Genomic DNA, 56,294 nt, shown 5'->3' on the forward strand with positions numbered 1-56,294 from the left:
CCACGATAGTTGACATGCCGACGTTCCGGGCAGCAGGATCGGGGCGCCGCGTCAGGGCCGCACAGGCAAGAGGGGTGACCTCCCGATGGCATTTCAGGCAGGAGGGCAGCGGCCGGCACCGCGGCCCGGCCCCGGGACTCCCGAGGCCCAGGACTATCTGCGGGACTACGCCGTCCTGCTGGATTCCGTCCCCTTCCCGTCGCTGGTCGTGGACCACCGGTGGGACGTCCTGCTCACCAACGGCGCCTTCCGGACGCTTTTCCAGGGCGTCGAGCCGCATCCGACGGCTCACCCCGGCGCCAACTTCCTCCGTTTCGTGCTGTTCCACCCGGACGCCGCCACGGTGCTGGGCGACCACGAGGCGAGCTGGTGCCTGCCCATGCTGGCGGACTTCTCCGCGGCCGCCGAGCGGCACGCCCACGACCCCGTGCTGCACGCCGTACGGCGGGACATCGCCCAGGACCCGATCATGGACGCCGCCTACCGGCACGGTCTGCCGCACTGGCTGCGCGCCGTGGGCGAGCGGGCCGCCGGACACGACGGCTCCGTACGGCCGTTGCTGCACCCGGATCCGCGCCGGGGCGCCACGGAGTGCCGCCTGCTGGTGGAGACCACCTCCGTCCTCGAGGAGATGGAGTGCCGCCGGGTGACGTTCGTCCTGCGGGAGACGCCCCGCGCCACCGGCCCGGGCCGCGGGGCCCGCCGCGCCGCCTCCCATCTGCGCGTGGTCCCCACCGCCGACTGAGCACCCTCAGGGGCGTCCGTTCCCGCCCTGTTCCCCGGCTGTGTGACGTGTGACATAGTACTTGGGTGAGCGAGTCGCTGACCTGCGATGTCGTGGTGGTGGGCGCCGGGATGACGGGTGCCGCCTGCGCCCTGTACGCGGCTCGCGCCGGCCTCGGCGTCACCGTCGTGGACCGCGGCCCGGTGGCCGGCGGCACGACCGGCGCGGGGGAGGGGAACCTCCTCGTCTCCGACAAGGCGCCCGGACCCGAACTCGGCCTGGCCCTGCTGTCCCTCCGGCTGTGGGCGGAACTCGCGGCGCGGTACGGCCCGGACATCGAGTACGACGCCAAGGGCGGCCTCGTCGTCGCGGAGACCCCGGAGGCCGTCGACGGACTGCGGGCGTTCGCGGACGCCCAGCGGGCGGCCGGGGTGACCGCCGAACCCGTGCCCGCCGACCGTCTCCACGACCTGGAACCGCGCCTCGCGCCGGGCCTCCCGGGCGGCGTGCGCTACCCGCAGGACGCCCAGGTGATGCCCGCCCTCGCGGCGGCGCACCTGCTGAAAGCCTCCGGAGCCCGCCTCCTCACCGGCCACGAGGTGACCCGCGTGCTGCGCGCCCGCGACGGCGCCGTGCGCGGCGTACGCACCCCGCACGGCGACGTCCACGCCCCTGCGGTCGTCAACGCGGCCGGCACCTGGGGAGGCGAACTCGCCTCCCGCGCCGACGTGTTCCTGCCGGTCATGCCCCGGCGCGGCTTCGTCCTCGTCACCGAACCGCTGCCGCCCCGCATCCGGCACAAGGTGTACGCCGCCGACTACGTCGCCGACGTCGCGGGCGACACGGCGGACCTGCTGGCCTCCCCCGTGGTGGAGGGGACGGCCGCCGGACCGGTCCTCATCGGCGCCAGCAGGGAACGCGTCGGCTTCGACCGCTCCCTGTCGCTGCGGGCCGTACGGGCGCTGGCGGCGGGGGCGACCCGGCTGTTCCCGTTCCTGTCGGAGGTGCGGGCCGTGCGCACGTACGCCGGATTCCGGCCGTACCTGCCCGACCATCTCCCGGCGATCGGCCCCGACCCACGGGCGCCGGGCCTGTTCCACGCCTGCGGGCACGAGGGCGCCGGCATCGGACTGGCCCCGGGCACAGGGCTGCTGGTCGCGCAGGCGCTCACCGGGGAGACGCCCGGGCTGGACCTCGCGCCTTTCCGGCCCGACCGCTTCCCCCGCCCGACGAAGGAGGCCGCGCGGTGACATCCTCCGAAAGCGCCGACACTGCACGCGCGTTCGAGGTGACCTTCGACGGGAGGCCGGTCGAGGCGCTGCCCGGACGGACGATCGCCGCCGTGTTGTGGGCCGCCGGCATCACCTCCTGGCGCACCACCCGCGACGGCGGACGTCCGCGCGGGGTGTTCTGCGGCATCGGCGTCTGCTTCGACTGCCTCGTCACCGTCAACGGCCGCCCCGGCCGGCGGGCCTGCCTGGTCCCGGCGCGCCCGGGGGACGTCATCCGCACCCAGGAGGGCACGGGCCATGAGGACTGACCTCGCGGTGATCGGCGCGGGCCCGGCGGGTCTCGCCGCGGCCCTGGCGGCGGCGCGGCGCGGGATCCGGGTCGCCCTGGTGGACGCGGCGCCGCGGCCCGGCGGGCAGTACTTCCGGCAGCCCGCGCCCGGCCTCGGCACGGAAGGCGCCGTCCCGCGGCACGGGCGGCGCACCTGGACCCGGCTGCGGGCCGCCCTCGCCGAGAGCGCCGTCGACGTACGGCCCGAGCACCATGTCTGGTGCGTGGAGCGGGAGTCCGGCGGGCTGACGGTGCACGCGCTGCTCGGACCGGAGCAGCGGGAATCCGTGGACGTGCGCGCCGACGCCGTGCTGCTGGCCACCGGCGGGTACGAGACGGTCCTGCCGTTCCCCGGCTGGACCCTGCCGGGCGTCGTCACGGCGGGCGGCGCGCAGGCCATGCTCAAGGGCGGCCTCGTCACCCCGGGGCGCACGGCCGTGGTCGCCGGGACCGGCCCGCTGCTGCTGCCCGTGGCCACCGGACTCGCGGCGGCGGGCGTCCGCGTCGCCGCGCTCGTCGAGTCCACGGACCCCGCACGGCTGCCGCGTCACGCCCGCGCCCTGGCCGGCAAGCTGCCCGAGGCGGCCGGGTACGCGGCACGGCTGCTGCGCCACCGGGTCCCGGTGCTCACCCGGCACACCGTGGTCCGCGCCCACGGTGAGGACCGGCTCACGGGCGTCACCGTCGCCGCCCTCGACGCGGGGGGCCGCGTCCGGCCGGGCACCGAGCGGCTGCTGCCGTGCGACGCCCTCGCGGTGGGACACGGCATGCTGCCGCACACCGACCTCGCCGAGACCCTCGGCTGCGAGCACGGGCCGGGCCCGCAGCACCCCGAAGATCTGCGCCGGGACGGCGCCGAGTACGCGCCGCCCTTGACGCAGGTCTTCGAGGCGTCACCGGGGAGCACCTGACGTACCCGCTGGCTCCGCCGCGGCTGCTGCCCGCGACGGGCCGCGTGGCAGCAGCTGTGGATCTGCACCGGCCACTTCAGCAGCACCTTCTCGCTGCTCAGGTCCAGCTTGCCGGTGGCGTGGTCGAGCGTGAAGCGGGAGACCCGCCGTTCGGCCATGCGCTTGTCCCGGTCGATCCCGGAGTGCGGGGTGTAGTGCAGGTACACCCATCCGTTCCGGGCGAACTCCGGGTCGAGTTCAATCCCGAGCAGACCCTCCTCGACCTTGGTCAGCTCGTCGCCGCCGCCCTTGTTGCCGAAGACGGTGAGCGCGCCGGCGAGGGTGACCTTCTTGGTCCTCGGGTCGTAGACGTGGATCTCGCCCGTGCCCTTGCCGACATCCGGGTCGTTCCAGTCGGTGACGACCGGCTGGGAGGCGTCCGCGCCGCCCCGGCCGATGTAGAACACACGGCCGTCGGGCGCGGTGACCAGGCCGTGCGGCTCGCCGATCTGGTCGTTCTGTCCGGGCTGGTTGGGCTGGGTGAGCCGCTCCGCCTTGTAGTTCCCGGTGATGGTCGCCTTGCAGTCGGCCCGCACCAGGCGGGTGGTCCACAGCAGGGCGCCGCGCAGATGCTCGCGGAAGTCGGTCTCGTCGTAGGACGACACCGTGCCGCCCATGCCGGTGTAGAAGGAGCGGCCGCCGTCGTAGTCACGGCACCAGCTGACCGGGTGGTCCCAGCCGTTGGAAGCGGCGCCGGGCCGGTACGTCGACTCGCGGACCCGGGCCACCGTGTGGACCTCGCCGGAGGGGTTCTCGGTCCAGTTCAGCCACTTGTCGGGCCGCTTCCACTCCAGCGGCAGGCTCCTGGTCGCCGGGTGCACCCGGTCGCCGACCTCCACGGTCGCCCGCTGCACCGTGGTCTGTCCCGCAGCCGGGCGGGCGCCGATCAGACCGGTGAACCAGTCCGAGTACGGCTCCGCGCGGGCCGCGTCGTGCAGGCCGACGAACCCGCCGCCGGCCTCCATGTACGCCTCGAGGCCCGCCTCCTGCTCCGGGTCGAGGACGTCCCCGCCGCCGGTGAGGAACACGATCGTGTTGAAACGGCTCAGCTTCTTGTCGTTGGTGAAGACCGACGCGTCACCGGTGGCGGTCACCGTGAAGCGCTGGTTCTCCGGACCGGTCTGCCCGATCCGCTCGATCGCCGCGATCCCGGCGTTCACCAGCGGTGACTCCTCACCGCTCGCCGCCGAGCCGTAGAACAGCAGCACACGTACGTTCGCGCCGCCGGGCGGCGATGTGATGGACATCGTTGTCAGGGACGGATCCGGGGCCGGTCGCGCGCTGGCGGGACCCGACAGCAGGCCGGCGGCGACGACACCGGCGGCCACGGTGGCCGCCCAGGCGCGTCGTCTGATTCTCGTCCTTCGTGCGTTCGAGGTACTCGACGTGTCCAACCCTGCTAAATCCATGGGTTCGTGATGCGATGTGGACCGCACGTGGCCACCCACCCCTCCTCGGTCGCAGCAACAGCGTCAAGGAAGCTAGACCTCTTTGCGTCAGACGCCAAGACCTATCGCGGCAAAGAAACGGACTTTGTCCTGAGTGTGGATAAACAGGGGCCGGGCCGCTACGGTTTCACAGGTTCATGACAGCCATATGGGGAGTTCGGCATGGACAGACGCGGTTTCAACCGGCGGGTGCTCCTGGGCGGCGCGGCCGTGGCGACATCGTTGTCGGTGGCGCCCGAGGCCATGAGCGCGACCGCACCGGCGCGGACAGCGCCCGCCGGGGGCGAGGTGCGCCGCATCAAGATGTACGCCGAGCGGCTGGCCGGCGGGCAGATGGGCTACGGCTTCGAGAAGGGCAGGGCGACGGTCCCCGGCCCGCTGATCGAGCTCAACGAGGGCGACACCCTGCACATCGAGTTCGAGAACACCACGGACGTGCCGGTGAGCCTGCACGTCCACGGCGTCGACTACGAGATCACCAGCGACGGCACCCGGCAGACCAGGAGCGCCGTCGAACCCGGCGGCACCCGCACCTACACCTGGCGCACCCATGAGCCCGGTCGCCGCGCGGACGGTACCTGGCGGTCGGGCAGCGCGGGCTACTGGCACTACCACGACCACGTCGTCGGAACGGAGCACGGCACCGGAGGCATCCGCAGGGGCCTGTACGGGCCCGTGATCGTGCGCCGCAAGGGCGATGTCCTGCCCGACGCCACCCACACCATCGTCTTCAACGACATGACGATCAACAACCAGCCCGCGCACACCGGCCCCAACGTCGAGGCCACCGTGGGCGACCGGGTCGAGATCGTCATGATCACGCACGGCGAGTACTACCACACCTTCCACATGCACGGTCACCGCTGGGCGGACAACCGCACCGGCATCCTCACCGGGCCCGACGACCCCACCCGGGTCGTCGACACCAAGATCTGCGGCCCCGCCGACTCCTTCGGCTTCCAGGTGATCGCGGGGGAGGGGGTGGGCGCGGGCGCCTGGATGTACCACTGCCACGTCCAAAGCCACGCCGACATGGGCATGGTCGGCCTGTTCCTGGTGAAGAAACCGGACGGCACCATCCCCGGCTACCACCCGCACGAGCACGGCGGCCACACCGGGTCCGCCGGGAAGAAGTCCGGGCACGCGCACTGACGGACGGCCCGCACGCGGCGAGAGCGCTCTCGCCGCCGGGCCGGTCGGGGCTATCCTTTCGGCCAACCGCCAGGTGAGGAGCCCCGAAGTGAGCGAGAGTGCGCCACGTCCCACGCTGGAGGCCGTGGCCGCGCGGGCCGGGGTCTCCCGGGCCACGGTGTCCCGTGTGGTCAACGGCTTCGACGGAGTGCGCGAACCCCTGGCCGAGCGCGTCCGGCGTGCGGTGGACGAACTCGGCTACGTCCCCAACCAGGCCGCCCGCAGCCTGGTCACCCGGCGCCACGACGCCGTCGCCGTCATCGTGGCCGAACCGGAGACCCGGGTCTTCGCCGACCCCTTCTTCGCCCGGCAGCTGCGCGGCATCAGCAAGGAACTCACCGCCCACGACAACCAGCTGGTGCTGCTGCTCACCGAGGACCGCGACGACCACGCGCGCGTCGCCCGCTACCTGGCCGGCGGTCACGTCGACGGCGCCCTGGTGTTCTCCCTGCACATCGACGACCCGCTGCCCGGACTGATCCAGCGCGCCGGACTGCCGACCGTGTTCGGCGGCCGGCCGCACTGGAACGGCGGCGAGGACGGCGTCCGCTACGTCGACACCGACAACCGGGGCGGGGCCCGCGACGCCGTACGCCATCTCCTCTCCCTCGGCCGCAGCCGGATCGCGCACATCACCGGCGCCCTCGACCAGACCTCGGCCGTGGACCGGCTCGATGGCTTCCGGGACGTCATGGCCGACCCCGACCCGGCACTCGTCGAGGAGGGCGACTTCACCGCCGCGAGCGGCGAGCGGGCCATGCGGGAACTGCTCGGCCGCCGCCCCGACCTGGACGCGGTCTTCGCCGGCAACGACCTGATGGCGGCGGGCGCCCTGCGGGCGCTGCGCGAGCACGGCCGGCGGGTGCCCGACGACGTCGCCGTGGTCGGCTTCGACGACATGCTGCCGATCGCCGAGCAGACCGAACCCCCGCTCACCACCGTCCGTCAGGACATCGAGGAGATGGGCCGCCTGATGGCCCGTCTGCTGCTGCGCGACCTGGAGCCCGGCACCGCGCCGGACGAGACCGCCGGCGCCGGCCCTTCCGGGGTGGTGCTGCCGGTCACGCTGGTCCGCAGGGCGTCCGCCTGACCCCCGGTCCCCGATCGGACGCGGGCCGTCCGGGTGCCGTCCGGGGCGATTGTCGGCGGGGGGTGGAAGACTCGGCGGAGCAGGCGACGGGACTCCCGGAGGAGGCACCATGCTCACCACCCGCTTCGTCGACGGCGCGCCCTGCTGGATCGACGTCGCCACGCCCGACCCCGAGGGCACCGCGTCCTTCTACCGCGCCCTGTTCGGCTGGTCGTACCGTTCCGCGGGACCCGAGGGCGGCGGCTACGGCTTCCTGGAGCGGGCGGGCCGGATCGTCGCGGGCTGCGCGCCGCCGGCCGGCGGCCAGGACCCGGCCGGCTGGACCGTGTACTTCCGGTGTTCCGACGCCGACGCGACCGCCGAGGCGGTCCGCAAGGCCAGGGGCAGCGTGCCGGCGCCGCCGGTCACCGTGGGGGAGCAGGGCCGGTCGGCGGTCCTCGCCGACCAGATGGGGGCCGCCTTCGGCGTGTGGCAGCCCGGGCGGCGCGAGGGGCTGGAGTCGGCCGGCGAGGCGGGCAGCCTCTGCTGGGCCGAGCTGTACACGCCGGACATCGCCCGCGCCGCCGCCTTCTACCACGCGGTCCTCGGCTGGGAGACGTCCGCGGTGAGCTTCCCCGGCGGTGTCTACACCTCCGTCAGCCCGCAGGGGGCGGGGGAGGAGGGCGCCTTCGGCGGGATGGTGCCGCTCGCCGACGACCCCGTCGAGGCGGACGGGAGCCGGCCGCACTGGCTGCCGTACATCGGCGCCGAGGACCCGGACGCCGTGGTGGCGCGCGCCGCCGAGCTGGGCGGCCGGGTGCGGATGCCCGCCACCTCGATCCCCGGGGTGGGCCGGCTGGCCCGCCTGGAGGACCCGCACGGCGCGCGCTTCGCGGTGCTCAGGGGCGACCCGCGCGAGACCTGACGTCCGGCGCGCCGCCGTGCGCGGCCGGGGCGCCGGCCGTCATCATCGTGACCGCCGCGCGGGTTCGGCCGGACCGGGGCCGCGGTACGGGTCCGGCGTTGATGCCGCGTTGATCGAACGTTTTTCCCGCTCGGGCACGCTTCCGGCCATGCACACCGACACATTGACGCCACCCGACCTCACCTGGCAGGAGGAGGCGCTGTGCGCGCAGACCGGGGGAGACTTCTTCTTCCCCGAGCCCGGCAGCTCGGTCCGTGAGGCCAAGCGCATCTGCGGCATGTGCCCGATCCGCGCGACCTGTCTGGAGTACGCCCTCACAAACGACATGCGCTTCGGCGTGTGGGGCGGCCTGTCCGAGAAGGAACGCCTCGAACTGCGGCGCACCGGACGCCCGTAGGCCGCCCCGGCCGGACCCGGCTCAGCCGGCGGCGCGGGCGGCCATCCGCGCCTTGCGGGCGGCGAGCTTCTCGTCGAACTTGCGCGCCTCGGCGTCCAGCCCGCCGAGGAACAGACCGAGCTCCTCCTGCGCCTTGAGGCCCTCCGGGCCCAGCCCGTCGATCTCCATGATCTTCAGGAAGCGCAGCACCGGCTGCAGCACGTCGTCGTGGTGGATGCGCATGTTGTAGACCTCGCCGATGGCCATCTGGGCGGCGGCGCGCTCGAAGCCGGGGATGCCGTGGCCGGGCATGCGGAAGTTCACCACCACGTCGCGCACCGCCTGCATCGTCAGGTCCGGGGCGAGCTCGAACGCCGCCTTCAGCAGGTTCCGGTAGAACACCATGTGCAGGTTCTCGTCGGTCGCGATGCGCGCCAGCATGCGGTCGCAGACCGGGTCGCCGGACTGGTGGCCGGTGTTGCGGTGCGAGATGCGGGTGGCCAGCTCCTGGAAGGCCACGTAGGCGACCGAGTGCAGCATCGAGTGCCGGTTGTCCGACTCGAAGCCCTCACTCATGTGCGCCATGCGGAACTGCTCCAGCTTGTCCGGGTCCACGGCGCGCGAGGCGAGCAGGTAGTCGCGCATCACGATGCCGTGGCGGCCCTCCTCGGCGGTCCAGCGGTGCACCCAGGTGCCCCAGGCGCCGTCGCGGCCGAACAGGGAGGCGATCTCGTGGTGGTAGCTGGGGAGGTTGTCCTCCGTCAGCAGGTTCACCACGAGCGCGATGCGGCCGACCTCGGTGACCTTCGACTGCTCCTTGTCCCAGGCCTCGCCGTCCTCGAAGAAGCCCGGGAAGTTGCGCCCGTCGCTCCACGGCACGTACTCGTGCGGCATCCAGTCCTTGGCGACCTTCAGATGCCGGTTGAGCTCCTTCTCGACCACTTCCTCCAGCGCGTACAGCAGCCGGGCGTCGGTCCAGACGGAAGGGCTGTCGATGTGGGCAGGAGTGAGTGTCACGGGTGGCTCCAGGGGGACGGGGACATGCGGACGCGCCGGCGAGCGGTGCCGGTCAACCTACGGCATCGTAGGCTACGTACCCGTAGGTTACGAAGCCGTAGGTTAAGAACGCCGTAAAAGGCCGCTGACCAGCGCCGGTTCCTTCCCCCGGCCGCCGGTCAGGCGTACAGGTCCCGCAGCCGCACCGACAGACAGGTCACGCAGCCCTCGAGCTTCTCGAACTCGCCGATGTCCACCGGCACCGGCTCGTACCCGAGGTCCGCGAACAGCTCCGCCGTCTTCGGGGCGCTCGCCGCCATCAGCACCTTGTCGCCGCCGAGGCACACCACGTGCGCCCCGGACGGCTCCGGCACCGGCAGGAACCGCGGGAACAGCGACGGGGCGTCCATGTGCGGGACGTGCCCGACCACCGTCCCGTCGGGCAGCGCGGTGACCGCCGACTTCAGATGCAGCACCTTGGCCACCGGCACGGCGACCACCCGCGCGCCCAGCGGCTCGAACGCGGCCCGCAGCTGCTGCACGCCGGCCGCGTTGGTGCGCCCGCCGCGGCCCACGTACACCGTGTCGCCGATCTTCAGGACGTCGCCGCCGTCCAGCGTGCCCGGCTCCCACACCCAGTTCACCGAACAGCCCAGGGACGCCACGGCCTCCTCGACGCCGAGGGTCTCCGCACGCCGCGACTCCGCGCCGGAACGGGCGATCAGCGCCACGTTGCGGAACATCACCACCGTGTCCTCCACGAACACGGAGTCCGGGCAGTCGTCGGCCGGGTCCACCTCGACGGTCTCCCAGCCGTGCGCCCGCAGGGCCTCGGTGTACGCCTCCCACTGCCGCACGGCGAGGTCGACGTCCACCTCCTCCCGCTCGACATGGGTCACCAGCCCTTCGGCGAGGCAGGGGGCGGGGCGGCGGACGAGGGCCTTCTTGCTGGGCACGGGTTCGCCTTTCGGATCGGTCGTGCTGGTGGTCGGGGGCATCTCAGCCCGCGCGGGGCCGGTCGGCCACGGGCCCCGGCGCTGCCATCATGCAATCCCCCGCCCGACGGGACCACCCCGGGCCACGATGAGATGTACCACGGGTAACGCGGCTCAGCCCACGGTCCGCCGCAGATGCTCCCCGGTGTACGACCCCGGCGCCCGCAGCAGCTCGGCCGGCGTGCCCTCGAACACCACCCGGCCGCCGTCCCTCCCGCCGCCCGGCCCCAGGTCGATCACCCGGTCCGCGCACGCCACCACCTGAAGGCTGTGCTCGACCACGACCACCGTGTTGCCCGCGTCCACCAGCCGGTCCAGCAGGCCGAGCAGACCGTCCACGTCCGCCATGTGCAGCCCGGTCGTCGGCTCGTCCAGCACGTACACCACGCCGTCCCGGTGCAGCCGGGTGGCCAGCTTCAGCCGCTGCCGCTCCCCGCCGGACAGGGTGGACAGCGGCTGGCCGAGCGTGAGGTACGTGAGGCCGACGTCCCGCAGGGCGCGCAGCCGCCGCCGTACGCCCGGGTCGTGGAAGAAGTCCAGGGCCTCGCCCGCGGTCATCTCCAGCACGTCGGCGACGGACCGCCCGCCGACGGTCAGCCGCAGCACCTCCTCGCCGAACCGCCGACCCTCGCAGTCCGGGCAGGTGGTGGTCACCGGGTCCATGAACGCCAGGTCGGTGCAGAGGACCCCCCGGCCGCCGCAGGTCGCGCAGGCGCCGGTGGAGTTGAAGCTGAACAGCCCCGGCTCCGCGCCCGTCTCCCGCGCGAAGATCTTCCGCACGGTGTCCATGATCCCCAGGTAGGTGGCCGGGGTGGACCGTCCGGAGATGCCGATGGACGACTGGTCGACCACCACGGCCTCGGGGTGCGCGTCGGTGAACTCGGCGACCAGGCTGCTCTTCCCGGACCCCGCCACCCCGGTCACCGCGGTCAGCACCCCGGCCGGGAAGCACACGGTGACGTCCCGCAGGTTGTGCCGGTCCGCCCCCTTCACCCACAACTCGCCGGTCGGGGTGCGTACCTGGGTCTTCACCTCCGTACGCCGGCCGAGGCAGCGTCCCGTCAGCGTGCCGGACGCGGCCAGCTCCCGCGGTGTCCCCTCGAAGACGACGCGGCCGCCCTCGGCGCCCCCGCCCGGCCCCATGTCGACGACGTGGTCGGCCAGCGCGATGACGTCCGGGTCGTGCTCGACGACCAGCACGGTGTTGCCCTTGTCCCGCAGCCGCAGCAGCAGTTCGCCCAGCCGGTGCACGTCCCGCGGGTGCAGCCCGACGCTCGGCTCGTCGAAGACGTACGTCATCCCGGTCAGGCTGGAGCCCAGGTGCCGTACGGTCTTCAGCCGCTGGCCCTCGCCGCCGGAGAGCGTGGACGTCTCCCGGTCGAGGGAGAGATAGCCGAGGCCGATGCGCTCGATCCGCTCCAGCGCGGCGACGGCGGCCGCGGCGACCGGCCCGGCCACCGGGTCGTCGATCTCCCGCAGCACCGGGATCAGGTCGCACACCTGCATCGCCGACAGGTCGGCGATGTTCCGGCCGTCGATCCGGGAGGCCAGCGCCGCCTCGTTCAGCCGGGCGCCCCCGCAGCCGGGGCAGACGCCCTCGGTGAGGAACTCCCGCACCAGGTCACGGGTCTTCTGGCTCATCCCCTCCAGGTCCCGCTTCAGATACAGCCGTTCGAAGCGGTCGGCCAGCCCCTCGTACGCGGTCGTCCAGGTGCCGCCCGTCCCCTGCACGGTGACCTTGCTGCCGGGCCGTCCCCGCATCAGGAACTCCCGCTCGGCGGGCGTGAACCGACGCACCGGCTTGTGCGGGTCCAGGTCCTCGCTGTGGGTGTACGCCTGCCCCTGCCAGGTGCCCGGGGCGAACGGCGGGAACCGGACCGCCCCCTCGGCGAGGGAGCGGTCCGGGTCGAGGATGCGGTCCCAGTCCGGCCGCACGGTCCGGCCCAGTCCGTCGCAGCCGGGGCACATGCCCGAGGGGTCGTTGAACGAGTACGCGGTCGCCGGGCCCGCGCTCGGGGTGCCGTGCCGGGAGAACAGCACCCGCAGCACCGAGTGCACGTCCGTCATCGTCCCCACCGTGGACCGGGAGTGGCCGCCGACCGGCCGCTGGTCGACGACGATCACCGGCGTCAGGTTCTCCAGTGCCCGCGCGTGCGGCCGCTCGTACTTGGGCAGCCGGTTGCGCACGAACCAGGTGTACGTCTCGTTCAGCTGCCGCTGCGACTCGACCGCGATCGTGTCGAAGACGACCGACGACTTCCCCGATCCCGACACGCCGGTGAACACGGTCAGCCGGCCCTTCGGGATGCGGAGCGAGACGTCCTTGAGGTTGTTCTCGGTGGCCCCGGTGAGGGTGATGAAGGTGTCCTGCTGGGTCATGCCGCCGACGCTAGGCGGAATACCCGACAGCTTCTGGCGTGATTTCCTTCAGCTCTCCTTCTTCCATCATCAGCCAGCGCGTGATGCCGATCGACTGCAGGAACGGCAGGTCGTGACTGGCCACGACCAGCGCCCCCTCGAACGACTCCAGCGCCGTGGTGAGCTGCCGGACGCTCGCCATGTCGAGGTTGTTCGTCGGCTCGTCCAGCATCAGCAGCTGCGGCGCGGGCTCCGCCAGCATCAGCGCCGCCAGGGTCGCCCGGAAGCGCTCGCCGCCGGACAGCGTGGCGGCCCGCTGGTCGGCGCGGGAGCCCCGGAACAGGAAGCGGGCCAGCCGCGCCCGGATCCGGTTGTTGGTGGCGCCCGGCGCGAACCGCGCCACGTTCTCCGCCACCGTCAGCTCCGGGTCGAGGACGTCGAGCCGCTGCGGCAGGAACCGCAGCGGGACGTGCGCCGTCGCCTCGCCCGACACCGGGGGCAGCTCCCCGGCGATCGTGCGCAGCAGCGTCGTCTTCCCGGCACCGTTGCGCCCGATCAGCGCCACCCGCTCCGGGCCCCGCAGGTCCAGGCCCTTCACCCGGGCGCCGTACGCCGGCTCCAGATCCGTCACGGTGAGGACCTGGCGTCCCGGCGGCACGGCGGTGTACGGCAGGTCGACGCGGATCTCGTCGTCGTCCCGCACCGCCTCCACCGCGTCGTCGAGCCGCTCCTTGGCCTCGGCGAGCTTCTCCTCGTGCATGATGCGGTGCTTGCCGGCCGCAACCTGGGCCTGGCGTTTGCGCTCGCCCATGACGACCTTGGGCTCGCGCTTGTTGTCCCACATCTTCTGGCCGTACCGCTTACGGCGGGCCAGCTTGACCTGCGCGTCGGCCAGTTCGCGCTTCTGCTTGCGGAGGTCGGCCTCGGCGACCCGCACCATGCGCTCCGCCGCCTCCTGCTCCACGGCCAGGGCCTCCTCGTACGCCGTGTAGTTGCCGCCGTACCAGGTGATCCCGCCCGCGCGCAGGTCCGCGATCTGGTCGACCAGGTCGAGCAGTTCCCGGTCGTGGCTCACCACGACCAGGACGCCCTGCCAGTTCTCGACGGCCGCGTACAGCCGTCTGCGGGCGTACAGGTCGAGGTTGTTGGTGGGCTCGTCGAGCAGCAGCACGTCGGGACGGCTCAGCAGCAGCGCGGCCAGCCGCAGCATGACCGACTCGCCGCCGGACACCTCGCCGACGGTGCGGTCCAGGCCGATGTGACCGAGACCGAGTTCGCCGAGCGTGGCCAGCGCGCGCTCCTCGACGTCCCAGTCGTCGCCGACGGTCTCGAAGTGCTCCTCCGCCACGTCGCCCGCCTCGATGGCGTGCAGCGCGGCCCGCTTCCCGGCGATGCCGAGGGCCTCGTCGACCCGCAGCGCGGTGTCCAGCGTGACGGTCTGCGGCAGCCGGCCCACCTCGCCGGACACCTTGACGGAGCCCTCCGTGGGGGTGAGCTCCCCGGCGATCAGCTTGAGCAGGGTGGATTTCCCCGAGCCGTTGAGGCCGACGAGGCCGGTGCGGCCGGGGCCGAACGCGGCGTCGAGGTCCTCGAAGACGACGGTGCCGTCGGGCCAGGTGAAGGAGAGGGAGTGACAGGTGAGAGAAGCTGACATGCGGGCCTCCGCGGTTGCATGGGGCGATCAGGGGCACACGCGTATCGAGACACCGCGGGACGACGACCGGCAGCCGGGGAAGGAATCCGTGGCATGAGAAAAGCCCCGTTGCGGAGGGACCGCAAGGACGGCTCGAACGCCGAGGTCGCACGCAGCGCACACACCTGACCGGTGTGAGGCGGTGTCTCAGAACCTCAGACGAGCAACGTCCTTCTCCCATCGACGGCAACAGAACCGCTGACGACGTTACGCGTGGCCCCACCGGCCGTCAACGCGATTTTCGGACATCGTGGACCCCGTGTCCCCGCACCGAGGAGGCCCCGTGCCCAACGGCCCGCTCTCCCTGCCGGCCCGCCTGTGCCTGCTGGCCTGGGATCTCGACCCCACCCGGGCCGCCCCCGTGGTGCGGGCCGGCGCCCTGGCCGATCTCGCGCGGCGCGGCCTGCTGGTCGACGACGACGGCATCGCGACCCCGCGCGACCTGGACTCCCGCACCGGCGACCCGGCCCTCGACGGGCTGCTGGAGCTGGTCAGCGAGTCCTTCCCGCACGGCTGGCGCACCTGGGTGACGCTGCACGCCCGGCACACCCTGGACGCGGTCCGCGAGCACCTGGTCGCCGAGGGCGTGCTGCGGGCCGAGAAGCACCGGGTGCTCGGCGTGTTCCCGTCCGTGGACCACGTCCTCGCCGACACGGCCCGCGCGGACGCCCTGCGGGCGGAGGCCCACCGCGTCCTCTCCGGCGCCGCCTCCCCCGCGGACGTCTCCGACACGACCGCGACGGCCCTCGCCCTCGCCGCGGCGGCCGACCTCCCGCTCACCGCCTCGGGCACACCCCCGGCCGTGCCGGGGGACCCCGGCTTCGCCGCGATCCTCCACGAACTGGAGACGGCCCTGCGCGACGCGGCCCCCGCGCCGTCGCTGCCGAAGGGCCGCTGAGACCCGGCAGACGGCCGGACACCCCGCGTCACCCGGGGTGTCCGGCCGTCTGCCGCGTCCCTGCGCGTCCCTACGCCTCCCGCATCAGTTCCGCGAGGCCGTGGTCGAGGTCGAGGTGGAGGTGCTCGAGGCCGGTGGGGACGAGCTCGCTCGTCGCCTCCAGGAAGCGGCGCAGTTCACCGGAGCGGACGTGGATCACGGCCGTGCCCTCCGGCGCGTGGAACTCCATCACCGTGCGGTCGTAGCCGTACGGGCGCACCCGGACGTCGCCGTCCCCCTCGGGGGCCTCCATGCCCGCGGCGAGCAGGTCACGGGCGAACGTCCAGCACACGTCGACGCCTTCGAGCGTGGCGGGCGCGGGGAAGGTCATGCGGACGGCGAACGGGTCGTCGCCGTCGTAGTGCAGCGTGGCGGGGATGTCGGCCATCCGCGGCGCGGCGGCGACTAGGCGGGCCTCTACGGACTGCTCGATGACGGTGGACAACGCCTTGCTCCCTCGTGACGGCTGGGCTGGCTTCCGGGCGGTTCGTGTCTGTCGGCTACTGGAGGAGACGCTGGAATCGGCCATTCCGTGCGCATGAAGAGCGAGTGACCTCTGTCACCGCCTTCATGCACCCGAGTGACACGTCTCTCCTTCCGTCCCGCACGGGCCACTTGGGGCGGCCGCCGTCGGCGGGCGCTCTGGACGGCGCCCCGCCGGTGGGCTAGCTTCCCCCGCCATGAGGCGCTCGGGAAGCACGCGACGGACGGGAACGACGGGACGGACGGGGCGGAGGCCGCGGCGGGTGACCGCGGCAGCGGCGGGCGTCGCGGCACTCGCCGCGCTCACCGCCGTACCCGCCCAGGCACACGGCCCGGCGCACCAGGACCGCGCCCCGCACTGGTCGTTGAAGGACACCGGCGCCCCCGACGTGCGGTTCCGCGGTCTGGCCGCCGTCAGCCGGGACACCGCGTGGGTGGCCGGATCCCTCGGCACCGTGCTGCGCACCACCGACGGCGGACGGACCTGGCAGGACGTGTCGCCGCCCGGCGCGGGCGAGTTGCAGTTCCGGGACGTCGAGGCGTTCGACGCGCGCCGGGCCGTGGTGCTGGCCATCGGGGAGGGCGAGGACTCCCGCGTCTACCGCACCGACGACGGCGGAACCACCTGGACCGAGACCTTCCGCAACCCGGACGCCCGCGCGTTCTACGACTGCCTCACCTTCTTCGACCACCGCCACGGACTCGCCATGAGCGACCCCGTGGACGGGAAGTTCCGCATCCTGTCGACCCGCGACGGCGGCCGCTCCTGGACCGTGCTCCCCGACGCCGGCATGCCCCCGGCGCTGGAGGGCGAGGCCGGCTTCGCCGCGAGCGGCCAGTGCCTGGTGTCGTCCGGGCCGAAGGACGTCTGGCTGGCCACCGGGGGAGCGGCCCGCGCCCGCGTGCTGCACTCCGCCGACCGAGGCCGCACCTGGACGGCCACCGACGCGCCGATCCCCGCCGGCGACCCGGCGCGCGGCGTCTTCGCCCTCGCCTTCCGCGACCGCCACCACGGTCTCGCCGTCGGCGGCGACTTCAGCCCCGGCCTGCCCTCGCCCGACGCCGCCGCGCGCACCACGGACGGCGGACGCGGCTGGCGGCCGGCCGCGGGATCCCCGCCGGCCTACCGCTCCGGCGTCGCCTGGCTCCCGCACAGCCGCACCGCCGCCCTCGCCGTCGGCCCCACCGGCACCGACCTGACCACCGACGGCGGCCGCACCTGGCGGACGGTCGACACCGGCTCGTACGACACCGTCGACTGCCCGCCCGACCGGGGCTGCTGGGCGGCGGGGGAGAAGGGCAGAGTCGCCCGACTGGAGCAGTGACGCGGGCCGAGGCCCTACATCACGGAGACCGGGGTACCCGACCGCTGTACGCGACCGAGCGCTCGCCGAGCGCGAGAGAAAGTGAGCGGACATGCCACGCGGTTCCAGCCCCAAGCGGGAGCGTCAGTACGAGCACATCAAGGAGAGCGCGAAGGACCGGGGCGAGAGCACCGGACGCGCCAAGGAGATCGCCGCCCGGACGGTGAACAAGGAACGCGCCCGGTCCGGCGAGTCGAAGACCGCCAGCCGGACCTCGACGCAGGACATGTCCTCCGGCAAGCGCGGCGGCCAGCGGTCCGGGAAGGGCTCCCAGGGCCCGACCCGCGACCAGCTCTACGAAGAGGCCAAGAAGCGGAACATCGAGGGCCGTTCGAGCATGAACAAGGGCCAGCTGCAGCGGGCGCTCGGCAAGTGAGCCCCGGGCCTCCGCGCGGAGGCGCGGGCCGGGAGGCCCCCTCCGCGCGGAGCGCCCCGCCCCGTAGGCTCGGGGCACCATGACGACCGTACGCACACCGGCCGGCTGGCCGGTCACCGAGGAAGAGGCCCGCGCGGTCCAGGACGCGCTCCGCGCGAAGGTGGAGCTCGACGAACCGGGGCCGCCGCCGGGCACCGGGCACGTCACCGGCGTCGACGTCGCCTACGACGACGAGCGGGACGTGGTCGCCGCCGCGGCCGTCGTGCTGGACGCGGCCACCCTGGACGTCGTCGCCGAGTCCACGGCCGTCGGCCGTATCTCCTTCCCGTACGTGCCCGGACTGCTGGCGTTCCGCGAGATCCCCACGGTGCTCGCCGCCCTCGAGGCGCTGCCCTGCGCGCCCGGCCTGGTGGTCTGCGACGGCTACGGCCTCGCCCACCCGCGCCGTTTCGGTCTCGCCGCCCACCTCGGCGTCCTCACCGGACTCCCGACGATCGGCGTGGCCAAGAACCCCTTCACCTTCACCTTCGACGAGCCCGCCGCCCCGCGCGGCAGCACTTCCCCGCTGCTCGCCGGCGACGAGGAGGTGGGCCGCGCGCTGCGCACCAGGGACGCCGTCAAACCGGTGTTCGTGTCGGTGGGCCACCGGGTGAGCCTGGACAACGCCTGCGCCCACACGCTCGCCCTGGCCCCCGCCTACCGCCTCCCCGAGACCACCCGCAGGGCGGACGCCCTGTGCCGCCGCGCCCTCCGCGAGGCCGCACCGGCACTCACGGCGGACTGAGTACGCGTACGGATGTCCGAACGCCCGCCCGACGGCAGGGTGTTCGGCATGCAGACACACCGCACCGCCCGACCCCGCCGCAGCCCCGTGCGCCTCACCGGCCGAGCCGTCACGCTGGGCCTCGCCCTTGGCGTCCTGGCGGGCGCGGGGTGGGTGGCGGGCATGATCTACACCCTGATCACCTGGCCGCTCTGACCGCCGCCACCCGGAACCGGATCCCCGCATCCTGGAGGCGGCCGATCAGCGCGTCGCCCATCGCCACCGCCGTCGTGACCTGGCCCGACGTCGGGGGGAGGGCGTCGAAGGCCAGGCAGAGCGCGCTCTCGGCGAGCATCTTCGCCGTCTCGTCGTAGCCGGGGTCGCCGCCCGAGACCTCCGTGAAGACCCTGCGGCCGCCGCCCTCGCCGACGAAGCGGACCGTGAACCAGCTGCGTGCCCGCTTCTCGGGGCTCGGTCCGTCGCCGGGCCTGAGGCGGGCGGACAGGGCGCGGCGCAGCGGCGGGACCTGGGCCGCCGCGACCAGCGTGCCGACCGCGGCCACTCCGCCCAGGGCGACGGGCAGGCTGCGCACCGCGGCGTAGTGGCGGTAACGGAAGTCCGGGCCGTAGCGGGCCAGCGCCTTCGCCGAGCGGCGCACGATCTGGCTGTCGATCGTCGGCAGGGGCAGCGCCCAGGCGTCCACCTCCGGCGCATAGCGCGGGGCGCTCGTCGGGGCGGAGGCGCGGCGTCCCACCAGCCGCGGCTCGTGGCGCCGGCGGTCCCGCGCGGCGGCCCGCAGCCTGCCCGGCCGGGCGAACTGGTTCAGCGCCGAGGCGAACGTGCCGCCCGAGAAGGCCGCGTCGGCGGTGACGTACCCGTCGACCGTCAGCGGCACGTCCTCCGGCAGCTGCCGCACCGTGAAGTACGCGCCCAGGTCGTGCGGCACCGAGTCGAAGCCGCAGGCGTGCACCAGCCGCGCCCCGGTCTCCCGCGCGCGGGCGTCGTGCCGGACGTACATCAGGTCCACGAACTCCGGCTCACCCGTCAGGTCGACGTAGTCGGCGCCGGTGTCCGCGCAGGCGGCGACGAGTTCCTCGCCGTACTCCACATAGGGCCCCACCGTGGTGGCGACCACCCGCGCCTGCTCGGCGAGGGCGCGCAGCGTGGCCGGCTCGGACACGTCCGCCCGCAGCACGCCCGCCTTCTCGCCGCCGGGCAGCCGCTCCCGCAGCTCCTCCAGCTTCCGCTCGCTGCGTCCCGCGACCGCCCAGCGCAGTCCCTCCGGCGCATGGGCGGCCAGATACTCCGCGGTCAGCGTCCCGGCGAAACCGGTCGCTCCGAAGAGCACGATGTCGTACGGACGGTCCGTCCTGCTCAGCCTGCTCATGACACCCCTTGGTCGTGCAGCCGCGCCGCTGTCGGTGGCCGAGGCTAGCGTGAGGGGTGCGGAGCCCGACGACGAGCCCGGAGGAAAGCGATGGCCGTGCCACGGAACGCCCTGCGGAAGTGGGAGAAAGTGCGCGCCTGGGCGCTGCGCCTGCCGGGCGCCGTCGAGGAGCACCCCTGGGGCGAGACGGTCGCCAAGGTCGACCGGAAGGTGTTCGTCTTCCTCGGCGTCGACGACGGGAGTCACCCGCTCGGGGTCACCGTGAAGCTGACGGACGAGACGGCGCACGCCCACGCGCTGGCCTGCCCGGGCGCCGAGCCCGCCGGGTACGGCCTGGGCAAGGCCGGCTGGGTGCACGTCCCGCTGGAGCCCGCGGGCGCCCCGGCGGCGGAGCTGCTGTGCGACTGGGTGGAGGAGAGCTACCGCACGGTCGCCACCAGACGCCGGGCGGCCGAGCTGGACGCGCGGGCGGCGGAGCGGGCGGCCCCCTGAGCCGCCGGTGCCCGGACCGCACCGCGGTCCGTCCCCGGGAGCGCTCGGCTACTGTGGCCAAGCGCTTGCTCGCCCGGCCTTGTGCCCGGTGCGTGGCGTTCTTAACATCGCAGGTGTTACACCAGGAGTGTCACAGCCGATGGGGGCTCGATGACGGAGGCGACGGCGCCGGACGACGGCCCGCTCACCGGCGTGCGCGTGGTCGAGCTGGCCGGCATCGGCCCCGGCCCCTTCGCCGCCATGCTCCTCGCCGACCTGGGCGCCGACGTCGTACGCGTCGACCGTCCCGGCGGCCCCGGACTCGGCATCGACCCCGCCCGCGACGTCACCAACCGCAACAAGCGCTCCGTGGTCGTCGACCTGAAGGCCCCGGACGGCGCAGCCCGCGTCCTCGACCTCGCCGAGCGCGCCGACATCCTGATCGAGGGCTACCGCCCCGGCGTGGCCGAGCGCCTCGGCGTCGGCCCCGAGGACTGCCGGGCCCGCAACCCCCGCCTGGTGTACGGGAGGATGACCGGCTGGGGCCAGGACGGCCCCCTCGCCGACCGCGCCGGACACGACATCGGCTACATCGCCGTCACCGGCGCCCTCGGCATGACCGGTGAGCCCGGCCGGCCCCCGGTCGCCCCCGCCAACCTCCTCGGCGACTACGCGGGCGGCTCCCTGTACCTGGTGGTGGGCGTCCTCGCCGCCCTCCACCACGCGCGCGCCAGCGGCACCGGACAGGTCGTCGACGCCGCCATCGTGGACGGCACCGCCCACCTCACCTCGATGATCCACGGCATGCTCGCCGCCGGCGTCTGGCAGGACCGCCGCGGCGCCAACCTCCTCGACGGCGGCTGCCCCTACTACGGCACCTACGCGACCGCCGACGGCGGACACATGGCCGTCGGCGCGCTGGAACCGCGGTTCTACGCCGAGTTCCTGCGCCTGCTGGACCTCACCGACCTCGCCGGGGCGCACGCCGACGTCACCCGCTGGCCGGAGCTGCGCACCCGGGTCGCCGGACGCTTCGCCTCCCGCACCCGCGACGCCTGGACCGCCGTCTTCGAGGGCACCGACGCGTGCGTGGCGCCGGTGCTGTCGCTGCGCGAGGCCCCGCACCACCCGCACCTCGCCGCCCGCTCCACCTTCACCGACCACGCGGGCATCACCCAGCCCGCCCCCGCGCCGCGGTTCTCCGCGACGCCCGCCACCGTCCGCACCGGGCCCGCCCGGCCGGGCGCCGACACCGAGGACGTGGCCCGCGACTGGGGCGTACCCGGCCTGCTGCCCCCGCCCTCGAACCCTCAGCGAAAGGCCTCCTCGTGAGCACCGAAGCGTATGTGTACGACGCGATCCGCACCCCGCGCGGACGCGGCAAGGCGAACGGCGCCCTGCACGGCACCAAGCCCATCGACCTGGTCGTCGGGCTGATCCACGAGATCCGCGCCCGTTTCCCCGGCCTCGACCCGGCCGCCGTCGACGACATCGTCCTCGGCGTCGTCGGCCCGGTCGGCGACCAGGGCTCCGACATCGCCCGCATCGCCGCCATCGCCGCGGGCCTGCCCGACACGGTGGCCGGCGTCCAGGAGAACCGCTTCTGCGCCTCCGGTCTGGAAGCCGTCAACATGGCCGCGATGAAGGTCCGTTCGGGCTGGGAGGACCTGGTCCTCGCGGGCGGCGTGGAGTCCATGTCCCGCGTCCCGATGGCCTCCGACGGCGGCGCCTGGTTCAACGACCCGATGACCAACCTCGAGGTCAACTTCGTGCCGCAGGGCATCGGCGCCGACCTCATCGCCACCATCGAGGGCTTCTCCCGCCGCGACGTCGACGAGTACGCCGCCCTCTCCCAGGAGCGCGCCGCGGGCGCCTGGAAGGAGAACCGCTTCGAGCGGTCCGTCGTCCCGGTGAAGGACCGCGGCGGCCTCGTCGTCCTCGACCACGACGAGCACCTGCGCCCCGGCACCACCGCCGACTCCCTCGCCCAGCTCAAGCCGTCGTTCGCGGACATCGGCGAGCTGGGCGGCTTCGACGCCGTCGCGCTGCAGAAGTACCACTGGGTGGAGAAGATCGACCACGTCCACCACGCGGGCAACTCCTCCGGCATCGTCGACGGCGCCGCCCTCGTCGCGATCGGCTCCAAGGAGGTCGGCGAGCGCTACGGCCTCACCCCGCGCGCCCGCATCGTCTCCGCCGCCGTCTCCGGCTCCGAGCCGACCATCATGCTCACCGGCCCCGCGCCCGCCACCCGCAAGGCGCTCGCCAAGGCCGGACTGACCATCGACGACATCGACCTCGTGGAGATCAACGAGGCGTTCGCCGCGGTCGTGCTCCGCTTCGTCAAGGACATGGGCCTCTCCCTGGACAAGGTCAACGTCAACGGCGGCGCCATCGCGCTCGGCCACCCGCTCGGCGCCACCGGCGCGATGATCCTCGGCACCCTCGTCGACGAACTGGAGCGCCAGGACAAGCGCTACGGGCTCGCCACGCTCTGCGTGGGCGGCGGCATGGGCATCGCCACCATCGTCGAACGCATCTGACCCCCTCCCGACGGATCACCTGGAGCACACCCTCATGAGCAGCGAGTCCACCACCATCCGCTGGGAGCAGGACGACACCGGCGTCGTCACCCTCGTCCTCGACGACCCCGACCAGTCCGCGAACACCGTCAACAAGGCGTTCCGCGACTCCTTCGCCGCGATCACCGACCGCCTGGAGGCGGAGAAGGACTCCCTCCGCGGCGTCATCCTCACCTCCGCCAAGAAGACCTTCTTCGCCGGCGGCGACCTGCGCGACCTGATCCGGGTTACCCCCGACACCGCCCAGGAGCTGTTCGACGGCGGCCTGGCCTTCAAGCGCCAGCTGCGCCGCATGGAGACCCTGGGCAAGCCGGTCGTCGCCGCCATCAACGGCGCGGCCCTGGGCGGCGGTTACGAGATCGCCCTGGCCTGCCACCACCGCATCGCCCTGGACGCCCCCGGCTCCAAGATCGGCTGCCCGGAGGTCACCCTGGGCCTGCTGCCCGGAGGCGGCGGCGTCGTCCGCACCGTCCGCCTGCTCGGCATCACCGACGCGCTGCTGAAGGTGCTCCTCCAGGGCACCCAGTACAGCCCGCGCCGCGCCCTGGAGAACGGCCTGGTCGACGAGGTCGCCGAGACCCGCGAGGAGATGCTCGCCAAGGCCCGCGCCTTCATCGACGCCCACCCCGAGTCCGCGCAGCCCTGGGACCGCCCCGGCTACCGCATCCCCGGCGGCACCCCGTCGCACCCCAAGTTCGCCGCCAACCTGCCCGCCTTCCCGGCCAACCTGCGCAAGCAGACCGGCGGCGCCCCCTACCCGGCCCCGCGCAACATCATGGCCGCCGCCGTCGAAGGCGCCCAGGTCGACTTCGACACCGCCCAGGTCATCGAGGCCCGCTACTTCGTGGAGCTGGCCGCAGGACAGACGTCGAAGAACATGATCCAGGCGTTCTTCTTCGACCTCCAGGCGGTCAACTCCGGCGCGGGCCGCCCCAAGGGCGTCCCGGCCCGCAAGGTCACCAAGGTCGCCGTCCTCGGCGCCGGCATGATGGGCGCCGGCATCGCCTACTCCTGCGCACGCGCCGGCATCGACGTCGTCCTCAAGGACGTCTCCCTCGAGGCCGCGCTCAAGGGCAAGGGCTACTCCGAGAAGCTGTGCGCCAAGGCCGTCGCCAAGGGCCGCACCACGCAGGAGAAGGCCGACGCGCTGCTCGCCCGGATCACGCCCACCGCCGAGGTGTCCGACCTCGCCGGCTGCGACGCGGTCGTCGAGGCCGTCTTCGAGGACACCTCCCTCAAGCACAAGGTCTTCCAGGAGGTGCAGAACGTCGTCGCGCCCGGCGCGCTGCTCTGCTCCAACACCTCCACCCTGCCCATCACCGCCCTCGCCGAGGGCGTCGAGCGGCAGGAGGACTTCATCGGCCTGCACTTCTTCTCGCCCGTCGACAAGATGCCGCTCGTCGAGATCATCAAGGGGGAGCGCACCGGCGAGGAGGCCCTCGCCCGCGCCTTCGACCTGGTCCGCCAGATCAACAAGACCCCGATCGTGGTCAACGACTCCCGCGGCTTCTTCACCTCCCGCGTCATCGGCCACTTCATCAACGAGGGCGTGGCGATGGTCGGCGAGGGCATCGAGCCCGCGTCGGTCGAGCAGGCGGCGGCCCAGGCGGGCTACCCGGCCAAGGTGCTCTCCCTGATGGACGAGCTGACCCTCACCCTGCCGCGGAAGATCCGCCGCGAGACACAGCGGGCCGTCGAGGAGGCGGGCGGCACCTGGACCCCGCACCCGGCCGAGGCGGTCGTGGACCGCATGGTCGACGAGTTCGGCCGCACCGGACGCTCCGGCGGCGCCGGCTTCTACGACTACGACGAGAACGGCAGGCGCGGCCTGCTGTGGCCCGGGCTGCGCGAGCACTTCACCAAGCCCGGGCACACCATCCCGTTCCGCGACATGCAGGAGCGGATGCTGTTCTCCGAGGCGCTGGACACCGTCCGGCTGCTGGAGGAGGGCGTGCTCACCTCCGTCGCCGACGCCAACATCGGCTCCATCCTCGGCATCGGCTTCCCGGGCTGGACCGGCGGCGTCCTGCAGTACATCAACGGCTACGAGGGAGGCCTGCCCGGCTTCGTCGCGCGCGCCCGCGAGCTGAGCGAGCGCTACGGCGAGCGGTTCACCCCGCCCGCCCTGCTGGTGGAGAAGGCGGAGAAGGGCGAGATCTTCACGGACGCCCGCTGACCTCGCGGGAGAGGCCCGGCGAGCGGCGGCTCAGCCGTCCTCGTCGAGCCACTCCCGCAGCTCCTCCTTCAGCGACCGCTGGAACGTGGTGAGCAGCGCCTGCACCACCAGCGGATGCATCCGCGCGGACAGGGACCGCACGTCGCGCGAGTCCTTGTCCGCCACCGCGTCGCGCAGCAGCCGCGACAGCTCCCGGGCGGCCGCGCGGGAGTGCTCGGTGAGCACCGCGCGTGCGGCCAGCACCGACTCGTGCGACAGCGGCACGTCCAGCAGCTCCACCCCGAGCCGCAGCAGCCCGGCGTCCACCCGGAACACCTCGCCGTCCGGGCCGGCGCCGGGATCGCCCACCCGCTCCACGACGTCCATCGCCGCGAGCCGCTCCAGCTCCTCCTCGCCCAGCGCGCGCCCCGCCCGGCGCTCCAGCTCCGCACGGGACACCGTCTCCACCGTGCCCGGCGCCCAGGACGCCACCACCGCCCGCTGCACGGCCAGGTCCCGCACGCTCAGGTCCGGCGGGAGCTGCGCCAGATAGCGTTCGATCGCGGCCAGGGTCATGCCCCGGCTCTGCAGCTCCTCGATCAGTTCGAGGCGCCCCAGGTGCTCCCTGCCGTAGCGGCCCACCCGCCGGGGACCGAGCACCGGGGGCGGCAGCAGACCCTTCGTGCCGTAGAAGCGGACCGTGCGCACGGTGACCCCGGCCCGGGCCGCCAGCTCGTCGATCGTCAGGGCCTCCGTCTCGGTCGTCATGTGCAGCAGTATCGCTGTCCCACCGCCGCTGTGACACCTCCGCTGTCATCCCGGTCGTCGCGGCGGCGCTGTCGGTGCCGGCCGGTACGGTGCGGCCATGACCGAGATCAGATACGTCCGGGGTGACGCCACCGCTCCGGCGGTGAAGGGCGTCAAAGTGATCGCCCATGTGTGCAACGACATCGGCGGATGGGGCAAGGGCTTCGTCCTCGCCCTGTCCCGCCGCTGGCCCGAGCCGGAGGCGGCGTACCGCGCCTGGCACCGCGACCGTGCCGCCAACGACTTCGGCCTGGGCGCGGTGCGGCTCGTCCAGGTCGAGCGGTACGTGTGGGTGGCCAACATGATCGGCCAGCGCGGCGTGCGCACCGGCAGCAAGGGCGTCCCGGTCCGCTACGAGGCCGTCGACACGGCCCTGGACCGCCTCGCCGGACACGCCCTCGAACTCGGCGCGTCGGTCCACATGCCCCGCATCGGCTGCGGCCTCGCCGGCGGCACGTGGTCCCGCGTGGAACCTCTCGTGGAGAACCGCCTGGTCCGGAGGGGGATACCGGTCACGGTGTACGACCACGACTGACGCCGCCGCGACCCCACGCATCGTCAAACGCCCTCTTCTGCACCGGAGTTCACCGGGGTACCGTCCGGCGCATGCCGATACGCACGCGCCCCACGACCTGGAGAACGCTCGCGACGGCGGCCACCGCCGCCCTGACGGCCACCCTGCTCACCCCCGCCGCGGCGGACGCCGCCCCGCGAGAGAGCCGCCCCGTCCACTCCTACGCCGACGCCGTTCGCGAGGCCGTCTGGGTGGACACCGGCCTCGACGAGGACCGCGACGGACGCACCGACCGGGTCGCCGTCGACATCGTCCGTCCCCGCGAGGCCGCCCGCAAGGGCCGCAAGGTCCCCGTCATCATGGACGCCAGCCCGTACTACTCCTGCTGCGGGCGGGGCAACGAGAGCCAGACCAAGACCTACGACGGACACGGCGACATCGTGCGGATGCCGCTGTTCTACGACAACTTCTTCGTGCCGCGCGGCTACGCCGTCGTCGGCGTCGACCTCGCCGGCACCAGCCGCTCCGACGGCTGCGTCGACGTCGGCGGCCGCTCGGACATCCGGTCGGCCAAGGCCGTCGTCGACTGGCTGAACGGCCGCGCGAAGGCGTACAGCAGCCGCACCGGCGGCGAGCCGGTGCGCGCCGACTGGACCGACGGCAGCACCGGCATGATCGGCAAGAGCTGGGACGGCACCATCGCCAACGGTGTCGCCGCCACCGGCGTCGAGGGACTGAAGACCATCGTCCCGATCGCCGCGATCTCCACCTGGTACGACTACTACTTCTCCCAGGGCGCACCGCTCTACGGCTCCGGACCCGACCGGCTCGCCCGCTACGTCCAGACCCCCGAGGCCCGCGAGAACTGCGCGGAGGTCGCCCGCGAGCTCGTCGACGGCGCCCCGCGCACCGGCGACCGCACCCCGCTGTGGACCGCACGCGACTACGTCCGCGCCGCGAAGAAGGTCCGCGCCAGCGTGTTCCTGGTGCACGGCATGCAGGACCTCAACGTCCGCATGCAGCACGTCGGCCCCTGGTGGGACGCCCTCGGGAAGAACGGCGTCCGGCGCAAGATCTGGCTGTCGCAGACCGGCCATGTCGACCCCTTCGACTTCCGCCGCGCGGAGTGGGTGCGCACCCTGCACCGCTGGTTCGACCACGAACTCAAGGGCATCGACAACGGCATCGACCGAGAACCGGTCGCCGACATCGAGCGCGCGCCCGACGAGTGGGTCACCTCCGCCGCCTGGCCCCCGCGCGGCACCCGCCCCGTCACCCTGCGTCCCGCGCGCGGCGCCCAGGACGGCGTCGGCACGCTCGGCCGGCGTCCCGACCGGTCCACCGCGACCTTCACCGACGACCCCGCGCTGGGCGAGACCGACTGGGCCGCCCGGATCGACACCCCGACCCCGGAGAAGGCGGGCTTCGTCACCCGCCCGCTCACCCGCGGCCTGCGCCTGGCCGGCTCCTCCCGGGTGACCGTCACCGTCACGCCCAGCACCCCGACGGCCCATCTCTCCGCCGTCCTGGTCGACCTCGGCCCCGACACGGTCCGCGACTACGGCGACGCCGGCGAAGGCATCGTCACCCTGCCCGAACGCACCTGCTGGGGACCGAGCACCGAGGGCGACAGCTCCTGCTACCGGGAGACCCGCGCCAAGACCGCCGACGTCGGCCACACCGTCGTCAGCCGCGGCTGGGCCGACCTCGGCGAACACGCCGGAACCGGCCGGGGCGAACCGCTCGTCCCCGGGAAGCGCTACACGCTCACCCTCGACCTGGCCGCCACCGACCACGTCGTCCCCCGCGGCCACCGGCTCGCGCTGATCGTCGCCGGCACCGACCGCGGTCTGATCGACCCGCCGGCCGAGACCCCGACGCTCACCCTCGACCTGGCCCGCACCTCCGCCCGGGTCCCCTTCGTCGGCGGCGCCGCCGCGTTCGCCCGCGCCACCTCCGGACCGCCCGTCACGGCGCCGCGCAGCGCACCGGACGGCGTCCGCCCGCCCGCCACCGCCCACCGGGTCCCGGGGGGGACCCGATGAGACGACGCGCCGCGCTCCTCACCGCCACCGTCCTCACGGGCCTCGCCGCGACCCTCGTCACCGCCCCCGCCGCCGGGGCGCACGACACCGTGGCCCCGCCGCGCACCGGCTTCGAGCAGAGCCACGGCGCCCGCTGGACCACCCAGCCCGAGGAACAGCGCTTCCTGGACACCGTCGACCGCGCGAGCGGCCGCGTCCATGTCAGCCGCATCGGCACGACCGCCCAGGACCGCCCCCTGCGGCTGGTCCGCATCGGCGCGGACCGGAGCCCGAACACGGTCCTCCTGGTGTGCAGCCAGCACGGCGACGAACCCTCCGGCCGGGAGGCCTGCCTCACCACGATCCGCGACCTGGCGTACGCCGGCGACCGGCGGACCAGGCGCTTCCTGGAGCGGACCACAGTGCTCGTCGTCCCCACCGCCAACCCCGACGGGCGGGCCGCCGACACCCGGGGCAACAGCGACGGCGTCGACATCAACCGCGACCACGTCGCCCTCAGGACCGCGGAGGGCCGGGCGCTGGCCGCCGTGATCCGCGACGAGCGGCCCGACGTGATCTACGACCTGCACGAGTACGGCGCCACCCCGCCGTACTACGACAAGGACCTGTTCGACCTGTGGCCGCGCAACCTCAACACCCATCCCGCGGTCCACGACGTCGCCCGGTCCCTGTCCGAGGACCACATCCGTCCCGCCGCCGGCGCCGCCGGGTACTCCACCGGCACCTACGGCATCTGGACCGACCCGGTCACCGGCGACCCGATCCGGCAGACCGCCGGCGACGGCCAGGAACGCATCCTGCGGAACCTGTCCGGCGTCAAGCACGCCGTCGGGCTGCTCATCGAGAGCCGCGTCGACCCGCTCACCGACGAGGAGAAGGCCGATGAGGCGCTCAACAACCGGCGCAGGGTGCACTCGCACCTCGCGGCGCTGAACGGCCTGATCCTGTTCTCCTGGGAGCACCGGGCGAAGGTCGAGGCGGTCACCGCCCGGGCCCGCGCCGCCGGGTACGCGGACCGCGGGCCGGTGTACCTCGGCGGCGCCGACAACGAGACGCCCGAACCCTCCGAGGTGCTCGCCGACCCGCCGTGCGGTTACCGCCTCACCGCAGGTCAGTACGCGGATGTGGGCGACGAGCTGGCCCTGCACGGCGTACGCGTCCAGCGGGAGGGAGACGGGGTGTTCGTATCGCTGCGGCAGCCGCTGCGGGCGCTCGTCCCGCTGCTCCTGGACGGCCGTGCGACGTACCACCTGGCCGAAGGCGAGGCGGTCACGTCCTGCCGATGAGGTGAATTTTGCGCCATCGGTGGTAAGGGCCTATCGGGAGGAGGGCTCTCCGCCCGAAGGCTCGGACGAAAGGTTCCGCCTGTGACGCAGGACGACCGAAGCGACAAGGACTCCACGGCAGGCCCGCTGCCCGGCTCCGAAGCGGGCCTGCCCGGCCGGGACAAGCCGCGCACCGACTGGGTGGTGTTCGGCGTCACCGCCGTGCTCACCCTGGCCTTCGTCCTGTGGGGAGCCGTCTGGACGGACTCACTGGAGGGCGTCTCCGCCGACCTGCTGGCCGGACTGATGCACAACGGCGGCTGGGGCTTCATCCTGGCCGCCTCCGGCTTCGTCGTCTTCGCCCTGTGGCTGGCCGCCAGCCGCTACGGCCGCATCACGCTGGGCGCCGAGGGCGAGGAGCCGGAGTTCCGCACGGTGTCCTGGATCGCCATGATGTTCAGCGCCGGCATGGGCATCGGACTGATGTTCTGGGGCGTGAGCGAACCGCTCGCGCACTTCGGCACCCCGCCGCCCGGCACCGGCCCGCAGGACTCGGGCGACCGGATGTCGACGGCCATGGCCACCACGCTGTTCCACTGGACGCTCCACCCGTGGGCGATCTACGCCGTGGTCGGCCTCGCGATCGCCTACAGCACCTTCCGGCGCCGCCGCCGGCAGACCGTCAGCGCCGTGTTCACCCCGCTCATCGGCGAGAAGAACGCGAGCGGCGCCGCCGGCCGGGTCATCGACGTGCTCGCCATCATCGCGACCGTCTTCGGCTCGGCGGCCTCCCTCGGCCTCGGCGCGCTGCAGATCGGCTCCGGCGTGGAGAAGCTCGACTGGCTGGACAAGGTCGGCACCGGGCTGCTGGTCTCCATCATCGCCGTGCTGACCGTGGCGTTCGTGGCGTCCGCGGTCTCCGGCGTGGAGAAGGGCATCCAGTGGCTGTCCAACACCAACATGGTGCTGGCGCTGCTCCTCGCCGTGTTCGTGTTCGTCGCCGGCCCCACCGTCCTCGTCCTCGACCTGCTGCCGACCTCGGTCTTCACCTACCTCGGCGACCTGCCGGAGATGGCCGGCCGCACCGAGATCAGCGGCGGCGAGGGAGTCGCCGACTGGCTGGGCAGCTGGACCGTCTTCTACTGGGCGTGGTGGATCTCCTGGACGCCGTTCGTCGGCATGTTCATCGCCCGCATCAGCCGCGGCCGGACCATCCGTCAGTTCATCGGCGGCGTCATCCTCGTGCCCAGCGCGGTCAGCCTGGTCTGGTTCGCCATCTTCGGCGGCTCGGCGATGCGCCTGCAGGAGCAGAACCGGCTCGGCGACGAGACCACCCCCGAGGGCCGGCTGTTCGCCGTGCTGCAGGAGTTCCCCGTCGCCACCATCACCAGCCTGCTGGTGATGGTCCTCGTGGGCATCTTCTTCGTCTCGGGCGCCGACGCGGCCTCCGTCGTGATGGGCACCCTCTCGCAGCAGGGCTCCCTCGAACCCAGCCGCTGGGCCGTGGTGTTCTGGGGCGTGGTCACCGGGGCCGTGGCGGCCATCATGCTCATGGTCGGCAGCGGCCAGGGCGACGCCCTGACCGGTCTGCAGAACCTCACCATCCTCGCCGCGGCGCCGTTCGTGGTCGTCATGATCTTCATGTGCGTGGCGCTCATGCGCGACCTGCGCCACGACCCGCTCGTCGTCCGCGGCAAGATGGGCAGCGAGGCGGTCGAACTCGCGGTCATCGAGGGCCACAAGAAGTACGACGGCGAGTTCGAGCTGCGCGTCGGACCCGGCCGCGGACCGGACGTCGAGGGCGACCCCATCGGCAAGCACTGACCCGCGCGGGCCGTGCCGTGACGCGGGGCGGGCGCCGGACGCCCGCCCCGCGCCTCACGTCGCGGCCAGCCCCGCCGCCTGACGCGCACACCCCCAGGCCACGGTGACGCCCGCGCCGCCGTGGCCGTAGTTGTGCACCAGCACCCGCCCGTCCGGCAGCCGGGTGCGCTCCAGACGGACCGCGTCCCGCGCGGGACGCAGCCCCACCCGGTGTCCCAGCACACGGGCCTGCGCGATCTCCGGGCGCAGCGCCGCGCACCGCCGCACGATCGCCTCGGCCGCCGCCGGGTCCGGCCGGTCGGACCACACGTCCTCCTCGGCCGTGCCGCCCAGCAGCAGCCGCCCCGGCTGCGGGAAGAAGTACGCCATCGACCCGTCCGCGCCCTCGGTGACCATCCAGGTGCGGATCCCCGGGTTCTCCACGACCACCAGCTGCCCCCGCACCGGCCGCACCGACGGGTCCGGCACCAGCTCCCGCGCCGCCAGGCCCGTGCAGTTGACCACCACCGGCGCGTCGGCCTCCGCGAGATCCGCCACCGCACGCGTCTCCACCGTGCCGCCCGCCGCCGTCAACCGGTCCCGCAGATACGGCAGATGGGCCGGCATGTCGATCAGCGGCAGCCGCGCCCACAGCCCCCACCCGCCCGGGTACTCCGCCTCCGACACCGGACGCAGCCCCGGCAGCCGCGCGGCGGCCCACCCGCCGACCTCGTCCATCGGCGTCTCGCCCAGTACTCCCTCGACCATCCGTACGCCCGTCGCGTCCGGCCGCAGCGCCAGCTCCTCGTACACGTCGAGCGACTCCAGCGCCCACGCCCGCGCCGACTCCGGGGGGTCGATGCGGTACGGCCACCACAGGGCGCCCGCGACCGCCGAGGTGGTCGCCCCGACCGGGTCCCGCGTCCACAGCCGCACCCGTACGCCCCGCTCGGCGAGGACCACCGCCGTGGTCAGCCCGGTCACCCCGCCGCCGACCACCACGACACCGCTGTCCTTTTCGCTTCCCATCCGGCGGACGGTAGCGGATGTCCGCGCGCGTGCTCGGGTCCGGTCCCGGGTGGGAATACTCACGGCATGTCTGCCGAGTACGCGACCTTCGGCCTGGCGCCGGCGACCCGCCCCGGGGGGCTCCTCGCCGGCGGGGACTTCCAAGTGCACCGCGACTTCGTCGACTTCGTGGTCGACGGACGCCCGCTGCTGTACCGCCTGTCCGACCTGGACGCCGTCTCCCCGCTCGCCTCGGACGTGCCGCCGTCCCTCTTCACCGCCCAGGTCCGCGGCCTGCTGCTGGAGACGGGCGCGCCCCTGCCCGACGGCCGGTACGTCGTCTACGGCTGCCCCGAGTGCGAGGAGCTCGCCTGCGGCGCCGTGACCGCGGTCATCGAGCGGGACGGCGAGGACGTCATCTGGCGGGACTTCGCCTGGCAGACCGGCGCCCACGCCGACCTGGAACGCGACGGCTACCACGGGATGGGCCCGTTCCGCTTCCGCGGCGCCGAGTACCGCGCCGCCCTGACCGCCCTCCTGGACGGCGACCTCCCCGGCAGCCGCCGCCGCGTCCTGCTCATCGGCGCCCGCGTGGCCCTGCTCGCCCGGCTGGCCGCCGCCCTGCGCACCATCGGCATCGGCGCCGACATCACCCAGAGCGCCGACGGCGTCCCCGCCGGCGAACTCCGGTCCTACGGCGCGGTGCTGTTCGGCCGCTCCGCCCCCGCGCGTGAACGCGACGCCGTGCGCCGGGCGCTGGCCGGCGCCGGGGCGGACGTGCCCTGCGTCGACGCGCTCGCGCCCGTGGTCCCGCTGCTGGTCGCCCAGACCGAACAGGCCCTGGAGGCGGGCCGGGACGACCACCGGCGGCTGACGGACCTCACCGCGGCCGGCGGCGCCGCCGAGTTCGAGGTGGTGTCCGCCTGCCGCGTCCGGCTCACCGCGCACCGCGTCGACCGCCTCTCCCGCGCGCACAGCCGGGACCTCTTCGACGCGGTCCTCGAACCCGGCCGGCACCGCGTCCCGCTGGATCCGCCCGCGGTGAAGGGCGAGGCGTACCTCGTGGCCCGCACCGCCGGAACGGTGCTGGTCACCGCCGTCCGCCCCTGACCGGCCCGGAGCCCTCGCCCCGCCGCCGAGGCTCTAGGATCGGCGGTCTGATGACTGCCACCCTCGTCGCCAAGAACCTCGCCGCCGGACACGGCGACCGCTCCCTGTTCGCGGGGCTCGACCTCGTCGTCGCCCCCGGCGACGTGATCGGCCTGGTCGGGGCCAACGGCGCCGGCAAGTCCACGCTGCTGCGCCTGCTCGCCGGGCTCGCCGCGCCCGAGGAGGGCGAGCTGCGGCTCTCCCCGCCCACCGCCACCGTCGGCCACCTCCCGCAGGAGCCGGAGCGGCGGCCCGGCGAGACCGTGCGCGCCTTCCTGGCCCGCCGCACCGGAGTCGCCGAGGCCCAGCGCGCCATGGACGAGGCGACCCAGGGACTGGTCGACGGCGCCCCCGGCGCGGACGACGCCTACGCCACCGCCCTCGAACGGTGGCTCGCGCTGGGCGGCGCCGACCTCGACGAACGCGCCGAGGAGGTCGCCGCGGCCCTCGGTCTGGACGTCGGCCTCGACCAGCCGATGACCGCCCTGTCCGGCGGCCAGGCGGCCCGCGCCGGGCTCGCCTCCCTCCTGCTGTCCCGCTACGACGTCTTCCTGCTCGACGAGCCGACCAACGACCTCGACCTGGACGGCCTGGAACGCCTCGAACGGTTCGTGAGCGGCCTGCGCGCCGGCACGGTCGTCGTCAGCCACGACCGCGAGTTCCTCTCCCGCACGGTCACCAAGGTCCTCGAACTCGACCTGGCCCAGCGGCAGATCAACCTCTACGGCGGCGGCTACGACGCCTACCTGGAGGAGCGCGAGGTGGCCCGCCGCCACGCGCGCGACGAGTACGAGGAGTACGCCGACAAGCGCGCCGCGCTCCAGGACCGGGCGCAGACGCAGCGCGCCTGGATGGACAAGGGCGTGAAGAACGCCCGCCGCAAGGCGGGGAACGACAACGACAAGATCGGCCGCAAGTTCCGCAGCGAGGCCAGTGAGAAGCAGGCCGCCAAGGCCCGGCAGACGCAGCGCATGATCGAGCGCCTGGAGGTCGTCGAGGAGCCGCGCAAGGAGTGGGAGCTGCGCATGGAGATCGCGACGGCCCCGCGCTCCGGCGCCGTGGTCGCCACCCTGCGGGACGCCGTGGTGCGCCGCGACGGCTTCGCCCTCGGCCCGGTGACCCTGCAGATCGACTGGGCCGACCGGGTCGCGGTGACCGGCGCGAACGGCGCGGGCAAGTCCACCCTGCTCGGCGCCCTGCTGGGCCGCGTGCCGCTCGACGCGGGCCACGCCGCCCTGGGCTCGGGCGTGCTGCTGGGGGAGGTCGACCAGGCCCGCGCCCTGTTCCACGGCCCGGAGACCCTGCTGGACGCCTTCCGGCCCTCGGTCCCGGACCTGGAGCCGGCCGACATCCGCACGCTGCTCGCCAAGTTCGGCCTCAAGGCGGAGCACGTACTGCGGCCCGCGGCGACCCTGTCACCGGGCGAGCGCACCCGCGCCGCCCTCGCGCTGCTCCAGGGCCGGGGCGTCAACCTCCTCGTCCTGGACGAGCCGACCAACCACCTCGACCTGCCCGCCATCGAGCAGCTGGAGTCGGCTCTCGACGCCTACGAGGGCACGCTGCTGCTGGTCACCCACGACCGCCGCATGCTGGACGCGGTCCGTGTGACCCGCCGTCTGCACGTCACCGACGGCGCCGTGACCGAACGCTGAGCCGGTCCCGGGCCCCGCACGGGGCCCCGGGACCGCACTCCTGCGCTCAGCGGCGGCCGCTCTTCGGGTCCAGCAGACCCGCGCGGCGCAAGGCGTCCGCCATCGCGCCGTTGGCCGGGGCGGGCGCCTGACGCGCACCGCCGCCGCCCCCGCCCCCGCGGGCCTGGCGCTGCTGCGGGGGCCGCCCGCCGCGCTGCCGCCGCTCGCCGCCCGACGGACCGCCCTGCGGGGCCGCCTCGTCGTCCAGACGCAGCGTCAGCGAGATCCGCTTGCGCGGGATGTCGACGTCCAGCACCTTCACCTTGACGATGTCGCCCGGCTTCACCACGTCACGCGGGTCCTTGACGAACGTCTTCGACATCGCGGAGACGTGCACCAGACCGTCCTGGTGGACGCCGACGTCGACGAACGCGCCGAACGCGGCCACGTTGGTCACCACGCCCTCCAGGATCATCCCTGAGGACAGGTCGGAGATCTTCTCCACGCCCTCCTTGAAGGCGGCCGTCCTGAACGCCGGACGCGGGTCGCGGCCCGGCTTCTCCAGCTCCTTGAGGATGTCGGACACGGTCGGCAGACCGAAGGTGTCGTCCACGAAGTCCTGCGGGCGCAGCGAGCGCAGCACCGCCGTGTTGCCGATGAGCGAGGCCACCTCCTGCCCGGTGGTCTTCACCATCCGCCGCACCACCGGGTACGCCTCGGGGTGCACACTGGACGCGTCCAGCGGGTCGTCGCCGCGGATCCGCAGGAAGCCCGCGCACTGCTCGTACGCCTTGGGGCCGAGCCGGGCCACCTTCTTCAGTTCGGAGCGGCTCCTGAACGGCCCGTGGGAGTCGCGGTGGGCCACGATGTTCTCGGCGAGACCGGAGGAGATGCCGGACACCCGGGCGAGCAGCGGGGCGGACGCGGTGTTGACGTCCACGCCCACGCCGTTCACACAGTCCTCCACCACCGCGTCCAGCGAACGCGACAGCTTCACCTCGGACAGGTCGTGCTGGTACTGGCCGACGCCGATCGACTTCGGGTCGATCTTCACCAGCTCGGCCAGCGGGTCCTGGAGGCGGCGCGCGATGGACACCGCGCCGCGCAGCGACACATCCATGTCCGGCAGCTCCTGCGAGGCGAACGCGGAGGCCGAGTACACGGAGGCGCCCGCCTCGGACACCATCACCTTCGTCAGCTTCAGCTCGGGGTGCCTGGCGATGAGTTCGCCGGCGAGCTTGTCGGTCTCGCGGGACGCCGTGCCGTTGCCGATGGCGATCAGCTCGACCGCGTGCTCCTCGGCGAGCCGGGCCAGCTTGGCGATCGCCTCGTCCCAGCGGTTCGCCGGGACGTGCGGGTGGATCACGTCCGTGGCGACGACCTTGCCGGTCGCGTCGACCACGGCGACCTTCACGCCCGTGCGGAAGCCGGGGTCCAGGCCGAGCGTCGCGCGCGTGCCGGCCGGGGCGGCCAGCAGCAGGTCGCGCAGGTTGGCGGCGAACACCCGCACCGCCTCGTCCTCGGCGGCGGTGCGCAGCCGCAGGCGGAGGTCGAGGCCCAGGTGCACCAGGATGCGCGTGCGCCAGGCCCAGCGGACCGTGTCCAGCAGCCACTTGTCGCCCGGGCGGCCCCGGTCGGCGATCCCGAACCGGTGGGCGACGACGCCCTCGTACGACGAGGGGCCGTCGGTGGGCTCCTCCGGCTCCAGGACGAGGTCGAGGACCTCCTCCTTCTCGCCGCGCAGCATCGCCAGCACCCGGTGCGAGGGCAGCTCGGTGAAGGGCTCGGAGAAGTCGAAGTAGTCGGCGAACTTGGCGCCCGCCTCCTCCTTGCCCTCCCGCACCTTCGCCGCCAGCCGCCCGCGCACCCACATGCGCTCGCGCAGCTCGCCGATCAGGTCGGCGTCCTCGGAGAAACGCTCGGTGAGGATGGCCCGCGCGCCGTCCAGAGCGGCCTGCGGATCCGCGACGCCCTTGTCGGCGTCCACGAACGCGGCGGCCGCGGCGAGGGGCTCGACACCGGGATCGGCGAGCAGCCCCTCCGCCAGCGGCTCCAGACCCGCCTCGCGGGCGATCTGCGCCTTGGTGCGCCGCTTGGGCTTGAACGGCAGGTAGATGTCCTCCAGGCGCGCCTTGGTCTCCGCGCCCCGGATGCGGGCCTCGAGCTCCTCGGTGAGCTTGCCCTGCTCACGCACCGAGTCGAGGATCGCCGTGCGCCGCTCCTCCAGCTCCCGCAGATAGCGCAGCCGCTCCTCGAGCGTGCGCAGCTGCGCATCGTCGAGCATCTCGGTCGCTTCCTTGCGGTAGCGGGCGATGAAGGGCACCGTCGAACCGCCGTCCAGCAGTTCCACGGCGGCCCTGACCTGCCGCTCCCGTACGCCGAGTTCCTCGGCGATCCTGCCTTCGATGGACCCTGCGAGGGGTGTCGTCACGTTCCCGTACCGCCTTCTCACTGAGGTTGCGCGGCAATTGTGGCAGGTGACGACGACAATCGGGGATCAGGGCGGCGACGCGCCCCGGCGCCCCTCGGGCGGACTCAGGCGCGACGCCCGCGCGCGGTGGAGGACGCGCCGCCGAACAGCCGGGCGAGCGCCCGGAACGGCAGGGTCACGACGGTGGCGACGGCGCCGCCGATCTGGCGCAGGACATCTGCGATGGCACGGAACACGTGGTACCCCTTTCCCCTTTGGACCGTCCGGCCGGACTCCCTGCGGGTACCTCGTCCAGACCTCACCATGCACGGGGGACGGAGGCGTCCTCGGGGGCGGACAGGTTCCAGGTGAACCGCGGCGCCCTGCGCTCCAGAAACGCCGTCACCCCCTCCGCGGTGTCCTCGCTCGCGGCGGCCGCCTTGTGCCAGTGGTCGTCGCGGCCGGTGCGGCCGTCGGCGAACTCCTTCGCCGCCGCCTGGGTCAGCAGCGACCGCGAGGCCAGGATCCGGGTGAACTCGGCGACCCGTGCGTCCAGCGCGCCCGCGGGCAGCACCTCGTCCACCAGCCCCGTGCGCAGCGCCCGCTCCGTGTCGATCAGCTCGCCCGAGAAGAGAAGGTACTTGGCGGTCGCGGGGCCCACCAGCGACACCAGCCGCCGGGTCGCGGAGGACGGGTAGACGATGCCCAGCTTCGCCGGGGTCACCCCGAACCGCGCGCCCTCTTCGGCGAACCGCAGGTCGCAGGCGGCCGCGAGCTGCGCCCCGCCTCCCACGCAGTGGCCGCGCACGGCGGCCAGGGTCGGCTTGGGGAAGGCCGCAAGGGCCTCCTCGGCGGCGACGGCCAGCCGCTGCGCCTCCAGCGGCGAGCCCTGGAGCGTGGAGATGTCCGCCCCGGCGCAGAAGGTGCCGCCGTCGCCGGTGAGCACCAGCGCCCGCACGGCCGGGTCGTCCGCCAGCGCGCCGAGCAGCGGGGGCAGGGACGCCCACATCGCGGCGGTCATCGCGTTGCGCTTCGCGGGATGACGGATGACGACCGTGGCGACCGAGTCGGTCACGCTGTGCAGCAGCTGCGGCTCCTCCATGCGGCGGATGCTATCCGCCCCGGTCACGGCCCCGGACGGCGGGCCGGACCCGGCGTTACGACCGTCACGGGCGGGGGACACGGGGGAGCGGGAGCGTCGGGAAGAGGGGGACGAGACCCGGGAGGCAGCCATGACCAGGTCCACCGCAGCCGCGGGCCCGCGGGGCGACACGGCGAAGCTGAACCGCGGCTTCGGCCTGCTCGCCGTGCTCGGGGTGATCCTCGTCGTCGCCGGGCTGATCGGCCTGATCTACACGGCCGCCGCCACGCTGACCACGATGCTGCTGTTCGGCTGGCTGCTGCTGGTCGGCGGGATCGTCGGGCTGCTGCACGCGGTGCAGGCGCGGCAGACGAACTTCTTCTGGCTGGGCGTGGTCGTCGCCGCCCTGAACATCGCGGCCGGGGTGGTGATCATCAAGACCCCGGAGGCGGCGGCCGAGGCGCTGACCATGTTCGCGGCGCTGCTGTTCCTGACCGGCGGGGTGTTCCGGCTGGTCGGCAGCCTGGTGGTCCGCGGCCCGCAGGTCGGCTGGACGCTGGTGCAGGGCGCCTTCGGGCTGCTCCTCGGCATCCTCGTCCTGGCCACCTGGCCGAGCAGCAGCCAGTACGTCATCGGCACGTTCTTCTCGTTGTCCCTGCTCTTCGACGGGCTGGGACTGATCGCCACCGGCTACAGCGGCCGGCGCGTCGTGGGCATGGTCGCCGGGAAGTAGCCGCGGACGCCCGCGGGGCGCCTCGTCGCGTACAAACCGAAGAGTGCCCCGGAACGGCACACAACGGACGCGAACGGTCCCACGTCCGCCCCAGCGAGGCATGAACGGTCGGAAACGCTCGATATCCGCTGACTTCTGTTCAGCGCGGAAGGGCGGAGGCGATCGGTCCCAACACTCGACGTGTGGTGACAATCGAGCGTGAGGGCGGCGAACCGCTGCCGTACGAAGGTGTCTGGCGGTTCACCGCCCCTGCCGTGGACGCCTCGGTGCCACAGGCCCGGCACGCCGTGCGGGACCTGCTGCTGCGGCAGGGGGTGCCGGTCGCGGACGACGTGGTGCAGGGCCTGCTGCTGATCGTCTCCGAGCTGGTCACCAACGCGGTCAAACACGCGGCGCTGCTGTCCCCGATGCTCGCCGTCGAGGTCGCGGTGGGCGCCGAGTGGATCCGGGTGTCCGTGGAGGACAACCACCCCTACCGTCCCACCGCCCTGGAGAACGACTACGGCCGCACCGGCGGCCGGGGACTGCTCCTGGTGCGCGAGATCACGCGGGAGGCCGGCGGGGCCTGCGAGGTGGAGCACACGTCCGCCGGCGGCAAGGTGATCTGGGCCGCCCTGCCGCTCAAGCCCGCGCAGACCTACTAGCCGCGCGGTACGGCGCCGCCGTCACCACCCCGCCGACGGGCCCGTCAGCTCCCGCACGGCGGGCCGCGCCGCGTCCAGCACGGTCATGAACCACGCCGAGAAGGTGTCCTTCGCGTGCCGCTCCGCCAGGTCCTCCGGTGTCACGAACGCCGTGGCGGCGACCTCGTTCCCGTCGGGCCGCACCGGCGACTGCACCATGCCGACGAAGAGGTGGTTGAACTCCTGCTCCACCAGGCCCGAGGCCGGGTCCGGGTGGTTGTAGCGGACCGTGCCCGCCTCCGCCATCAGCGACGGCGACACCCCCAGCTCCTCGTACGTCCGCCGGGCCGCCGCCGCGAACGGCGCCTCGCCCGGGTACGGGTGGCCGCAGCAGGTGTTCGACCACACACCCGGGGAGTGGTACTTGCCGAGCGCCCGCTGCTGGAGCAGCAGCCGGCCGCGCTCGTCGAACAGGAACACGGAGAACGCCCGGTGCAGCTTCCCCGGCGGCTGATGGGCGGAGAGCTTCTCCGCGGTGCCGACCGTCACGCCGTCCTCGTCGACCAGTTCCAGCAAAATCGGCTCGGCGGTGCCGCTCGACGGGCTGTTCGTCGCGGTGGCAGGTGTGATCGGCATACCCATCCTTCACTCGGTGTTCGCGCCCCAGTCTGCCGCACGAATCCGGCACTCCCGGCACTCCGGTCCTCTCCCGCATGTCCCGCTCCCGGCTCGACGGGCGGTCGTGGCGACAGCCGGACGGCACCGGACCCGCGCTGATCGTGCCCGCGACGGGCGTCGGCGATGCGTGAAGGCCGCGTTCCCCGGCGCATCGGCGCGCCCAGGGGGCGTGCGCGCCCCTCCGGGCGACACCTACGCGCCGAGTGACCCCGACGGGTTCAGTGGCACAGCCGCGCCTCGTGCTCCGCGTGCCCGCGGGGCTCCAGCTGGAAGGTGCAGTGCCGCACGTCGAAGTGGTCGCCCAGGCAGTCCTGCAGCTCGTGCAGCATCTTCTCGTGCCCGATCGCGTTCAGCGTGTCCACGCTGACCACCACGTGCGCGGAGAGCACCGGCATCCCCGAGGTGATCGTCCAGGCGTGCAGGTCGTGCACGTCCTCCACCCCCGGCGTGTCCAGGATGTGGGCCCGCACCTCGGCCATGTCCACGCCCTTGGGCGCCGCCTCCAGCAGCACGTCGAGCGTCTCGCGCAGCAGCCTCAGCGTGCGCGGCACGATCATCAGCGCGATCACCAGGGAGGCGATCGGGTCGGCGGCCGTCCAGCCGGTGGTGACGATCACCAGTGCGGCCACGATCACCGTGACCGAGCCGAGCGCGTCCGCCGCCACCTCCAGGAAGGCGCCGCGCACGTTCAGGCTCTCCTTCTGCCCGCGCATCAGCAGCGACAGCGACACCAGGTTGGCGGCCAGGCCGACGGCGCCGAACACCATCGCCAGACCGCCCTCCGTGGCCGCCGGCGTGATGAACCGCTGGACCGCCTCGTACAGCACGTAGCCGCCGACGCCGAGCAGCAGCAGACAGTTGGCCAGCGCCGCGAGGATCTCCGCCCGGGCCAGCCCGAAGGTGCGCCGCTCGCTCGGCGGGCGGCCCGCGAAGTGGATCGCGAGCAGGGCCATGCCCAGCCCCAGGGCGTCGGTCGCCATGTGGGCGGCGTCAGCGACCAGGGCGAGCGAGTCGGCCAGCATGCCGCCGACGATCTGCACGACCATGACGAAGACCGTGATCCCCAGCGCGATCCGCAGCCTTCCCCGGTAGGCCGCGCTGACCGTGCCGCCGGACGGCGCCCCGTGCGCGTGCCCGTGACCGTGGCCTGCCCCCATGCCCTCCGCCGCCCTTCCGTCGCTGCCCTGCCGCTGCCTTCCGCAGCACAGTGAACTACGGGGCGGGGGTATCGGGCAACGCGGCACTGAACACCGTTGTCATGTGCCCTGACCTGCGGAAACGATCCGCAGGTCAGGCGTGCTCGGCGCCCTGGAGGAGCTGCCAGCCGTGCCAGGCGGACTCGACCATCTCGCGCACCGAACGGCGCGCCGTCCAGCCCAGACGCTCGCTCGCGAGGGCGGCCGAGGCCACGGCGCGGGGCGGGTCGCCGGGGCGCCGCGCCTCGACCACCGGGGTGCGGGTGTCGCCGGTGACCTCCCCGATGACCGTGATCAGCTCCCGGACGGAGACGCCCTCACCGCGGCCGATGTTCAGCGTCAGGTCGCCCTCGACGCCGCCCTCCGCCAGCGCGCGCACCGCCGCGAGGTGGGCCTCCGCCAGGTCGGCCACATGGATGTAGTCACGAATGCAGGTGCCGTCCGGCGTGGGGTAGTCGTCGCCGAAGATACGCGGGGCCTCGCCGCGGGTGAGCCGGTCGAAGACCATCGGCACGATGTTGAAGACGCCGGTGTCGGCCAGTTCGGGGGCCGCCGCGCCCGCGACGTTGAAGTAGCGCAGGCACACCGTGTCGATGCCGTGCGCCCGGCCCGCCGCCCGCACCAGCCACTCCCCGGCGAGCTTGGTCTCGCCGTAGGGGTTCACGGGGGCGCAGGGCGTGTCCTCCGTGATGAGGTCCACGTGCGGGTCGCCGTAGACGGCCGCGGACGAGGAGAAGACGAAGCGCCGGACGCCCGCCTCCGCGACGGCGTCCAGCAGGGTCGCCAGACCGCCCAGGTTCTCCCGGTAGTAGCGGGTGGGTTGGGCCACCGACTCGCCGGGCTGCTTGCGCGCGGCGAGGTGCAGCACACCGGTCGCACCGTGCTCGGCGAGCGTCTTGGTCAGCAGGTCGCCGTCCAGCGCGGAGCCCCTGACGAGCGGGACGTCCTCGGGCAGCCGAGCCGGGACCCCGGCGGAGAGGTCGTCCAGCACGACGACACGCTCCCCGGCGTCGGTCATGGCCCGCACCACATGGGCCCCGATGTATCCGGCTCCGCCGGTGATCAGCCACGTCATGGTGGTCCACCCTAAGGCGAGCCACCGGCGCGGTTTGTGAGCCGGGGCCGGTATCCCCGATGATGAGCACGGCACAGCAGCGGGCGAACCGCGTCGATCCGGTCGGCGAACGGGTGGTGAACGCGGGCTTCCGCGAATCCGATAGCCTCTGCCGACATGCCGCCCGCAGGGCCTCCGAACGGGCGCATCACCGTGTACATGACCGGCGTGGACGCGTCGCCCCCAGGGAGTGAGTTTTCGGTTGCCGACCGCCATCGTCACCGGCCCCCCGGTTCCCGGCTCGTCACTCGAGGGCGACCTGCGCTCCCTCGGCTTCGACGTGCGGCCCGCCGCCGGCGCCGCGGAGGCCGAGACACTGCTCGCCGGGGTCCCCGGGGAGGAACGGGTCGCCCTGGTCGACACCCGGTTCGTCGGACATCTGCACGCCCTGCGGCTCGGTCTGACCGACCCCCGCTTCCCGCTCTCCGCGATCCCCGGCGCCGTCACCGCCCAGCGATCCGGCCGCCAGGCCCTGACCCGCGCGATGGCCCGCGAGAACTCCGCCTCCGGCCAGGGCGCCGGCAACGGCACGCTGGTGGCCGGCCTCCCGGACCGGGTCACCGCCGCCCTCGACACCGAGGTGCACCGCCCCGAGCTCGGCAGCCTGGTCGCCGCCGTGCCCGCCGACCCGCAGGCCCGCAACGAGGCCCGGCAGGCCGTCGCCGCCGTGGACGAGGAGGCCGTCCGCCTCAGGTCCGCCGTCAAGGCCCGCGACGGCTTCTTCACCACCTTCTGCGTCAGCCCCTACTCGCGCTACCTCGCGCGCTGGTGCGCCCGCCGCGGACTGACCCCGAACCAGGTCACCACCGCCTCCCTGCTCACCGCGCTGATCGCGGCCGGCTGCGCCGCCACCGGCACCCGCGCCGGTTTCGTCGCCGCCGGCGTGCTGCTTCTCGGCTCGTTCGTGCTGGACTGCGCCGACGGACAGCTCGCCCGCTACTCGCTGCGGTACTCCACGCTCGGCGCCTGGCTCGACGCCACGTTCGACCGGGCCAAGGAGTACGCCTTCTACGCCGGCCTCGCCCTCGGCGCGGCCCGTACCGGCGACGACGTCTGGGCCCTGGCGCTCGGCGCCATAATCCTCCAGTCCTGCCGGCACGTGGTCGACTTCTCCTTCGCCGAGGCCAGGACCGGCGCCGCGGACGGCCCGGCCGCCGCCCTGTCGGGCCGCCTGGACCGCGTCGGGTGGACGGTCTGGGTGCGGCGCATGATCGTCCTGCCGATCGGCGAGCGCTGGGCGCTGATCGCCGTCCTCACGGCCGCCACCACCCCCCGCGTCACCTTCTGGGTGCTGCTCGCCGGCTGTGCCTTCGCCGCCGCGTACACCACCGCGGGACGCGTGCTGCGCTCCCTGCGCGGCGGCCGGGTCGAGGACGAGGCCGCCCAGGCCCTCGCCGACCTCGCCGACAGCGGACCGCTCTGCGAGCTGCTGCCCCGCTCCCGGGCCCGCGGCGGCGTGGCCGCCGCCGCGCTCGGCGCGGTGCTGGTGACGGGCTCCGCCCTCGTGTGGGGCGCCGGATGGCAGACCGTCCTGGCCGCCGTCGCCTACGTGATCTGCTCCGCCGCAGCGGTCGGCCGCCCCCTCACCGGGCGCCTCGACTGGCTCGTCCCCCCGCTGTTCCGCGCCGCCGAGTACGGAACCGTCCTGGTCCTGGCGGCCGACGCGGAGGTGAACGGAGCCCTTCCGGCGGCCTACGGCCTGGTGTCCGCGGTCGCCTACCATCACTACGACACGGTCTACCGCATCCGCGGCGACGCGGGCGTGCCCCCGCGCCTGCTGGTGCGGGCGATCGGGGGGCACGAAGGCCGCACGCTGGCGGTCGCCGTCCTGGCGGCCGTGCTCACCGCGTCAGGATTCACCGTCGCGCTCACGGTTCTCGCCGTGGCCGTGGCTCTCGTGGTGCTCGCCGAGAGCATCCGCTTCTGGGTGGCCGCCCACCAGGGTGGCGCGCCCGCCGTACACGACGAAGGAGAACCCGCATGATCGGCCTCGTGCTGGCGGCCGGCGCCGGCCGGCGTCTGCGCCCCTACACCGACACGCTGCCCAAGGCGCTGGTGCCGGTGGGGCCCGCGGGCATAGAAGGGGAGCCGACGGTCCTCGACCTCACGCTGGCGAACTTCGCGGAGATCGGGCTGACCGAGGTGGGTGTCGTGGTCGGCTACCGCAAGGAGGCCGTGTACGAGCGGCAGGCGGCGCTGGAGGCGAAGTACGGGCTGAAGCTGACGCTGATCGACAACGACAAGGCGGAGGAGTGGAACAACGCCTACTCGCTGTGGTGCGCGCGGGACGCCCTGAAGGACGGTGTGATCCTCGCCAACGGTGACACGGTGCATCCGGTGTCGGTGGAGCGGACGCTGCTGGACGCGCGTGGTGACGGTAAGAAGATCATCCTGGCGCTGGACACGGTGAAGAAGCTCGCCGACGAGGAGATGAAGGTCGTCGTCGACCCGGAGCAGGGGATGACGCGGATCACGAAGCTGATGGACCCGGCGGAGGCGACGGGTGAGTACATCGGCGTGACGCTGATCGAGGGCGGGGCGGCGGAGGCGCTGGCGGACGCGTTGAAGGCGACGTTCGAGCGGGACCCGCAGCTGTACTACGAGGACGGCTACCAGGAGCTGGTGAACCGGGGTTTCCGGATCGACGTGGCGCCGATCGGCGACGTCCGGTGGGTCGAGATCGACAACCACGACGACCTCGCCCGCGGACGGGAGATCGCGTGCCAGTACTGACCCGGCTCATCCCCTCGCCGGTCGTCGTCGACATCCGCCCCGGCGCCCTCGACGACCTGGCCTGCGTCCTCGCGGACGAGCGCATCTCGCAGTCCGGCCGGCTCGCCATCGCCGTCAGCGGCGGCTCCGGCGCCCGGCTGCGCGACCGCGTCGCGCCCTCGCTGCCCGGCGCCGACTGGTTCGAGGTCGGCGGCGGCACCATCGACGACGCGGTCCGGCTGGCCGGCGCCATCCAGGGCGGCCGCTACGACGCGGTCGTCGGCCTCGGCGGCGGGAAGATCATCGACTGCGCCAAGTTCGCCTCGGCGCGCGTCGGCCTGCCCCTGGTCGCGGTCGCCACCAACCTGGCGCACGACGGCCTGTGCTCGCCGGTCGCCACCCTCGACAACGACGCGGGACGCGGCTCCTACGGCGTGCCCAACCCGATCGCGGTCGTGATCGACCTCAACGTCATCCGCGAGGCCCCGGTCCGGTTCGTCCGCTCCGGCATCGGCGACGTCGTCTCCAACATCTCCGCCGTCGCCGACTGGGAGCTGTCCCACCGCGTCAACGGCGAGAAGGTCGACGGACTCGCCGCCGCCATGGCCCGCCAGGCCGGCGAGGCCGTGCTCCGGCACCCGGGCGGCGTCGGCGACGACGCCTTCCTCCAGGTGCTGGCCGAGGCGCTGGTCCTCACCGGCATCTCGATGTCCGTGTCCGGCGACTCCCGGCCCTCCTCCGGCGCCTGCCACGAGATCAACCACGCCTTCGACCTGCTCTACCCGCAGCGCGCCGCCGCCCACGGCGAGCAGTGCGGACTGGGCGCCGCCTTCGCGATGTACCTGCGCGGCGCGCACGAGGAGTCGGCGGCCATGGCCGAGGTGCTGCGCCGGCACGGACTGCCGGTGCTCCCCGAGGAGATCGGGTTCTCCGCCGACGAGTTCGTCCGCGTCGTCGAGTACGCCCCCGAGACCCGCCCCGGCCGCTTCACCATCCTCGAACACCTCGCCCTGACCACCGAACAGATCAAGGACGTCTACGCCGACTATGTCAAGGCCATCGGTAGCTGAACTCCGTCCGGTCGTGCACCCCGCGGGGGTCAAGGACCGGCGCAGCGGTGAGCACTGGATGGGACGCCTCTACATGCGCGAGGTGTCCCTGCGGGTCGACCGCTACCTGGTGAACACCCGGGTCACCCCCAACCAGCTCACGTATCTGATGACCGTCTGCGGTGTCCTCGCGGCCCCCGCCCTCCTGGTGCCCGGCATCACGGGGGCGGTCCTCGGGGTGGTCGCGGTCCAGCTGTACCTGCTGCTCGACTGCGTCGACGGCGAGATCGCCCGCTGGCGCAAGCAGTACTCCCTCGGCGGCGTCTACATGGACCGGGTCGGCGCCTACCTGACCGACGCCGCCGTACTGGTCGGTCTCGGCCTGCGCGCCGCCGACCTGTGGGGGACCGGCCGCATCGACTGGCTGTGGGCCTTCCTCGGCACCCTCGCCGCGCTGGGCGCGATACTCATCAAGGCGGAGACCGACCTGGTCGGTGTCGCCCGCCACCAGAACGGACTGCCCCCGGTGAAGGAGTCCGCCTCCGAGCCGCGCTCCTCCGGCATGGCGCTGGCCCGCCGGGCCGCCGCCGCCCTGAAGTTCCACCGGCTGATCCTGGGCATAGAGGCGTCCCTGCTGATCCTGCTCCTCGCGATCCTCGACGCATCCCGGGGCGACCTGTTCTTCACCCGCCTCGGCACCGCGGTCCTGGCCGGGATCGCGCTGCTGCAGACCCTGCTGCACCTCGTGTCCGTCCTCGTCTCGAGCAGGCTGAAGTGAGCGCGGGCATGAAGGTCGGCGCGGTCGTCATCACGATGGGCAACCGCCCCGACGAACTGCGGGCCCTGCTCGACTCGGTCGCCAAGCAGGACGGCGACCCCGTACAGGTCGTGGTCGTCGGCAACGGCTCGCCCGTGCCGGACGTGCCCGAAGGGGTCAAGACCGTCGAGCTGCCCGAGAACCTCGGCATCCCCGGCGGGCGCAACGTGGGCATCGAGGCGTTCGGGCCCAGCGGCCGGGACGTCGACATCCTGCTCTTCCTCGACGACGACGGCCTGCTCGCGCACACCGACACCGCCGAGCTGTGCCGGAAGGCGTTCGCCGACGACCCCTCGCTCGGCATCATCAGCTTCCGCATCGCCGACCCGGACACCGGCGTCACCCAGCGCCGGCACGTGCCCCGGCTGCGCGCCTCCGACCCGATGCGCTCCTCCCGCGTGACCACCTTCCTCGGCGGCGCCAACGCGGTGCGCACCCAGGTCCTCGCGGAGGTCGGCGGCCTGCCGGACGAGTTCTTCTACGCCCACGAGGAGACCGATCTGGCCTGGCGCGCCCTCGACGCGGGCTGGATGATCGACTACCGGTCCGACATGGTGCTGTACCACCCGACGACCGCCCCCTCGCGGCACGCGGTGTACCACCGCATGGTGGCCCGCAACCGCGTCTGGCTCGCCCGGCGCAACCTGCCCGCCCCGCTCGTCCCGGTGTACCTGGGCGTGTGGCTGCTCCTCACCCTCCTGCGCCGCCCCTCGGGCCCCGCCCTCAAGGCGTGGTTCGGCGGCTTCAAGGAGGGCTGGACCTCGCCCTGCGGCCCCCGCCGCCCCATGAAGTGGCGTACGGTGTGGCGGCTGACCCGGCTGGGCCGGCCCCCGGTGATCTGACAAGCTTCGAGTCCGGGGATCCGGCCCCACCCGGTCCCCGGCTCCTGGCCGGCCCGCTCGGGCCACGCACATCGAGGACGAAAGTTATCCACCCGTGAGTGAGACTACGCACGACGGCACGGTCGCGGTCGGCGCGCCCGTGTCGCCCGACGAGGGCCTTACGGCGGCCGAGCTGGCCGCGAAGTACGGGCTGTCCGTGAGCGGCGCCCGCCCGTCCCTCGGCGAGTACGTCCGTCAGCTGTGGGGGCGGCGGCACTTCATCCTGGCCTTCTCGCAGGCCAAGCTGACCGCCCAGTACAGCAAGGCGAAGCTCGGGCAGCTGTGGCAGGTGGCGACGCCGCTGCTGAACGCGGCGGTGTACTTCTTCATCTTCGGTCTGCTGCTGGGCGCCCGGCGCGGAATCCCGAGCGACGTGTACGTGCCGTTCCTGGTGACGGGCGTGTTCGTGTTCACCTTCACCCAGAGCTCGGTGCTGGCCGGTGTGCGGGCGATCTCGGGGAACCTGGGCCTGGTGCGGGCGCTGCACTTCCCGCGGGCGTCGCTGCCGATCTCGTTCGCGCTCCAGCAGCTCCAGCAGCTGCTGTTCTCGATGATCGTCCTGGTCGTCATCATGGTGGCGTTCCGGAGCTATCCGGACCTGTCGTGGCTGCTGGTGCTGCCGGCGCTGGCGCTGCAGTTCGTGTTCAACACGGGTCTGGCGCTGATCTTCGCGCGGATGGGCAGCAAGACGCCCGACCTGGCGCAGCTGATGCCGTTCGTGCTGCGGACCTGGATGTACGCGTCCGGGGTGATGTTCTCGATCCCGGCGATGCTGGAGGACAAGAACGTGCCGTCCTGGGTGGCGGACGTGCTCCAGTGGAACCCGGCGGCGGTCTACATGGACCTGGTGCGGTTCGCGCTGATCGAGGGGTACGACTCGTCGTACCTGCCGCCGCACGTCTGGGCGTTCGCGCTGGGCTGGGCGGTGCTGGCCGGCGTGGTCGGCTTCGTCTACTTCTGGAAGGCAGAGGAGAGGTACGGCCGTGGCTGACGACAAGACGGGCGCCCGGGTGCCCACCGTCATCGCGGACGACCTGCACATCGTCTACCGCGTGAACGGCGCCCGGTCGGGCAGGGGCAGCGCCACCGCGGCCCTCAGCCGGATCCTCAGGCGCGGCGAGGAGCGGGGCGTGCGCACGGTGCACGCCGTGCGCGGGGTGTCCTTCGTGGCCTACCGCGGCGAGGCCATCGGCCTGATCGGGTCCAACGGCTCCGGCAAGTCGACCCTGCTCCGCGCCATCGCGGGGCTGCTTCCCGCCGAGCGCGGCAAGGTCTACACCGACGGCCAGCCGTCCCTGCTCGGCGTCAACGCGGCCCTGATGAACGACCTCACCGGCGAGCGGAACATCATCCTCGGCGGACTCGCGATGGGCATGTCCCGCGAGGAGATCAAGGAGCGCTACCAGGACATCGTCGACTTCTCCGGGATCAACGAGAAGGGCGACTTCATCACCCTGCCGATGCGCACCTACTCCTCCGGCATGGCCGCCCGCCTGCGCTTCTCCATCGCCGCCGCCAAGGACCACGACGTCCTGATGATCGACGAGGCGCTGGCGACCGGCGACCGGAAGTTCCAGAAGCGCTCCGAGGCCCGCATCCGCGAGCTGCGCAAGGAGGCCGGAACGGTGTTCCTGGTCAGCCACAACAACAAGTCCATCCGCGACACCTGCGACCGGGTGCTGTGGCTGGAGCGCGGCGAGCTGCGCATGGACGGGCCGACCGACGAGGTGCTCCGCGAGTACGAGAAGTTCACCGGCAAGTAGCCCGTTCCGCCCAGGGGCCCGCCGGAACGGTCCGGCGGGGCCCGGCGTCTGCAAAAGATGCGTCAACTCCTCGTGCACGGCGGAATCTTGACGCCGTGCGATGTGTTGTCGTGGAGCCCGGAAGACCCCCGTCGAGGAACGGCGCGTTGTGCAACGTAAGCTGTACCGGTCCCGAAAGGCGGCAATCAGGGCCATAATGCCCGACACCCTTCCTCGGCGCCGTCGGGAGGACGCCTGGGCGGCGTGTCCGAAATAGTGTGAATTGGGTCAGCAGTGTAGAACGGGAGATGTGACGGCAATGGCTTCGGAGACTCCCCGGCTGAATTCAGCATGCGCCGTCCTCTTCCCGGGCAGTCCGCGGTGACGGCCGCCGGTCAGGCGCGCCCCGCCGACATCGAACGGGCCACGCTCGACAAGGCCGCCGCCGAGAACTTCCCGGTGGCTCCCTTCTTCCTGCCCAGGGCCTGGCGCCACGACCTCATGGCCGTCTACGGCTTCGCCCGTCTGGTCGACGACATCGGCGACGGCGACCTGGCCCCCGGCGGCGCCGACGCCCGCGCCCTCGGCGTCCCCGACGACGAGGCCGGCGACCGCCTCACCCTGCTGGACGCCCTGGAAGCCGATCTTCGCCGGGTGTTCGACCCGTCGGGACCGGGCCCCCGTCACCCCCTCCTGCTCCGCCTGGAACCCACGGTCCGCCGCCGTGCGCTGACCCCCGGACCGTTTCTCGGGCTGATCGCCGCGAACCGCCAGGACCAGCTGGTCACGCGCTACGAGACCTACGACGACCTGCTCGCCTACTGCGAGCTGTCGGCCAACCCGGTCGGCCGCCTCGTGCTCGCCGTCACCGGGACCGCCACCCCGGAGCGCATCCGCCGCTCCGACGCGATCTGCACCGCCCTGCAGATCGTCGAGCACCTCCAGGACGTCGCCGAGGACCTCGGCCGCGACCGCATCTATCTGCCCGCCGCGGACATGAAACGTTTCCACGTCCAGGAGGCCGACCTCGCCGCGCCCACCGCCGGCGCCTCGGTGCGCGCACTCGTCGCGTTCCAGGCGCGGCGTGCCCTCGACCTGCTGGACGAGGGCGCACCCCTGGTGGGCAGCGTCCGGGGCCGGCTCAGACTCCTGCTCGCGGGGTTCGTGGCGGGAGGAAGGGCGGCCGTCCGCGCGATCGCGGCCGCCGACTACGACGTACTTCCCGGCCCGCCCAAGCCCGGCACGCCGCAGCTGCTGCGCGAGGCGGGCGTGACTCTGCGAGGAAAGGGGTGATCCGGACCGTGGAGTCCCAGCCATCCGCGTCCGCACCGGTACTCGCCGCCTACAGCTACTGCGAGACCGTCACCGGCCAGCAGGCGCGCAACTTCGCCTACGGCATCCGGCTGCTGCCGACGCCCAAGCGGCGCGCCATGTCCGCCCTGTACGCGTTCTCCCGGCGGGTCGACGACATCGGCGACGGCCCGCTCGCCGACGACGTCAAGGTCGCCCGTCTCGAGGACACCCGCGCGCTGCTCACCCGGATCCGCGAGGGCGCGGTGGAGGAGGACGACACCGACCCGGTCGCGGTCGCCCTCGCCCACGCCGCTGCGCACTTCCCGATCCCCCTCGGCGGCCTGGACGAACTCATCGACGGCGTCCAGATGGACCTGCGTGGCGAGACGTACGAGACCTGGGACGACCTGAAGGTCTACTGCCGCTGTGTCGCGGGCGCCATCGGGCGGCTCTCGCTCGGCGTGTTCGGCACCGAGCCCGGCGCGCGCGGCGTCGAACGCGCCTCCGAGTACGCCGACACGCTGGGACTGGCGCTCCAGCTCACCAACATCCTGCGCGACGTCCGCGAGGACGCCCAGAACGGGCGTACCTACCTGCCCGCCGACGACCTCGCCAAGTTCGGCTGCTCCGCCGGCTTCGCCGGACCGACACCGCCGGAGGGCTCGGACTTCGCGGGTCTGGTGCACTTCGAGGTGCGCAGGGCCCGCGCCCTCTTCGCCGAGGGCTACCGCCTGCTCCCCATGCTCGACCGGCGCAGCGGCGCCTGCGTCGCCGCCATGGCCGGCATCTACCGCCGCCTCCTGGACCGCATCGAGCGCGACCCCGAGGCCGTGCTGCGCGGCCGGGTCTCCCTGCCCGGACGGGAGAAGGCGTACGTGGCGGTGCGCGGTCTGTCCGGTCTGGACACCCGGCATGCCGCCCGGCGCACCGTCGGGAGGCGCGCCTGATGGACACCCCGTACCCGGACGGAAAGCGGCGGGCAACCCTCCGCCGCGCCTCCGCGTCCCTCACCGGGACGGCCGGCCGCGCACCTGTCGCGCCCGGCCGGTCAGGGGAGGGCGCATGAGCCACGGCACACGCTCCGAGGGAGCCCCGCGCACGGACGGCCCGGTCCCGCCGGGACGCCACGCCGTCGTGGTCGGCGGCGGACTGGCCGGCACCACCGCCGCCCTCGCCCTCGCCGACGCCGGGGTGCGCGTCACCCTGCTCGAAGGGCGGCCCCGCCTGGGCGGACTCGCCTTCTCCTTCCGGCGCGGCGACCTGACCGTCGACAACGGCCAGCACGTCTACCTGCGCTGCTGCACCGCCTACCGCTGGTTCCTGGATCGTATCGGCGGAGCGGACCTGGCCCCGCTGCAGGACCGCCTCGACGTGCCCGTGGTCGACGCGGACCGTCCCGAGGGCCGGCGGCTGGGCCGGCTGCGGCGCGACCCGCTGCCGGTGCCCCTCCACCTCGGCCGCAGCCTCGCCGCGTACCCCCACCTCTCGCTCGCCGATCGGGCCAGGGTGGGCCGGGCCGCGCTCGCGCTGAAGGGCCTCGACCTCGACGATCCCGCCCTGGACGAGCAGGACTTCGGCAGTTGGCTCGCCGCCCACGGTCAGTCCCCGCGCGCCGTCGAGGCCCTGTGGGACCTGGTCGGGGTCGCCACCCTCAACGCCGTCGCGGGCGACTCCTCGCTGGCGCTCGCCGCGATGGTGTTCAAGACCGGCCTGCTCTCCGACCCCGGCGCCGCCGACATCGGCTGGGCCCGGGTGCCGCTCGGGGAGCTGCACGACCGGCTCGCCCGCGAGGCCCTCGACGCCGCCGGCGTCCGCACCGAGACCCGCGCCCGCGTCACCTCCGTCCGCGCCGGCGGCGACGGCGGCTGGACCGTCGGCATCCCCGGCGAGACGCTCCGCGCCGACGCCGTCGTCCTCGCCGTGCCCCAGCGAGAGGCGTACGACCTGCTGCCCGCGGGCGCGCTCGACGACCCCGACCGGCTGCTCGGCATCGGCACCGCCCCCATCCTCAACATCCACGTCGTCTACGACCGCACGGTGCTCACCCGGCCCTTCTTCGCCGCCCTCGGCACCCCCGTGCAGTGGGTCTTCGACCGTACCGACGCCTCCGGACTGCGCCGCGGCCAGTACCTGGCGCTGTCCCAGTCGGTCGCCCACGACGACATCGACGCGCCCGTCGCCGACCTGCGCGCGCGGTACCTGCCCGAACTGGAGCGGCTGCTGCCGCGCACCCGCGACGCCGAGGTCCTGGACTTCTTCGTCACCCGGGAGCGCACCGCCACCTTCGCTCCCGCCCCCGGCGTCGGACGCCTCAGGCCCGGCGCCCGCACCAAGGCACCCGGCCTCTACCTGGCCGGAGCGTGGACCGCCACCGGGTGGCCCGCGACCATGGAGAGTGCGGTCCGCAGCGGCGTCGGCGCGGCGGACGCCGCGCTGGGCGCCCTCGGCCGGCCCCGCCCGCGCCACCTCTTCGCCCTCGAGGAGGCGGCCTGATGCTGCAGCGAAGCGGCGCGGCAGGTCCCCGCACCCCCGGTACCGCAACAAGAGGAGAGACTGTGCCCACTGTGCCCCCGGCCTCGCAGGCCGCTCGAAGGACCGCGGTGGACGTGTCCGCGCTCCTGGAGCGCGGCCGGACCCTGGCCACGCCGGTACTGCGGGCGGCCGTCGACCGCCTGGCGCCTCCCATGGACACGGTCGCCGCCTACCACTTCGGCTGGATCGACGCCCAGGGGCGGCCCGCGGACGGCGACGGCGGCAAGGCCGTGCGCCCCGCCCTCGCCGTGCTGTCCGCCGAGGTCACCGGCGCCGCCCCGGAGACCGGCGTGCCCGGCGCGGTCGCCGTCGAGCTGGTCCACAACTTCTCGCTGCTGCACGACGACCTGATGGACGGCGACGAGCAGCGCCGGCACCGCGACACCGTCTGGAAGGTGCACGGCCCCGCCCAGGCCATCCTGGTCGGCGACGCCCTCTTCGCCCTGGCCAACGAGGTGCTGCTGGAACTCGGCACCGTCGAGGCCGGCCGCGCCACGCGCCGCCTCACCCGGGCCAGCCGCGCGCTCATCGACGGGCAGGCCCAGGACATCTCCTACGAGCACCGCGACCGGGTCAGCGTCGAGGAGTGCCTGGAGATGGAGGGCAACAAGACCGGCGCCCTGCTCGCCTGCGCCAGCTCCATCGGCGCGGTCCTCGGCGGCGCGGACGAGCGCACCGCCGACGCCCTGGAGCGCTACGGCCACCACCTGGGCCTGGCCTTCCAGGCGGTCGACGACCTGCTCGGCATCTGGGGCGACCCGGAGTCCACCGGCAAGCAGACCTGGAGCGACCTGCGCCAGCGCAAGAAGTCCCTCCCGGTCGTGGCCGCGCTCGCCGCGGACGGCCCGGCCGCCACCCGGCTCGGCGAGATCCTCGCCGCCGACGCCAAGAGCAGCGACTTCGCGAACTTCTCCGAGGAGGAGTTCGCGGCCCGTGCCGCCCTCATCGAAGAGGCCGGCGGCCGTGAGTGGACCGCCGAGGAGGCACGACGTCAGCACACCATCGCCATCGAGGCCCTCGACCTCGTGGACATGCCCGACCGGGTGCGGGAACAGTTCACGGCGCTCGCGGACTTCGTCGTCGTACGAAAGAGATGATCACTATCGGTCGAATAGCCCTCGCGTAGTCGCCGGCCGGTGGTACGGGAGTACCCACCGGCCGACGGCGGACCCACAGCAGACGCACCACTTGCAGGACTGCACGAAGGGGAAGCCATGACAGCGACGACCGACGGAAGCACCGGGGCGGCCTCGCCGTCCCGGCTCACCGCGGCCAGCGAACACGACACCGACAGCCCCGAGGCGGCCGGGGTACCCGACATCGCCGCCCACGCCGTACGGCGCGCCACCGACTTCCTGCTGTCCCGTCAGCACGACGAGGGCTGGTGGAAGGGCGACCTCGAGACCAACGTCACCATGGACGCCGAGGACCTGCTGCTGCGTCAGTTCCTCGGCATCCGCGACGAGGACACCACCCGCGCCGCCGCCCTGTTCATCCGCGGGGAGCAGCGCGAGGACGGCACCTGGGCCACCTTCCACGGCGGCCCGGGCGAACTCTCCACCACCATCGAGGCGTACGTCGCGCTGCGGCTGGCCGGCGACGCCCCCGACGCCGAGCACATGGCGAAGGCCTCGGCCTGGATCCGTGAACAGGGCGGCATCGCCGCGTCCCGGGTCTTCACCCGCATCTGGCTGGCCCTGTTCGGCTGGTGGAAGTGGGAGGACCTGCCCGAACTGCCGCCCGAGCTGATCTGGTTCCCCACCTGGATGCCGCTCAACATCTACGACTTCGGCTGCTGGGCGCGGCAGACCATCGTGCCGCTCACCGTCGTCTCCGCCAAGCGGCCGGTGCGGCCCGCCCCGTTCCCGCTGGACGAGCTGCACACCGACCCGTCGGACCCCAACCCTCCCCGGCCGCTCGCCCCGGCGCACACCTGGGACGGCGCCTTCCAGCGGCTGGACAAGGGACTGCACGCGCTGCGCCGGGCCGTCCCGCGCCGGCTGCGCCGGGCCGCGATGAACGCCGCCGCGCGCTGGATCATCGAACGGCAGGAGAACGACGGCTGCTGGGGCGGCATCCAGCCCCCCGCCGTGTACTCGGTCATCGCCCTGCACCTGCTCGGCTACGACCTCAAGCACCCGGTGATGCGCGCCGGTCTGGAGTCCCTGGACCGGTTCGCCGTGTGGCGCGAGGACGGCGCCCGGATGATCGAGGCCTGCCAGTCCCCGGTGTGGGACACCTGCCTGGCCACGATCGCGCTGGCCGACGCGGGCGTGCCCGCCGACCACCCGCAACTGGTCAAGGCCGCCGACTGGATGCTCGGCGAGCAGGTGGTGCGGCCCGGCGACTGGTCCGTGCGCCGGCCCCATCTCCCGCCGGGCGGCTGGGCGTTCGAGTTCCACAACGAC

Annotated in this window: 51 protein-coding genes and 2 pseudogenes (1 of these 53 cut by a window edge); 38 read left to right on the forward strand and 15 right to left on the reverse strand. The window is 73.4% G+C overall.

The features are described 5' to 3' along the window. Positions 1-85 precede the first annotated feature (85 nt). The 4 genes and pseudogenes from ACP7TJ_RS28560 to ACP7TJ_RS28575 form a co-directional block, all read left to right on the forward strand. A complete protein-coding gene (locus ACP7TJ_RS28560) occupies positions 86-745 on the forward strand; it encodes a hypothetical protein (RefSeq protein WP_367472568.1) in 660 nt (219 codons plus the stop codon). A 65-nt stretch (positions 746-810) separates the two neighbouring features. Then, the gene (locus ACP7TJ_RS28565; protein ID WP_387580498.1) at positions 811-1,974 is read left to right on the forward strand and encodes an NAD(P)/FAD-dependent oxidoreductase; all 1,164 of its coding nucleotides are present in this window, start codon (positions 811-813) and stop codon (positions 1,972-1,974) included. After that, positions 1,971-2,264 carry a (2Fe-2S)-binding protein gene (locus tag ACP7TJ_RS28570; RefSeq protein ID WP_246532184.1) on the forward strand — a complete coding sequence of 98 codons (294 nt, stop codon included), beginning with the start codon at positions 1,971-1,973 and terminating at the stop codon, positions 2,262-2,264. Before ACP7TJ_RS28565 ends, ACP7TJ_RS28570 begins: the two co-directional genes overlap by 4 nt. Continuing rightward, a pseudogene (locus ACP7TJ_RS28575) lies at positions 2,254-3,090 on the forward strand (NAD(P)/FAD-dependent oxidoreductase); the annotation flags it as partial. The gene ACP7TJ_RS28570 and the pseudogene ACP7TJ_RS28575, both read left to right, overlap by 11 nt. 146 nt (positions 3,091-3,236) lie before the next feature. Here the strand turns inward: ACP7TJ_RS28575 and ACP7TJ_RS28580 are convergent. Continuing rightward, positions 3,237-4,481 (reverse strand): annotated as a pseudogene (locus tag ACP7TJ_RS28580) (ThuA domain-containing protein); the annotation flags it as partial. Between the two features lie 363 nt (positions 4,482-4,844). Here ACP7TJ_RS28580 and ACP7TJ_RS28585 point away from each other — a divergent pair. The 4 genes from ACP7TJ_RS28585 (at position 4,845) to ACP7TJ_RS28600 (ending at position 8,264) form a co-directional block, all read left to right on the forward strand. Further along, positions 4,845-5,834: a multicopper oxidase domain-containing protein gene (locus tag ACP7TJ_RS28585; protein WP_093764090.1), complete on the forward strand. Its 990-nt coding sequence runs from the start codon at positions 4,845-4,847 to the stop codon at positions 5,832-5,834. An 88-nt stretch (positions 5,835-5,922) separates the two neighbouring features. Then, positions 5,923-6,963 carry a LacI family DNA-binding transcriptional regulator gene (locus ACP7TJ_RS28590; RefSeq protein WP_167740841.1) on the forward strand — a complete coding sequence of 347 codons (1,041 nt, stop codon included), beginning with the start codon at positions 5,923-5,925 and terminating at the stop codon, positions 6,961-6,963. A 109-nt stretch (positions 6,964-7,072) separates the two neighbouring features. Next, the gene (locus ACP7TJ_RS28595) at positions 7,073-7,867 is read left to right on the forward strand and encodes a VOC family protein (RefSeq protein ID WP_427766411.1); all 795 of its coding nucleotides are present in this window, start codon (positions 7,073-7,075) and stop codon (positions 7,865-7,867) included. 148 nt (positions 7,868-8,015) lie between these two features. Beyond that, entirely contained in the window at positions 8,016-8,264 is a 249-nt protein-coding gene (locus ACP7TJ_RS28600; protein WP_093764087.1) for a WhiB family transcriptional regulator, read from the forward strand. Positions 8,265-8,285: 21 nt separating this feature from the next. On the opposite strand, the gene ACP7TJ_RS28605 is transcribed toward ACP7TJ_RS28600, so the two are convergent. The 4 genes from ACP7TJ_RS28605 to ACP7TJ_RS28620 form a co-directional block, all read right to left on the reverse strand. After that, positions 8,286-9,260, reverse strand: coding sequence for an acyl-ACP desaturase (locus ACP7TJ_RS28605; protein WP_167740843.1), 975 nt, complete (start codon positions 9,258-9,260; stop codon positions 8,286-8,288). Positions 9,261-9,418: 158 nt separating this feature from the next. Beyond that, positions 9,419-10,195: a dimethylargininase gene (gene ddaH, locus ACP7TJ_RS28610; RefSeq protein WP_380877762.1), complete on the reverse strand. Its 777-nt coding sequence runs from the start codon at positions 10,193-10,195 to the stop codon at positions 9,419-9,421. A 153-nt stretch (positions 10,196-10,348) separates the two neighbouring features. Continuing rightward, positions 10,349-12,613, reverse strand: a complete 2,265-nt coding sequence (locus ACP7TJ_RS28615; RefSeq protein WP_427766415.1) for an ATP-binding cassette domain-containing protein — start codon at positions 12,611-12,613, stop codon at positions 10,349-10,351. A gap of 10 nt (positions 12,614-12,623) precedes the next feature. Next, positions 12,624-14,246, reverse strand: coding sequence for an ABC-F family ATP-binding cassette domain-containing protein (locus tag ACP7TJ_RS28620; protein WP_093764084.1), 1,623 nt, complete (start codon positions 14,244-14,246; stop codon positions 12,624-12,626). A gap of 322 nt (positions 14,247-14,568) precedes the next feature. Here ACP7TJ_RS28620 and ACP7TJ_RS28625 point away from each other — a divergent pair, with 322 nt between their 5' ends. Beyond that, the gene (locus tag ACP7TJ_RS28625; protein WP_093764083.1) at positions 14,569-15,183 is read left to right on the forward strand and encodes a GOLPH3/VPS74 family protein; all 615 of its coding nucleotides are present in this window, start codon (positions 14,569-14,571) and stop codon (positions 15,181-15,183) included. A 70-nt stretch (positions 15,184-15,253) separates the two neighbouring features. Here ACP7TJ_RS28625 and ACP7TJ_RS28630 read toward each other — a convergent pair whose 3' ends face one another. Then, positions 15,254-15,667 carry an SsgA family sporulation/cell division regulator gene (locus tag ACP7TJ_RS28630; RefSeq protein ID WP_167740847.1) on the reverse strand — a complete coding sequence of 138 codons (414 nt, stop codon included), beginning with the start codon at positions 15,665-15,667 and terminating at the stop codon, positions 15,254-15,256. A 301-nt stretch (positions 15,668-15,968) separates the two neighbouring features. Between ACP7TJ_RS28630 and ACP7TJ_RS28635 the strand changes: the two genes are divergently transcribed. The 4 genes from ACP7TJ_RS28635 to mmpA all read left to right on the forward strand — a co-directional run bounded on the left by ACP7TJ_RS28635 (position 15,969) and on the right by mmpA (position 18,424). After that, positions 15,969-17,030 carry a WD40/YVTN/BNR-like repeat-containing protein gene (locus tag ACP7TJ_RS28635; RefSeq protein ID WP_093764081.1) on the forward strand — a complete coding sequence of 354 codons (1,062 nt, stop codon included), beginning with the start codon at positions 15,969-15,971 and terminating at the stop codon, positions 17,028-17,030. Between the two features lie 91 nt (positions 17,031-17,121). Next, the gene (locus tag ACP7TJ_RS28640) at positions 17,122-17,445 is read left to right on the forward strand and encodes a plasmid stabilization protein (RefSeq protein WP_093764080.1); all 324 of its coding nucleotides are present in this window, start codon (positions 17,122-17,124) and stop codon (positions 17,443-17,445) included. A gap of 79 nt (positions 17,446-17,524) precedes the next feature. Continuing rightward, a complete protein-coding gene (locus ACP7TJ_RS28645; RefSeq protein ID WP_427766419.1) occupies positions 17,525-18,229 on the forward strand; it encodes an endonuclease V in 705 nt (234 codons plus the stop codon). A gap of 48 nt (positions 18,230-18,277) precedes the next feature. Further along, positions 18,278-18,424: a morphogenic membrane protein MmpA gene (gene mmpA / locus ACP7TJ_RS28650; RefSeq protein ID WP_176710644.1), complete on the forward strand. Its 147-nt coding sequence runs from the start codon at positions 18,278-18,280 to the stop codon at positions 18,422-18,424. Here the strand turns inward: mmpA and ACP7TJ_RS28655 are convergent. After that, positions 18,408-19,595: a saccharopine dehydrogenase family protein gene (locus ACP7TJ_RS28655; protein ID WP_380878489.1), complete on the reverse strand. Its 1,188-nt coding sequence runs from the start codon at positions 19,593-19,595 to the stop codon at positions 18,408-18,410. The two genes, mmpA and ACP7TJ_RS28655, sit on opposite strands and share 17 nt — an antisense overlap. A gap of 90 nt (positions 19,596-19,685) precedes the next feature. On the opposite strand from ACP7TJ_RS28655, the gene ACP7TJ_RS28660 reads away from it, so the two are divergent. The 4 genes from ACP7TJ_RS28660 (at position 19,686) to ACP7TJ_RS28675 (ending at position 24,824) form a co-directional block, all read left to right on the forward strand. Then, the gene (locus tag ACP7TJ_RS28660; RefSeq protein ID WP_093764076.1) at positions 19,686-20,087 is read left to right on the forward strand and encodes an MmcQ/YjbR family DNA-binding protein; all 402 of its coding nucleotides are present in this window, start codon (positions 19,686-19,688) and stop codon (positions 20,085-20,087) included. Positions 20,088-20,237: 150 nt separating this feature from the next. After that, complete coding sequence (locus tag ACP7TJ_RS28665) at positions 20,238-21,398, forward strand: CaiB/BaiF CoA transferase family protein (RefSeq protein WP_427766423.1); 1,161 nt, start codon at positions 20,238-20,240, stop codon at positions 21,396-21,398. Continuing rightward, positions 21,395-22,609 carry an acetyl-CoA C-acetyltransferase gene (locus ACP7TJ_RS28670; RefSeq protein ID WP_387621239.1) on the forward strand — a complete coding sequence of 405 codons (1,215 nt, stop codon included), beginning with the start codon at positions 21,395-21,397 and terminating at the stop codon, positions 22,607-22,609. Before ACP7TJ_RS28665 ends, ACP7TJ_RS28670 begins: the two co-directional genes overlap by 4 nt. Positions 22,610-22,643: 34 nt before the next feature. Beyond that, positions 22,644-24,824, forward strand: coding sequence for a 3-hydroxyacyl-CoA dehydrogenase NAD-binding domain-containing protein (locus ACP7TJ_RS28675; RefSeq protein ID WP_367462684.1), 2,181 nt, complete (start codon positions 22,644-22,646; stop codon positions 24,822-24,824). A 30-nt stretch (positions 24,825-24,854) separates the two neighbouring features. Here ACP7TJ_RS28675 and ACP7TJ_RS28680 read toward each other — a convergent pair whose 3' ends face one another. Further along, on the reverse strand, positions 24,855-25,571 hold the full coding sequence (locus tag ACP7TJ_RS28680; RefSeq protein WP_093764072.1) for a MerR family transcriptional regulator: 717 nt from the start codon (positions 25,569-25,571) through the stop codon (positions 24,855-24,857). A 97-nt stretch (positions 25,572-25,668) separates the two neighbouring features. Between ACP7TJ_RS28680 and ACP7TJ_RS28685 the strand changes: the two genes are divergently transcribed. The 4 genes from ACP7TJ_RS28685 to ACP7TJ_RS28700 all read left to right on the forward strand — a co-directional run bounded on the left by ACP7TJ_RS28685 (position 25,669) and on the right by ACP7TJ_RS28700 (position 31,258). After that, positions 25,669-26,145: a macro domain-containing protein gene (locus ACP7TJ_RS28685; protein ID WP_367548359.1), complete on the forward strand. Its 477-nt coding sequence runs from the start codon at positions 25,669-25,671 to the stop codon at positions 26,143-26,145. A 71-nt stretch (positions 26,146-26,216) separates the two neighbouring features. Continuing rightward, positions 26,217-28,169, forward strand: coding sequence for a Xaa-Pro dipeptidyl-peptidase (locus ACP7TJ_RS28690; protein ID WP_427766428.1), 1,953 nt, complete (start codon positions 26,217-26,219; stop codon positions 28,167-28,169). Next, positions 28,166-29,455 (forward strand): M14 family metallopeptidase, encoded by a 1,290-nt coding sequence (locus ACP7TJ_RS28695; protein ID WP_427766431.1) that lies wholly within the window; start codon positions 28,166-28,168, stop codon positions 29,453-29,455. The genes ACP7TJ_RS28690 and ACP7TJ_RS28695 overlap by 4 nt, the downstream gene beginning before the upstream one ends. Positions 29,456-29,536: 81 nt before the next feature. Then, positions 29,537-31,258, forward strand: a complete 1,722-nt coding sequence (locus tag ACP7TJ_RS28700; RefSeq protein WP_093764069.1) for a BCCT family transporter — start codon at positions 29,537-29,539, stop codon at positions 31,256-31,258. 54 nt (positions 31,259-31,312) lie between these two features. Here ACP7TJ_RS28700 and ACP7TJ_RS28705 read toward each other — a convergent pair whose 3' ends face one another. Then, on the reverse strand, positions 31,313-32,266 hold the full coding sequence (locus ACP7TJ_RS28705; RefSeq protein WP_266402756.1) for an FAD-dependent oxidoreductase: 954 nt from the start codon (positions 32,264-32,266) through the stop codon (positions 31,313-31,315). Positions 32,267-32,332: 66 nt separating this feature from the next. On the opposite strand from ACP7TJ_RS28705, the gene ACP7TJ_RS28710 reads away from it, so the two are divergent. Together ACP7TJ_RS28710 and ACP7TJ_RS28715 are read left to right on the forward strand one after the other, a co-directional pair. Beyond that, complete coding sequence (locus ACP7TJ_RS28710; RefSeq protein WP_266402759.1) at positions 32,333-33,355, forward strand: oxidoreductase; 1,023 nt, start codon at positions 32,333-32,335, stop codon at positions 33,353-33,355. A gap of 50 nt (positions 33,356-33,405) precedes the next feature. Beyond that, the gene (locus ACP7TJ_RS28715; protein ID WP_427766436.1) at positions 33,406-35,046 is read left to right on the forward strand and encodes an ABC-F family ATP-binding cassette domain-containing protein; all 1,641 of its coding nucleotides are present in this window, start codon (positions 33,406-33,408) and stop codon (positions 35,044-35,046) included. A 46-nt stretch (positions 35,047-35,092) separates the two neighbouring features. On the opposite strand, the gene ACP7TJ_RS28720 is transcribed toward ACP7TJ_RS28715, so the two are convergent. From ACP7TJ_RS28720 to ACP7TJ_RS28730, 3 genes are all read right to left on the reverse strand, one after another. Next, positions 35,093-37,456 (reverse strand): Tex family protein, encoded by a 2,364-nt coding sequence (locus ACP7TJ_RS28720; protein ID WP_427766439.1) that lies wholly within the window; start codon positions 37,454-37,456, stop codon positions 35,093-35,095. A 104-nt stretch (positions 37,457-37,560) separates the two neighbouring features. Further along, entirely contained in the window at positions 37,561-37,692 is a 132-nt protein-coding gene (locus tag ACP7TJ_RS28725; RefSeq protein WP_251100090.1) for an LPFR motif small protein, read from the reverse strand. 62 nt (positions 37,693-37,754) lie between these two features. Continuing rightward, positions 37,755-38,537, reverse strand: a complete 783-nt coding sequence (locus tag ACP7TJ_RS28730; RefSeq protein WP_390920389.1) for an enoyl-CoA hydratase/isomerase family protein — start codon at positions 38,535-38,537, stop codon at positions 37,755-37,757. A gap of 130 nt (positions 38,538-38,667) precedes the next feature. Here ACP7TJ_RS28730 and ACP7TJ_RS28735 point away from each other — a divergent pair, with 130 nt between their 5' ends. Then, the gene (locus ACP7TJ_RS28735; RefSeq protein WP_093764063.1) at positions 38,668-39,249 is read left to right on the forward strand and encodes an HdeD family acid-resistance protein; all 582 of its coding nucleotides are present in this window, start codon (positions 38,668-38,670) and stop codon (positions 39,247-39,249) included. A gap of 182 nt (positions 39,250-39,431) precedes the next feature. Next, positions 39,432-39,893: an ATP-binding protein gene (locus tag ACP7TJ_RS28740; protein ID WP_093764062.1), complete on the forward strand. Its 462-nt coding sequence runs from the start codon at positions 39,432-39,434 to the stop codon at positions 39,891-39,893. 21 nt (positions 39,894-39,914) lie between these two features. Here the strand turns inward: ACP7TJ_RS28740 and idi are convergent, their stop codons facing one another. The 3 genes from idi to galE form a co-directional block, all read right to left on the reverse strand. Beyond that, positions 39,915-40,508, reverse strand: coding sequence for an isopentenyl-diphosphate Delta-isomerase (idi, locus tag ACP7TJ_RS28745; protein WP_093764061.1), 594 nt, complete (start codon positions 40,506-40,508; stop codon positions 39,915-39,917). 260 nt (positions 40,509-40,768) lie between these two features. Then, on the reverse strand, positions 40,769-41,707 hold the full coding sequence (locus ACP7TJ_RS28750) for a cation diffusion facilitator family transporter (protein WP_228918106.1): 939 nt from the start codon (positions 41,705-41,707) through the stop codon (positions 40,769-40,771). Between the two features lie 133 nt (positions 41,708-41,840). Then, on the reverse strand, positions 41,841-42,821 hold the full coding sequence (gene galE / locus ACP7TJ_RS28755; protein ID WP_093764059.1) for a UDP-glucose 4-epimerase GalE: 981 nt from the start codon (positions 42,819-42,821) through the stop codon (positions 41,841-41,843). Positions 42,822-43,062: 241 nt separating this feature from the next. Between galE and ACP7TJ_RS28760 the strand changes: the two genes are divergently transcribed. From ACP7TJ_RS28760 to shc, 13 genes are all read left to right on the forward strand, one after another. Continuing rightward, positions 43,063-44,844: a DUF5941 domain-containing protein gene (locus tag ACP7TJ_RS28760; RefSeq protein WP_391107215.1), complete on the forward strand. Its 1,782-nt coding sequence runs from the start codon at positions 43,063-43,065 to the stop codon at positions 44,842-44,844. Next, positions 44,841-45,593 carry a phosphocholine cytidylyltransferase family protein gene (locus ACP7TJ_RS28765; RefSeq protein ID WP_266402781.1) on the forward strand — a complete coding sequence of 251 codons (753 nt, stop codon included), beginning with the start codon at positions 44,841-44,843 and terminating at the stop codon, positions 45,591-45,593. Before ACP7TJ_RS28760 ends, ACP7TJ_RS28765 begins: the two co-directional genes overlap by 4 nt. Further along, positions 45,581-46,642: an iron-containing alcohol dehydrogenase family protein gene (locus tag ACP7TJ_RS28770; RefSeq protein WP_093769265.1), complete on the forward strand. Its 1,062-nt coding sequence runs from the start codon at positions 45,581-45,583 to the stop codon at positions 46,640-46,642. The genes ACP7TJ_RS28765 and ACP7TJ_RS28770 overlap by 13 nt, the downstream gene beginning before the upstream one ends. A 13-nt stretch (positions 46,643-46,655) precedes the next feature. Continuing rightward, positions 46,656-47,399 carry a CDP-alcohol phosphatidyltransferase family protein gene (locus ACP7TJ_RS28775; protein ID WP_093769264.1) on the forward strand — a complete coding sequence of 248 codons (744 nt, stop codon included), beginning with the start codon at positions 46,656-46,658 and terminating at the stop codon, positions 47,397-47,399. A gap of 8 nt (positions 47,400-47,407) precedes the next feature. Beyond that, positions 47,408-48,280 (forward strand): glycosyltransferase family 2 protein, encoded by an 873-nt coding sequence (locus ACP7TJ_RS28780; RefSeq protein WP_208839351.1) that lies wholly within the window; start codon positions 47,408-47,410, stop codon positions 48,278-48,280. Between the two features lie 94 nt (positions 48,281-48,374). Further along, a complete protein-coding gene (locus ACP7TJ_RS28785) occupies positions 48,375-49,310 on the forward strand; it encodes an ABC transporter permease (protein WP_193457376.1) in 936 nt (311 codons plus the stop codon). Then, positions 49,303-50,082, forward strand: coding sequence for an ABC transporter ATP-binding protein (locus ACP7TJ_RS28790; protein ID WP_093769049.1), 780 nt, complete (start codon positions 49,303-49,305; stop codon positions 50,080-50,082). Before ACP7TJ_RS28785 ends, ACP7TJ_RS28790 begins: the two co-directional genes overlap by 8 nt. 330 nt (positions 50,083-50,412) lie before the next feature. Continuing rightward, the gene (gene hpnC, locus ACP7TJ_RS28795) at positions 50,413-51,354 is read left to right on the forward strand and encodes a squalene synthase HpnC (RefSeq protein WP_373312583.1); all 942 of its coding nucleotides are present in this window, start codon (positions 50,413-50,415) and stop codon (positions 51,352-51,354) included. Further along, entirely contained in the window at positions 51,351-52,301 is a 951-nt protein-coding gene (hpnD, locus tag ACP7TJ_RS28800) for a presqualene diphosphate synthase HpnD (RefSeq protein WP_387580401.1), read from the forward strand. The genes hpnC and hpnD overlap by 4 nt, the downstream gene beginning before the upstream one ends. Continuing rightward, positions 52,301-52,420: a DUF6380 family protein gene (locus tag ACP7TJ_RS28805; RefSeq protein WP_427766451.1), complete on the forward strand. Its 120-nt coding sequence runs from the start codon at positions 52,301-52,303 to the stop codon at positions 52,418-52,420. Before hpnD ends, ACP7TJ_RS28805 begins: the two co-directional genes overlap by 1 nt. After that, positions 52,417-53,847 carry a hydroxysqualene dehydroxylase HpnE gene (gene hpnE, locus ACP7TJ_RS28810; protein ID WP_427766453.1) on the forward strand — a complete coding sequence of 477 codons (1,431 nt, stop codon included), beginning with the start codon at positions 52,417-52,419 and terminating at the stop codon, positions 53,845-53,847. The genes ACP7TJ_RS28805 and hpnE overlap by 4 nt, the downstream gene beginning before the upstream one ends. A 71-nt stretch (positions 53,848-53,918) precedes the next feature. Beyond that, positions 53,919-54,983, forward strand: coding sequence for a polyprenyl synthetase family protein (locus ACP7TJ_RS28815; protein ID WP_167740878.1), 1,065 nt, complete (start codon positions 53,919-53,921; stop codon positions 54,981-54,983). A gap of 117 nt (positions 54,984-55,100) precedes the next feature. After that, positions 55,101-56,294, forward strand: partial view of a squalene--hopene cyclase gene (shc, locus tag ACP7TJ_RS28820; RefSeq protein WP_266550768.1) — the 5' portion only. The gene runs 846 nt beyond the window's last position; the window shows 1,194 of its 2,040 coding nt (coding positions 1-1,194); the start codon lies at positions 55,101-55,103; the stop codon falls past the right edge of the window.

Source organism: Streptomyces sp. DSM 41931, from assembly GCF_050271085.1.
In the GTDB taxonomy this organism is placed as follows: Bacteria; Actinomycetota; Actinomycetes; order Streptomycetales; family Streptomycetaceae; genus Streptomyces; species Streptomyces albogriseolus.

Excerpts from the sequence above, each read along its gene's own strand:
- ACP7TJ_RS28765 (WP_266402781.1), top strand. The coding sequence starts at position 44,841 with ATGATCGGCCTCGTGCTGGCGGCCGGCGCCGGCCGGCGTCTGCGCCCC.
- ACP7TJ_RS28675 (WP_367462684.1), top strand. The coding sequence starts at position 22,644 with ATGAGCAGCGAGTCCACCACCATCCGCTGGGAGCAGGACGACACCGGC.
- ACP7TJ_RS28640 (WP_093764080.1), top strand. The coding sequence starts at position 17,122 with ATGCCACGCGGTTCCAGCCCCAAGCGGGAGCGTCAGTACGAGCACATC.
- ACP7TJ_RS28655 (WP_380878489.1), bottom strand. The coding sequence starts at position 19,595 with ATGAGCAGGCTGAGCAGGACGGACCGTCCGTACGACATCGTGCTCTTC.
- ACP7TJ_RS28560 (WP_367472568.1), top strand. The coding sequence starts at position 86 with ATGGCATTTCAGGCAGGAGGGCAGCGGCCGGCACCGCGGCCCGGCCCC.
- ACP7TJ_RS28735 (WP_093764063.1), top strand. The coding sequence starts at position 38,668 with ATGACCAGGTCCACCGCAGCCGCGGGCCCGCGGGGCGACACGGCGAAG.
- ACP7TJ_RS28710 (WP_266402759.1), top strand. The coding sequence starts at position 32,333 with ATGTCTGCCGAGTACGCGACCTTCGGCCTGGCGCCGGCGACCCGCCCC.
- ACP7TJ_RS28805 (WP_427766451.1), top strand. The coding sequence starts at position 52,301 with ATGGACACCCCGTACCCGGACGGAAAGCGGCGGGCAACCCTCCGCCGC.
- ACP7TJ_RS28615 (WP_427766415.1), bottom strand. The coding sequence starts at position 12,613 with ATGACCCAGCAGGACACCTTCATCACCCTCACCGGGGCCACCGAGAAC.
- ACP7TJ_RS28680 (WP_093764072.1), bottom strand. The coding sequence starts at position 25,571 with ATGACGACCGAGACGGAGGCCCTGACGATCGACGAGCTGGCGGCCCGG.
- galE (WP_093764059.1), bottom strand. The coding sequence starts at position 42,821 with ATGACGTGGCTGATCACCGGCGGAGCCGGATACATCGGGGCCCATGTG.
- ACP7TJ_RS28690 (WP_427766428.1), top strand. The coding sequence starts at position 26,217 with ATGCCGATACGCACGCGCCCCACGACCTGGAGAACGCTCGCGACGGCG.
- hpnC (WP_373312583.1), top strand. The coding sequence starts at position 50,413 with ATGCGCCGTCCTCTTCCCGGGCAGTCCGCGGTGACGGCCGCCGGTCAG.
- ACP7TJ_RS28780 (WP_208839351.1), top strand. The coding sequence starts at position 47,408 with ATGAAGGTCGGCGCGGTCGTCATCACGATGGGCAACCGCCCCGACGAA.
- ACP7TJ_RS28750 (WP_228918106.1), bottom strand. The coding sequence starts at position 41,707 with ATGGGGGCAGGCCACGGTCACGGGCACGCGCACGGGGCGCCGTCCGGC.
- ACP7TJ_RS28585 (WP_093764090.1), top strand. The coding sequence starts at position 4,845 with ATGGACAGACGCGGTTTCAACCGGCGGGTGCTCCTGGGCGGCGCGGCC.
- ACP7TJ_RS28620 (WP_093764084.1), bottom strand. The coding sequence starts at position 14,246 with ATGTCAGCTTCTCTCACCTGTCACTCCCTCTCCTTCACCTGGCCCGAC.
- ACP7TJ_RS28695 (WP_427766431.1), top strand. The coding sequence starts at position 28,166 with ATGAGACGACGCGCCGCGCTCCTCACCGCCACCGTCCTCACGGGCCTC.
- ACP7TJ_RS28665 (WP_427766423.1), top strand. The coding sequence starts at position 20,238 with ATGACGGAGGCGACGGCGCCGGACGACGGCCCGCTCACCGGCGTGCGC.
- idi (WP_093764061.1), bottom strand. The coding sequence starts at position 40,508 with ATGCCGATCACACCTGCCACCGCGACGAACAGCCCGTCGAGCGGCACC.
- hpnE (WP_427766453.1), top strand. The coding sequence starts at position 52,417 with ATGAGCCACGGCACACGCTCCGAGGGAGCCCCGCGCACGGACGGCCCG.
- ACP7TJ_RS28595 (WP_427766411.1), top strand. The coding sequence starts at position 7,073 with ATGCTCACCACCCGCTTCGTCGACGGCGCGCCCTGCTGGATCGACGTC.
- ACP7TJ_RS28730 (WP_390920389.1), bottom strand. The coding sequence starts at position 38,537 with ATGGAGGAGCCGCAGCTGCTGCACAGCGTGACCGACTCGGTCGCCACG.
- ACP7TJ_RS28645 (WP_427766419.1), top strand. The coding sequence starts at position 17,525 with ATGACGACCGTACGCACACCGGCCGGCTGGCCGGTCACCGAGGAAGAG.
- ACP7TJ_RS28685 (WP_367548359.1), top strand. The coding sequence starts at position 25,669 with ATGACCGAGATCAGATACGTCCGGGGTGACGCCACCGCTCCGGCGGTG.
- ACP7TJ_RS28715 (WP_427766436.1), top strand. The coding sequence starts at position 33,406 with ATGACTGCCACCCTCGTCGCCAAGAACCTCGCCGCCGGACACGGCGAC.
- ACP7TJ_RS28600 (WP_093764087.1), top strand. The coding sequence starts at position 8,016 with ATGCACACCGACACATTGACGCCACCCGACCTCACCTGGCAGGAGGAG.
- mmpA (WP_176710644.1), top strand. The coding sequence starts at position 18,278 with ATGCAGACACACCGCACCGCCCGACCCCGCCGCAGCCCCGTGCGCCTC.
- ACP7TJ_RS28660 (WP_093764076.1), top strand. The coding sequence starts at position 19,686 with ATGGCCGTGCCACGGAACGCCCTGCGGAAGTGGGAGAAAGTGCGCGCC.
- ACP7TJ_RS28705 (WP_266402756.1), bottom strand. The coding sequence starts at position 32,266 with ATGGGAAGCGAAAAGGACAGCGGTGTCGTGGTGGTCGGCGGCGGGGTG.